The 54,953-nt window shown below is 71.7% G+C and carries 56 protein-coding genes (1 of these 56 running past the window's edge); 35 read left to right on the top strand and 21 right to left on the bottom strand.

The features are described 5' to 3' along the window. From ABEE00_RS00285 to ABEE00_RS00260, 6 genes are all read right to left on the bottom strand, one after another. Positions 1–215: the beginning of an NADPH-dependent FMN reductase gene (locus ABEE00_RS00285; protein ID WP_345743088.1), read on the bottom strand. The gene continues 427 nt to the left of window position 1, outside the view; 215 of the gene's 642 nt are visible here — the first part of the coding sequence; it begins with the start codon at positions 213–215; the stop codon falls past the left edge of the window. Between the two features lie 78 nt (positions 216–293). Continuing rightward, positions 294–1,736 (bottom strand): sensor histidine kinase, encoded by a 1,443-nt coding sequence (locus ABEE00_RS00280; protein WP_345743515.1) that lies wholly within the window; start codon positions 1,734–1,736, stop codon positions 294–296. A gap of 125 nt (positions 1,737–1,861) precedes the next feature. Beyond that, the gene (locus ABEE00_RS00275; protein ID WP_345743514.1) at positions 1,862–2,566 is read right to left on the bottom strand and encodes a response regulator transcription factor; all 705 of its coding nucleotides are present in this window, start codon (positions 2,564–2,566) and stop codon (positions 1,862–1,864) included. Positions 2,567–2,831: 265 nt separating this feature from the next. After that, positions 2,832–3,833 carry a S1C family serine protease gene (locus tag ABEE00_RS00270; RefSeq protein ID WP_345743087.1) on the bottom strand — a complete coding sequence of 334 codons (1,002 nt, stop codon included), beginning with the start codon at positions 3,831–3,833 and terminating at the stop codon, positions 2,832–2,834. A 137-nt stretch (positions 3,834–3,970) separates the two neighbouring features. After that, the gene (locus ABEE00_RS00265) at positions 3,971–5,023 is read right to left on the bottom strand and encodes a LacI family DNA-binding transcriptional regulator (RefSeq protein ID WP_345743086.1); all 1,053 of its coding nucleotides are present in this window, start codon (positions 5,021–5,023) and stop codon (positions 3,971–3,973) included. 9 nt (positions 5,024–5,032) lie between these two features. After that, the gene (locus ABEE00_RS00260) at positions 5,033–5,917 is read right to left on the bottom strand and encodes a winged helix-turn-helix transcriptional regulator (RefSeq protein ID WP_345743085.1); all 885 of its coding nucleotides are present in this window, start codon (positions 5,915–5,917) and stop codon (positions 5,033–5,035) included. 227 nt (positions 5,918–6,144) lie between these two features. Here ABEE00_RS00260 and ABEE00_RS00255 point away from each other — a divergent pair, with 227 nt between their 5' ends. From ABEE00_RS00255 to ygfZ, 9 genes are all read left to right on the top strand, one after another. Beyond that, the gene (locus ABEE00_RS00255) at positions 6,145–7,287 is read left to right on the top strand and encodes an alpha/beta hydrolase family protein (protein ID WP_345743084.1); all 1,143 of its coding nucleotides are present in this window, start codon (positions 6,145–6,147) and stop codon (positions 7,285–7,287) included. A 67-nt stretch (positions 7,288–7,354) separates the two neighbouring features. After that, complete coding sequence (locus tag ABEE00_RS00250) at positions 7,355–7,621, top strand: MoaD/ThiS family protein (RefSeq protein ID WP_345743083.1); 267 nt, start codon at positions 7,355–7,357, stop codon at positions 7,619–7,621. Beyond that, complete coding sequence (locus ABEE00_RS00245; protein ID WP_345743082.1) at positions 7,618–9,309, top strand: hypothetical protein; 1,692 nt, start codon at positions 7,618–7,620, stop codon at positions 9,307–9,309. The genes ABEE00_RS00250 and ABEE00_RS00245 overlap by 4 nt, the downstream gene beginning before the upstream one ends. Positions 9,310–9,379: 70 nt before the next feature. Then, positions 9,380–10,132 (top strand): LmeA family phospholipid-binding protein, encoded by a 753-nt coding sequence (locus ABEE00_RS00240; RefSeq protein ID WP_345743081.1) that lies wholly within the window; start codon positions 9,380–9,382, stop codon positions 10,130–10,132. 539 nt (positions 10,133–10,671) lie between these two features. Further along, positions 10,672–11,508 carry a sulfurtransferase gene (locus ABEE00_RS00235; RefSeq protein ID WP_345743080.1) on the top strand — a complete coding sequence of 279 codons (837 nt, stop codon included), beginning with the start codon at positions 10,672–10,674 and terminating at the stop codon, positions 11,506–11,508. A 53-nt stretch (positions 11,509–11,561) separates the two neighbouring features. After that, positions 11,562–11,849: a DUF1416 domain-containing protein gene (locus tag ABEE00_RS00230; RefSeq protein ID WP_345743079.1), complete on the top strand. Its 288-nt coding sequence runs from the start codon at positions 11,562–11,564 to the stop codon at positions 11,847–11,849. 436 nt (positions 11,850–12,285) lie between these two features. Next, on the top strand, positions 12,286–12,849 hold the full coding sequence (locus tag ABEE00_RS00225; RefSeq protein WP_345743078.1) for a heme-binding beta-barrel domain-containing protein: 564 nt from the start codon (positions 12,286–12,288) through the stop codon (positions 12,847–12,849). A 25-nt stretch (positions 12,850–12,874) separates the two neighbouring features. After that, the gene (locus tag ABEE00_RS00220; RefSeq protein WP_345743077.1) at positions 12,875–13,312 is read left to right on the top strand and encodes a Fur family transcriptional regulator; all 438 of its coding nucleotides are present in this window, start codon (positions 12,875–12,877) and stop codon (positions 13,310–13,312) included. 32 nt (positions 13,313–13,344) lie between these two features. Beyond that, positions 13,345–14,322 carry a CAF17-like 4Fe-4S cluster assembly/insertion protein YgfZ gene (gene ygfZ / locus ABEE00_RS00215; RefSeq protein ID WP_345743076.1) on the top strand — a complete coding sequence of 326 codons (978 nt, stop codon included), beginning with the start codon at positions 13,345–13,347 and terminating at the stop codon, positions 14,320–14,322. A gap of 116 nt (positions 14,323–14,438) precedes the next feature. On the opposite strand, the gene dtd is transcribed toward ygfZ, so the two are convergent. Then, a complete protein-coding gene (gene dtd / locus ABEE00_RS00210; RefSeq protein WP_345743075.1) occupies positions 14,439–14,864 on the bottom strand; it encodes a D-aminoacyl-tRNA deacylase in 426 nt (141 codons plus the stop codon). Positions 14,865–15,064: 200 nt separating this feature from the next. Here dtd and ABEE00_RS00205 point away from each other — a divergent pair, with 200 nt between their 5' ends. From ABEE00_RS00205 to ABEE00_RS00195, 3 genes are all read left to right on the top strand, one after another. Further along, positions 15,065–15,772: an RsiG family protein gene (locus ABEE00_RS00205; protein WP_345743074.1), complete on the top strand. Its 708-nt coding sequence runs from the start codon at positions 15,065–15,067 to the stop codon at positions 15,770–15,772. A gap of 208 nt (positions 15,773–15,980) precedes the next feature. After that, complete coding sequence (locus ABEE00_RS00200; protein WP_345743073.1) at positions 15,981–16,970, top strand: asparaginase; 990 nt, start codon at positions 15,981–15,983, stop codon at positions 16,968–16,970. A gap of 171 nt (positions 16,971–17,141) precedes the next feature. Then, a complete protein-coding gene (locus tag ABEE00_RS00195) occupies positions 17,142–18,398 on the top strand; it encodes a GNAT family N-acetyltransferase (RefSeq protein ID WP_345743072.1) in 1,257 nt (418 codons plus the stop codon). Between the two features lie 202 nt (positions 18,399–18,600). Here ABEE00_RS00195 and ABEE00_RS00190 read toward each other — a convergent pair whose 3' ends face one another. Further along, positions 18,601–18,780, bottom strand: coding sequence for a hypothetical protein (locus ABEE00_RS00190; RefSeq protein ID WP_345743071.1), 180 nt, complete (start codon positions 18,778–18,780; stop codon positions 18,601–18,603). A gap of 283 nt (positions 18,781–19,063) precedes the next feature. On the opposite strand from ABEE00_RS00190, the gene ABEE00_RS00185 reads away from it, so the two are divergent. The 4 genes from ABEE00_RS00185 (at position 19,064) to ABEE00_RS00170 (ending at position 22,501) form a co-directional block, all read left to right on the top strand. Further along, positions 19,064–19,936 carry a winged helix-turn-helix domain-containing protein gene (locus tag ABEE00_RS00185; protein WP_345743070.1) on the top strand — a complete coding sequence of 291 codons (873 nt, stop codon included), beginning with the start codon at positions 19,064–19,066 and terminating at the stop codon, positions 19,934–19,936. A gap of 122 nt (positions 19,937–20,058) precedes the next feature. Beyond that, complete coding sequence (locus ABEE00_RS00180; RefSeq protein WP_345743069.1) at positions 20,059–21,171, top strand: aminoglycoside phosphotransferase family protein; 1,113 nt, start codon at positions 20,059–20,061, stop codon at positions 21,169–21,171. Positions 21,172–21,311: 140 nt separating this feature from the next. Next, positions 21,312–22,007, top strand: coding sequence for an HAD family hydrolase (locus ABEE00_RS00175; RefSeq protein ID WP_345743068.1), 696 nt, complete (start codon positions 21,312–21,314; stop codon positions 22,005–22,007). Between the two features lie 74 nt (positions 22,008–22,081). Then, positions 22,082–22,501, top strand: a complete 420-nt coding sequence (locus ABEE00_RS00170; RefSeq protein WP_345743067.1) for an ankyrin repeat domain-containing protein — start codon at positions 22,082–22,084, stop codon at positions 22,499–22,501. A gap of 117 nt (positions 22,502–22,618) precedes the next feature. Here ABEE00_RS00170 and ABEE00_RS00165 read toward each other — a convergent pair whose 3' ends face one another. Continuing rightward, on the bottom strand, positions 22,619–23,260 hold the full coding sequence (locus tag ABEE00_RS00165) for a LysE family translocator (protein WP_345743066.1): 642 nt from the start codon (positions 23,258–23,260) through the stop codon (positions 22,619–22,621). A 184-nt stretch (positions 23,261–23,444) separates the two neighbouring features. Here ABEE00_RS00165 and ABEE00_RS00160 point away from each other — a divergent pair, with 184 nt between their 5' ends. Then, on the top strand, positions 23,445–23,927 hold the full coding sequence (locus ABEE00_RS00160; protein WP_345743065.1) for an Lrp/AsnC family transcriptional regulator: 483 nt from the start codon (positions 23,445–23,447) through the stop codon (positions 23,925–23,927). A gap of 91 nt (positions 23,928–24,018) precedes the next feature. Here ABEE00_RS00160 and ABEE00_RS00155 read toward each other — a convergent pair whose 3' ends face one another. Further along, positions 24,019–25,164: a MerR family transcriptional regulator gene (locus ABEE00_RS00155; RefSeq protein WP_345743064.1), complete on the bottom strand. Its 1,146-nt coding sequence runs from the start codon at positions 25,162–25,164 to the stop codon at positions 24,019–24,021. A gap of 172 nt (positions 25,165–25,336) precedes the next feature. Here ABEE00_RS00155 and ABEE00_RS00150 point away from each other — a divergent pair, with 172 nt between their 5' ends. Continuing rightward, the gene (locus ABEE00_RS00150; protein ID WP_345743063.1) at positions 25,337–26,113 is read left to right on the top strand and encodes an oxidoreductase; all 777 of its coding nucleotides are present in this window, start codon (positions 25,337–25,339) and stop codon (positions 26,111–26,113) included. A gap of 78 nt (positions 26,114–26,191) precedes the next feature. Here ABEE00_RS00150 and ABEE00_RS00145 read toward each other — a convergent pair whose 3' ends face one another. After that, positions 26,192–27,097, bottom strand: a complete 906-nt coding sequence (locus ABEE00_RS00145) for a LysR family transcriptional regulator (protein WP_345743062.1) — start codon at positions 27,095–27,097, stop codon at positions 26,192–26,194. Positions 27,098–27,229: 132 nt separating this feature from the next. On the opposite strand from ABEE00_RS00145, the gene ABEE00_RS00140 reads away from it, so the two are divergent. The 3 genes from ABEE00_RS00140 (at position 27,230) to ABEE00_RS00130 (ending at position 28,994) form a co-directional block, all read left to right on the top strand. Further along, positions 27,230–27,742, top strand: a complete 513-nt coding sequence (locus ABEE00_RS00140; protein ID WP_345743061.1) for a helix-turn-helix domain-containing protein — start codon at positions 27,230–27,232, stop codon at positions 27,740–27,742. An 86-nt stretch (positions 27,743–27,828) separates the two neighbouring features. Further along, positions 27,829–28,521 (top strand): hypothetical protein, encoded by a 693-nt coding sequence (locus tag ABEE00_RS00135; RefSeq protein WP_345743060.1) that lies wholly within the window; start codon positions 27,829–27,831, stop codon positions 28,519–28,521. A 113-nt stretch (positions 28,522–28,634) separates the two neighbouring features. Next, the gene (locus ABEE00_RS00130) at positions 28,635–28,994 is read left to right on the top strand and encodes a DUF2516 family protein (RefSeq protein ID WP_345743059.1); all 360 of its coding nucleotides are present in this window, start codon (positions 28,635–28,637) and stop codon (positions 28,992–28,994) included. 83 nt (positions 28,995–29,077) lie between these two features. Here the strand turns inward: ABEE00_RS00130 and ABEE00_RS00125 are convergent, their stop codons facing one another. Together ABEE00_RS00125 and ABEE00_RS00120 are read right to left on the bottom strand one after the other, a co-directional pair. After that, positions 29,078–30,541: a PP2C family protein-serine/threonine phosphatase gene (locus tag ABEE00_RS00125; RefSeq protein ID WP_345743058.1), complete on the bottom strand. Its 1,464-nt coding sequence runs from the start codon at positions 30,539–30,541 to the stop codon at positions 29,078–29,080. 256 nt (positions 30,542–30,797) lie between these two features. Continuing rightward, entirely contained in the window at positions 30,798–32,060 is a 1,263-nt protein-coding gene (locus tag ABEE00_RS00120; RefSeq protein WP_345743057.1) for an NlpC/P60 family protein, read from the bottom strand. Positions 32,061–32,411: 351 nt separating this feature from the next. On the opposite strand from ABEE00_RS00120, the gene pstS reads away from it, so the two are divergent. The 4 genes from pstS (at position 32,412) to pstB (ending at position 36,609) form a co-directional block, all read left to right on the top strand. Beyond that, positions 32,412–33,536 carry a phosphate ABC transporter substrate-binding protein PstS gene (gene pstS, locus ABEE00_RS00115; protein ID WP_345743056.1) on the top strand — a complete coding sequence of 375 codons (1,125 nt, stop codon included), beginning with the start codon at positions 32,412–32,414 and terminating at the stop codon, positions 33,534–33,536. Positions 33,537–33,703: 167 nt separating this feature from the next. Continuing rightward, positions 33,704–34,720, top strand: a complete 1,017-nt coding sequence (gene pstC / locus ABEE00_RS00110; RefSeq protein ID WP_345743055.1) for a phosphate ABC transporter permease subunit PstC — start codon at positions 33,704–33,706, stop codon at positions 34,718–34,720. Then, entirely contained in the window at positions 34,717–35,799 is a 1,083-nt protein-coding gene (gene pstA / locus ABEE00_RS00105) for a phosphate ABC transporter permease PstA (RefSeq protein ID WP_345743054.1), read from the top strand. The genes pstC and pstA overlap by 4 nt, the downstream gene beginning before the upstream one ends. 33 nt (positions 35,800–35,832) lie before the next feature. Then, the gene (gene pstB, locus ABEE00_RS00100) at positions 35,833–36,609 is read left to right on the top strand and encodes a phosphate ABC transporter ATP-binding protein PstB (protein WP_345743053.1); all 777 of its coding nucleotides are present in this window, start codon (positions 35,833–35,835) and stop codon (positions 36,607–36,609) included. A gap of 100 nt (positions 36,610–36,709) precedes the next feature. Here the strand turns inward: pstB and ABEE00_RS00095 are convergent, their stop codons facing one another. After that, positions 36,710–37,705 (bottom strand): inorganic phosphate transporter, encoded by a 996-nt coding sequence (locus tag ABEE00_RS00095; RefSeq protein WP_345743052.1) that lies wholly within the window; start codon positions 37,703–37,705, stop codon positions 36,710–36,712. Positions 37,706–37,711: 6 nt separating this feature from the next. After that, positions 37,712–38,332, bottom strand: a complete 621-nt coding sequence (locus ABEE00_RS00090; RefSeq protein WP_345743051.1) for a DUF47 domain-containing protein — start codon at positions 38,330–38,332, stop codon at positions 37,712–37,714. 199 nt (positions 38,333–38,531) lie between these two features. On the opposite strand from ABEE00_RS00090, the gene ABEE00_RS00085 reads away from it, so the two are divergent. Beyond that, positions 38,532–38,861 carry a metal-sensitive transcriptional regulator gene (locus tag ABEE00_RS00085; protein ID WP_345743050.1) on the top strand — a complete coding sequence of 110 codons (330 nt, stop codon included), beginning with the start codon at positions 38,532–38,534 and terminating at the stop codon, positions 38,859–38,861. Positions 38,862–38,994: 133 nt separating this feature from the next. Here the strand turns inward: ABEE00_RS00085 and ABEE00_RS00080 are convergent, their stop codons facing one another. The 3 genes from ABEE00_RS00080 to ABEE00_RS00065 all read right to left on the bottom strand — a co-directional run bounded on the left by ABEE00_RS00080 (position 38,995) and on the right by ABEE00_RS00065 (position 41,573). Then, the gene (locus ABEE00_RS00080) at positions 38,995–39,204 is read right to left on the bottom strand and encodes a hypothetical protein (protein WP_345743049.1); all 210 of its coding nucleotides are present in this window, start codon (positions 39,202–39,204) and stop codon (positions 38,995–38,997) included. A gap of 426 nt (positions 39,205–39,630) precedes the next feature. Beyond that, positions 39,631–40,338 carry a phosphatase PAP2 family protein gene (locus ABEE00_RS00070; RefSeq protein WP_345743047.1) on the bottom strand — a complete coding sequence of 236 codons (708 nt, stop codon included), beginning with the start codon at positions 40,336–40,338 and terminating at the stop codon, positions 39,631–39,633. Positions 40,339–40,634: 296 nt separating this feature from the next. Continuing rightward, positions 40,635–41,573, bottom strand: a complete 939-nt coding sequence (locus tag ABEE00_RS00065) for a C40 family peptidase (protein WP_345743513.1) — start codon at positions 41,571–41,573, stop codon at positions 40,635–40,637. A gap of 370 nt (positions 41,574–41,943) precedes the next feature. Here ABEE00_RS00065 and ABEE00_RS00060 point away from each other — a divergent pair, with 370 nt between their 5' ends. From ABEE00_RS00060 to ABEE00_RS00050, 3 genes are all read left to right on the top strand, one after another. Continuing rightward, complete coding sequence (locus ABEE00_RS00060) at positions 41,944–42,252, top strand: hypothetical protein (RefSeq protein ID WP_345743046.1); 309 nt, start codon at positions 41,944–41,946, stop codon at positions 42,250–42,252. A gap of 101 nt (positions 42,253–42,353) precedes the next feature. Beyond that, complete coding sequence (locus ABEE00_RS00055; RefSeq protein WP_345743045.1) at positions 42,354–43,022, top strand: O-methyltransferase; 669 nt, start codon at positions 42,354–42,356, stop codon at positions 43,020–43,022. 99 nt (positions 43,023–43,121) lie between these two features. Continuing rightward, the gene (locus ABEE00_RS00050) at positions 43,122–43,934 is read left to right on the top strand and encodes a maleylpyruvate isomerase N-terminal domain-containing protein (RefSeq protein ID WP_345743044.1); all 813 of its coding nucleotides are present in this window, start codon (positions 43,122–43,124) and stop codon (positions 43,932–43,934) included. Positions 43,935–44,072: 138 nt separating this feature from the next. Here ABEE00_RS00050 and ABEE00_RS00045 read toward each other — a convergent pair whose 3' ends face one another. The 3 genes from ABEE00_RS00045 to ABEE00_RS00035 all read right to left on the bottom strand — a co-directional run bounded on the left by ABEE00_RS00045 (position 44,073) and on the right by ABEE00_RS00035 (position 46,877). Then, positions 44,073–44,606, bottom strand: a complete 534-nt coding sequence (locus ABEE00_RS00045) for a sugar O-acetyltransferase (protein WP_345743512.1) — start codon at positions 44,604–44,606, stop codon at positions 44,073–44,075. A gap of 324 nt (positions 44,607–44,930) precedes the next feature. Continuing rightward, positions 44,931–45,548 (bottom strand): GNAT family N-acetyltransferase, encoded by a 618-nt coding sequence (locus tag ABEE00_RS00040; protein WP_345743043.1) that lies wholly within the window; start codon positions 45,546–45,548, stop codon positions 44,931–44,933. A 732-nt stretch (positions 45,549–46,280) separates the two neighbouring features. Then, positions 46,281–46,877, bottom strand: a complete 597-nt coding sequence (locus tag ABEE00_RS00035) for a hypothetical protein (RefSeq protein ID WP_345743042.1) — start codon at positions 46,875–46,877, stop codon at positions 46,281–46,283. Between the two features lie 176 nt (positions 46,878–47,053). On the opposite strand from ABEE00_RS00035, the gene ABEE00_RS00030 reads away from it, so the two are divergent. The 6 genes from ABEE00_RS00030 (at position 47,054) to ABEE00_RS00005 (ending at position 54,895) form a co-directional block, all read left to right on the top strand. Continuing rightward, entirely contained in the window at positions 47,054–47,650 is a 597-nt protein-coding gene (locus ABEE00_RS00030) for a hypothetical protein (RefSeq protein WP_345743041.1), read from the top strand. Between the two features lie 373 nt (positions 47,651–48,023). Continuing rightward, positions 48,024–48,884, top strand: coding sequence for a DUF8175 domain-containg protein (locus ABEE00_RS00025; protein WP_345743040.1), 861 nt, complete (start codon positions 48,024–48,026; stop codon positions 48,882–48,884). After that, positions 48,874–50,241, top strand: a complete 1,368-nt coding sequence (locus tag ABEE00_RS00020; RefSeq protein WP_345743039.1) for a hypothetical protein — start codon at positions 48,874–48,876, stop codon at positions 50,239–50,241. Before ABEE00_RS00025 ends, ABEE00_RS00020 begins: the two co-directional genes overlap by 11 nt. Then, positions 50,238–51,824, top strand: coding sequence for an SCO6880 family protein (locus ABEE00_RS00015; RefSeq protein WP_345743038.1), 1,587 nt, complete (start codon positions 50,238–50,240; stop codon positions 51,822–51,824). Before ABEE00_RS00020 ends, ABEE00_RS00015 begins: the two co-directional genes overlap by 4 nt. Before the next feature lie 116 nt (positions 51,825–51,940). Further along, positions 51,941–53,353 (top strand): ATP-binding protein, encoded by a 1,413-nt coding sequence (locus ABEE00_RS00010; RefSeq protein ID WP_345743037.1) that lies wholly within the window; start codon positions 51,941–51,943, stop codon positions 53,351–53,353. 72 nt (positions 53,354–53,425) lie between these two features. Continuing rightward, complete coding sequence (locus ABEE00_RS00005; protein ID WP_345743036.1) at positions 53,426–54,895, top strand: site-specific integrase; 1,470 nt, start codon at positions 53,426–53,428, stop codon at positions 54,893–54,895. The last annotated feature ends 58 nt before the right edge of the window (positions 54,896–54,953 follow it).

Raw genomic sequence — 54,953 nt, 5'->3', positions numbered from 1 at the left:
GCAGCGAAGTCGGGGAAGGCCACGGGCAGTCCGCGCACCTCCGCCAGGTCGATCACGTCGACGTCGAAGTCCGCGTGCCCGCGCGCCTCCTCCGCGAACCACTCCGCGACGACGGGCCCGAACCTGCCCTCCCTGACGCTGCCGACGATGACGGCGAGGCGCAGCGAAGCGGAGTGCGAAGACGGAGCGGTGCGCGATGACGGTGCGTCTGACATGGGTTCTCCTCCGATGAGCCGCTGAGGGGCACGTGCCCCCTGACGCCCCTCAGCCTCATACTTGAAGGAAACTTCAAGTCAAGCGTCGCCCGGAACCTGTCCCGTAGGGGGTGCCCCGCCCCTAGGGGGCTCCTCCGGTGGTGGCTCGGGGGCGCCCGGCAGCCGCAGTGCCGCCACCGTTCCGCCGCCGTCCGCGGCCCGCAGCTCCACCTCGCCGCCGAGCTGGTGCGCCGTACGGGCCACGATGGACAGGCCCAGGCCCGAGCCCGGCAGGCTCCGCGCCGAGGGCGAGCGCCAGAAGCGGTCGAACACGTAGGGGAGTTCCCCGTCGGGGATCCCCGGCCCGTGGTCCCGCACCCGCAGCGCCCCGTCCGCCAGCGTGACCGTCACCGCGCCGTCCCGCGGGCTGAACTTGACCGCGTTGTCCAGCAGGTTCACCACGGCCCGCTCCAGCGCGGCCGGCTCGGCCCGCACGTACCAGGGCGTCAGCTCCGGCACCAGGGACACCCCGGAGGAGCGCAGCCGCACCCGCTCCACCGCGTGCTCCGCAACCTCGTGCAGCCCCACCACCTCGGTGGCCGCCTGCGCGCTGCCGGGCGCTGCATCGGGGCGCGAGAGCTCCTGGAGATCGCCGATCAGGGCGCTGAGCTCGGACATCTGCGCCGTGACCGACTCCAGCAGCGCCCTGCGGTCCTCCGGCGGCAGCGAGCGCCCGGTCTCCTCGCTCCGCGCGAGCAGCTCGATGTTCGTACGCAGCGAGGTCAGCGGCGTGCGCAGCTCGTGCCCCGCGTCCGCGATGAGCTGCTGCTGGAGGTCGCGGGAGGAGGCGAGCGCCGCCGTCATGGAGTTGAAGGAGCGGGACAGCCGGGCGATCTCGTCGTCGCCCTCGACCGGGATGCGTACGGCCAGGTCCTCGGTGCGCGCGATGTGCTCGACGGCGCCGGTCAGCCGGTCGACGGGCCGCAGTCCGGCGCGGGCGAGCGCGACCCCGGCGCCCGCGGCACCGAGTACGCCGGTGCCGCCCACCAGGGCCAGGATCAGCGCGAGCTTGCGCAGCGAGTCGTCGGTCTCGGCGAGCGGCCGGGCGATCGACACCGCGAGCCCGGCGCCCTGCACGGGGGTGGTCACCACGCGGTAGTCGGCGCCGTCGACGGAGCGCGCCGTGTGCACCTCCTCGGCGCTGCCGCCGCGCGCCACGGTGGTGTCGCCCTTGCTGACCTCCAGCTTGCTGCCGACGAGCACGCAGCTCACGCCCCGCCGGTCGACGACCTGCACGGTCGCGTCGAAGGGGTTGGGCACGCGCTTGTCGGCCGGCGAGCACTCGCCGGTGCGCAGCCGTTCGGCGACCACGTCGGGCGAGACGCGGTTGCTGCGCAGCGAGTCGTCCAGCGACCCCAGGAGCTGGGCCCGTACGAGGAACCAGCAGGCCACCGCGCACGCCGCCACCGCCAGCGCGACCGTGACCGCGGCCAGCAGCGCGAGCCGGGAGCGCAGCGGCAGCGCGGCAAGACGCCCGCGCAGCCCTCCGGTCCCGCCCGCGCCGGGACCGCCGGCGCCGGGACCGACCTGGCCAGGTCCAGCACCCTCCGTACCGTCCGCCGCCCCCGTACCGCTCGAACCGCCCGTACCGCCGTACGCCGCATCGCTCACGCCGAGTCGTCCTTGAGCACGTAGCCGACGCCGCGGACGGTGTGCACGAGGCGCGGCTCGCCGCCCGCCTCGGTCTTGCGGCGCAGGTACATCACGTACACGTCCAGGGAGTTGGAGGACGGCTCGAAGTCGAAGCCCCACACCGCCTTGAGGATCTGCTCCCTGGTCAGCACCTGGCGCGGGTGCGAGAGGAACATCTCCAGCAGCGTGTACTCGGTGCGGGTCAGCTCCACCTGGCGGTCCCCGCGGGTGACCTCGCGGCTGCTCAGGTCCATCCGCAGGTCGCCGAAGGAGAGCGTGCCGCCGTCGACGGGCGCGCCCTCCTGCGCCGCCAGCTCGCGCGCGTACGAGCTGCGGCGGAGCAGCGCCCTGATGCGGGCCAGCAGTTCGTCCAGCTCGAACGGCTTGACCAGGTAGTCGTCCGCGCCCGCGTCGAGCCCGGTGACCCGGTCGCCCACGGTGTCGCGCGCGGTCAGCATCAGGATCGGCACCCTGTGGCCCGCCGAACGCAGCCTGCGCGCCGCGGTCAGCCCGTCCATCCGCGGCATCAGCACGTCCAGCACGATCAGGTCGGGCTCCCAGGACTCCGCCTTCTCCAGGGCCTCGACGCCGTCGGCGGCGAGCTCGGTGGCGTACCCCTCGAAGGCCATGCTGCGCCGCAGCGCGTCCCGCACCGCCGGCTCGTCGTCGACGATCAGCACGCGCTGCGCCTCGTCCTCGGAGTGCGGCGACGCCGCCTGCGGCGTGGACTCCTGTACGGGGTGCGGCTGGGCTTGCTGGGGCTGCTGCTGCACCTGGGGGCCGGTCTGCTGGGGGCCGTTCGGCTGCGAACCGGCCTGCCGGGGGCCGGTGGAGAGCGGCTCGGGTTCGGTGGACATGCCCTCCAGCTTCGCATCGGCGGCCGCGCGCTCCCGTGAGGCGAGGGCGGCCGCCGCCGTGCCGAGGAGTCGCCGCGCGACGGGCACCTCAGGCGTTCCCCGCGTCGCCCGACCTGAGGCCGTCCAGCAGGTCCTTCACGTCGTTGATCGGCAGCGCGAAGCCGAGGCCCACGCTGCCCGACTGCCCCGAGGAGGCGCCGGGGCCGCCGGAGCCCGAAGAGCCGGAGTACATCGCGGAGTTGATGCCGATGACCTCGCCCTTCATGTTGAGCAGGGCGCCGCCGGAGTTGCCCGGGTTGATCGAGGCGTCGGTCTGGATGGCCTTGTACGTGGTGGTGTCGCCGCCCACGTCGCCGTTGAACTCGCCGCCGCCGAACTCGAACGGCCAGTCGCCGCCGCCCCCTTGGCCGCCCTGGCCGCCGTCGTCCTTCTGCACGGTCACCTTGCGGTCGAGCGCCGAGACGATGCCGCTGGTCACGGTGCCGGACAGGCCCTCGGGCGAGCCGATGGCCACGACCTGGTCGCCGACCCCGACGCTGTCGGAGTCGCCGAGCGCGGCCGGGGTGAGCCCGCTGACGCCGCGCGCCTTGAGCAGCGCGCTGTCGTGGTCCGGGTTGGTGCCGGTGACCTGCGCCGTCGCGGTCTTGCCGTTGCTGAAGGAGACCTGCACGGAACGCGCTCCGGCGATCACGTGGTTGTTGGTGAGGATCTCGCCGTCCTTGGAGATCACCACCCCGGACCCGGTGGACTCGCCGCCCGCGGTCTGCGCCTTGACCTCCACGACGCTCGGGGCGACCTTCTTCGCCACCCCGGACACGCTGCCGTCGGCGGCCGAGGAGGCGTTGGCCCCGCCGACCGCGCTGCTCTGGCTCGCGCCGCCACCGCCGAGCCACTGCTGCATGCCGTACGCGGTACCGCCCCCGACCACGGCGGCCCCCACGGCCACCGCGGCGAGCAGCGCGACACCCTTACGGGGGCGCCGGCGCGGCTCCGGGTCGTACGGGGGCATGGGCGGAACCCCGGACTGACCCTCCCCGTAGGGGGGCTGGGGCTGCTCGGGCTGGGGGAAGGGGGCACGATATCCGCTCATGTCCCTGAGCGTGCCCGCCCACTATGAGAGCTTCCTGAGGGAGCGCTAAGAACAGCCGCAAAAGCAGACCGTCGAAAGCAGCCGGAGAACGACAGCGACCGGCAACGTACGGAACCGGCGCATCGGCGAACCGCGCGTCAGCGCGCCCCGCACCCGCAGGAGCGCCGCACCACGAGTCCCGAGGGGAACTGCCGTACCCGGCCCCGGCCTTCGGCGACCGCGCCGCCCATCCGCGCGCCCGGCACCCGCAGCGAATCGTCCAGCACCAGCTCGACGGCGGCCTTCGCCATCGCCTCGCGGTCCGAGCCGACGGTGGTCAGCGGCGGGTCGGTGAGCGCCGCCTCCTTCACGTCGTCGAAGCCCGCGACGGCGAGGTCGCCCGGCACGTCGAGGTCCAACTCCCGCGCGGCGCGCAGCAGTCCGATGGCCTGGTCGTCGGTGGAGCAGAAGACGGCGGTCGGCCGGTCGGGACGGCGCAGCAGGTCGAGGGAGTGCCGGTAGGTGTCGTACCGGTTGAACGGCATGTGGAAGAGCTGCCCCTCGACCGGCTTCCCGGCCTCCCGCATGGCCCGGCTCCAGCCCTCCATGTGGTCGGTGACCGGGTCGCCCGAGGTGGGCGTCGACTCGGTGCCGCCGAAGCAGGCCACCGCGTCGTGGCCGTGCTCCAGCAGGTGCCGGGTGGCGAGCTGCGCGCCGCCGACGTCGTCCAGCACCACGGCCACGTCGTCGATGGCCTCGGGGCGCCGGTGCATCAGCACGACCCGCGCGTCCCAGGTGTCGATCTCCGTCGCGGCGTGCTCGCTCAGCCCGGAACTGATCAGGATCATCCCCGAGACCCGCATGCCGAGGAAGGCCCGCAGATAGTGGACCTCGCGCTCGTCGAGATAGTCGGAGTTGCCGACCAGCACCATCTTTCCGCGCTCGGCCGCCGCCTGCTCCACGGCGTGCGCGACCTCGGCGAAGTACGGCTGTCTCGCGTCGGGGACGATCAGACCTATGAGGTCCGTACGCCGCGAGGCCATGGCCTGCGCGACCCTGTCGGGGCGATACCCGAGCTCACGGATCGCCGCGAGCACCCGCTCCTTGGTCGCCGGCGCGACCGGACGCGGTCCGTTGTTGATCACATAGCTGACGACGGCGGTGGACGTACCCGCCAGCCGCGCCACATCGTCCCGCGTCACCTTGGCCACGGCGGAAGTCTACGCGTGACGCCCCGCGCCACCTCCGGGTGTGCGGACACCGTCTTCCGGAGCGCGGACGGCGCGCGCACCGTTCTCCGGCGCCGTGTCGCGGCCGTCGTTCACCGCGTCCCGGCGACCGTCGTTCACCGCGTCCCGCGCGACACGGGTCGCCGCGTCGGTGACGGCCCGCTCCTCGGCCCTGGCCTTCTTCGCCTCGGCCGACTTCTCGTTCTTCTCCGGGGAGACGAAGCGGTAGCCGACGTTGCGCACGGTGCCGATCAGCGACTCGTGCTCGGGGCCGAGCTTGGCGCGCAGCCGCCGTACGTGGACGTCCACCGTCCGCGTACCGCCGAAGTAGTCGTAGCCCCACACCTCCTGGAGGAGCTGCGCCCTGGTGAACACCCGCCCGGGGTGCTGCGCCAGGTACTTCAGCAGCTCGAACTCCTTGAAGGTCAGGTCGAGCACCCGCCCCTTGAGCTTCGCGCTGTAGGTGGCCTCGTCCACGGACAGGTCGCCGTTGCGGATCTCCATCGGGCTGTCGTCGGCCGTGCTCTGCATGCGTCCCGTCGCCAGCCGCAGCCGCGCCTCGACCTCGGCGGGGCCTGCGGTGTCGAGCAGTACGTCGTCGACGCCCCACTCTGCCGTGACCGCGGCGAGCCCGCCCTCCGTGACGATCAGCACCAGCGGGCAGCCGGGCCCGGTGGAGCGCAGGAGCTGACACAGAGAGCGGACCTGCGGCAGGTCACGACGGCCGTCGATGAGGATCACATCGGCGCCCGGGGTGTCCACGAGCGCGGGGCCCTCGGCGGGGGCCACGCGCACGTTGTGCAGGAGGAGGCCGAGTGCGGGCAGGACTTCGGTGGAGGGCTGGAGAGCGTTCGTCAGCAGGAGTAGCGAGCTCACGTCTGAGTTCCTTCCTCGATCCCCGGCGGTCCCGGCGAGGACGTGTGGCGGCACTGCTTCGTACGGCTTGTCATGCGCTCCTGGAAGCACACTGCGCTCCGCCGGACCTTCGCGCCCCCTGAGGGAATTCCCCTACGGAATCCCTTACGGGGCGACGGGCCCTGAAAGCACAAAAGGACCCGGGGGCGACGCTGCCCGGATCCTTCTGGCCCAGCAGAATAGCCGACATGGATCGCGAAGCCGAGTGTGAGATCGCTCGCGCAACGCTCAGTGAAGTCACAGAACGTGACGACGCGAGGCCGCCGCGCGAGCCGGTGCGCAGGACGCTGCGCACCGCCGACGGAGTGCCGATCGAGGCGGAGTACCTGCCGTACGCGGGCGGCGGCCCGGCCTCGCGGGGCAGCGGTACGGGGTCTTCGCCGGGCGGCGCGATCGTGCTCGCGCACGGCTTCACGGGCTCGCTCGGCAAGCCGGCGCTGCGGCGCGCGGCGCGGGCCTTCACGCAGCACGCGGCGGTGGTCGCGCTCTCCTTCCGCGGACACGGCGGCTCCGGCGGAAGATCGACGCTGGGTGACCGTGAGGTGCTGGACCTCGCGGCGGCGGTGCGCTGGGCGCGGGAACTGGGGCACGCGCGGGTCGCCACCGTCGGCTTCTCGATGGGCGGCTCGGTGGTGCTGCGGCACGGCGGCCTGTTCCGGAATCCGGGGCACGCGGCCGACACCCACGAGAGCGCGGACGGCGACTCAGCGTGTACGGCGGCGCGGCAGGTGCACGAGGGGCGCACAGGAGCGCACTCCGTGCCGGACCCCCAGGGGACACCCGTACGGGGCTCGGCCCCCGCCCCGCACGCCGGCCCCGGAAACCCCGGCAACCCCGAGAACCCCTACGGCCCCGCATACCCCGATGCCGACCCGGACGCGTACCCCGACGCCTACCCCGACGCGGTGGTCGCGGTGAGCGCGCCGGCCCGCTGGTTCTACCGGGGCACGCCCCCGATGCGGCGGCTGCACTGGGTGGTGGAGCGGCGCCTCGGGCGGGCCGTCGGCCGGTACGGGCTGCGCACCCGCATCCACCACAGGCGCTGGAACCCTGTGCCGCTGCCGCCCGTCGCCGCCGCACCGCTGATCGCCCCGGCGCCGCTGCTGGTGGTCCACGGCGACCTGGACCGGTACTTCCCGCTCGACCACCCGCGCTCGCTCGCCGAGGCCGCCGGGCCGCGGGGCGCCGAACTGTGGATCGAGCACGGCTTCGGCCACGCGGAGAACGCGGCGCGCCCGACGCTCCTCCACCGGATCGGGTCATGGGTCGAAGCGCGGTGCCTGGAGGCACCGGCGGCACGTCATCATGGGAAGCGCGCGGCAGACGCCTGAGCACCCACGGCACCCGGCCCCGCGTACACGACCGACGCCTGAGCAGACGGCTGAGAGGGACCCCACCATGGCGAGTGGCACGATCCGTTACTGGGCCGCGGCCAAAGCCGCCGCCGGGATCGCCGAGGAGCGGTACGAGGCCATGACCCTCGCCGAGGCGCTGGACGCCGCGCGGGAGCGGCACGCGGCGCGGCCCGAGTTCGCGCGGGTGCTGAAGCGCTGCTCCTTCCTGGTGGACGGCGAGCCCGCCGGTACCAGGGAGCACGCGGCGGTCCGGCTCACCGAGGGCGGCACGGTCGAGGTGCTCCCGCCGTTCGCCGGGGGCTCGGCGTGAACGCCGGCCGCCCCCACGAGCAGTTCGAGGACCCCGAGCCGCACGGGCCCCCCGACCCTTACGGGCAGGGCAGCGCCCACGGCCGGGGCCTCCCTTACGGGCAGGGCGGCAACCCCTACGGGCAGGGCACCCCGTACGGGCCGTACGCCACGGTCGGCGATCAGGCCCCCGCCCCTCAGGGCGAGCAGTTCGGCGCCCCGGACCCCTACGGCCCTTACGGCCCCTACGGGCAGCAGGGCCCGCAGCTCCAGCCCGACCCCTACGGGCAGGGCACCCCCTACGGGGAGGGAAACCCCTACGGGCAACCCGGCCCTTACGGACAGCCCTCCGCCCCCGGCCCCTACGGGGAGGGTGAGCCCCAGGCGCAGCAGAACCCTTACGGCGCCCCCTACGGGTCCCCCGGCCCCTACAACCCCTACGGGCAGGGTCAGCCGGGAGCCGCGGGGCAGCCGGGCCCCTACGGGTACGGCCCGCAGGCGTACACCCCCCTGCACACCCCGCAGGACGGCTACGCGGCGTACGACCCCACCTACGGGATGCCGCCCCAACCGGCCCCCGGCACCTGGGAGTTCCCGCGCCTCGCCCCGTACGAGCCCTCGCAGGACCACGTACCGGATCAGGGGCAGGAGCAGGGCGAGGAGCAGAGCCCCGAGCAGGCGCAGGACCACGAACCCCCGTACGCGCAGGCCGACTTCGGCGCTCCCGGCATCCCGATGCCGCAGCAGCAGTCCGCTCCGGGACCGGCACCGGGGCCCGCGCCGGAACCCGTACACGAGCACGGGCCCGACCCCGTACCGCAGCCCCACCACCCCGGCGCTGCCCCCCTGCCCGCACATCTGTACGCTCCCACGGCCGGACCGCTCCCCCCGGAGCAGCACCCCGCCCCCTCACCAGGGGGCATCCCCGAGGAGACCCCCGCAGTGGAAGCCGTACAGACCGCCGAGCGCCCGCAGCGCACCGGCTCGCCCATCGTGCTGCCGGGCCTGCGCCCCGCGGCGGTGACCGCCGTGCTGGGCGCGCTGCTCGCCGCCCTGGCGCCGCTCGGCCACCTGCCGCTGGCCGCCGGGGTGCTGGTGCTCCAGGCGCTGACGGCGGCGGGATGGTTCCGGCTGAACGGGATGTGGCCCGCGCGGCAGGGCATCGCGCTCGCCTTCCTCGGCGGGGTCGCCGCCGACGTGGCGCTGCTCCTCGCGGGCCCGGACCACACGGCTCCGGCGCTGGTCGGCACCCTCGGCGTGTGGTGCGTGCTCAACTTCGTGCTGCACCTGCGCAACCGCGCCGACCCCGACGAGCGCCTCTACGGGCTCACCGCCGCGATCGTCTCCAGCGGGCTGACCATCCTCGCCTCCGGGCTCCTGACCGCACGCCCCGAGGCGGTGACCGTGGGCGCCGGGACGGTGGCGGTCACGGTGCTGGCCCGTACGGTGCTGGGCTCCCCGTACCTCTCCACCGCCGTCGCGCTGCTGGCCGCCGTCGGCGCGGGCGTCGCGCTCGCGCAGGCCAACGGCCTCGGCCCGGGCGCGAGCATGCTGGGGCTCGCGGCCGCCGTCTGCGCGCTGGTCGGCGTGCGGGTCGCCGGTTACGACTTCCCCTCCCGCTTCGTCCACATGACCGCGGGCGTCGCGCTCCCGCTGACCCTGGCCGCCCCCGCCGTGCATCTCCTGGGCAGGGCCCTTTCGCAAGGGTGAAGGGCCCTTTCGCAAGGGTGATCGGGTTAGGCTCGCAGACAAATGTCGAGAGCTGGGGGGATCCAGGTCAATGCGCGCACTACGCGTTCTCCTCGTCATCGCCATCGTGCTGGGCGGCCTGTTCGTCGCGGCCGACCGGGTCGGGGTGATGCTGGCCGAGGACCAGGCGGCGGGGAAGATCAAGAGCTCCCAGGGCGTGGCCGAGGCGGGTGACGTCTCGGTGGACATCACCGGTTTCCCCTTCCTCACCCAGGTCGCCTCCAAGGACCTGACCAAGGTGGACGCCCACCTCAGCGGGATCACGGCGGGCTCCGGCGAGGAGTCGCTGCGGATCAGCGAGGTGAACGCCTCCTTCCACGACGTACGCCTCGGCGCCGACTACTCCTCGGCCGTCGCCGACCGCGCCGACGGCACCGCGACGGTCTCGTACGACGAGCTGTCGAAGGCCGCGGGCAAGGGCGAGACCAAGAAGCTCATGCTGGGCAGCACGGCCAAGCTGTCCGGGATCTCGTACGGGGGTCCCGGGCGGGTGAACATCGGCATCAGGGTCGACACCCCCATGGGCGGCAAGACCGTGACCATCCCCGCGCGGCTCAGCGTGGAGGGCGGCACCGTGCGCACCAGGACCGAGGGGACGGCCTGGGACAAGTTCGAGAAGCTGCCGCTGATCGGGGGCCGCGCAGAGGAGTGGCTGCGGGAGATCACCGACTTCAAGAAGAAGATCGGCGGGCTGCCCGACGGGCTGGCGCTGGACAAGGTCCAGCCGACCGACAAGGGCGTGGAGTTCACTGTCACCGGCAAGGACGTCAACCTCACCGGCTGACCCTTAGGGGTCCTAGGGCCCCTAAGGTCCCTACGGCCCCTAGGCCCCGTAGGGACCGTCCACTCCACGAGACGGCGTCGTCCGCACACCAGAAAGTCTGGCGCGAAAACGCCGTGCCCCGGACCCGTCCGGCGGACGTTGAAGGCTGAGCGATCCCACATCGCGAACAACTTCGTCTCACCATACGGATCGCCGGTGACACGGCCCCTCACCCGTCCTTACGATCGGGCCCATGAAGCGACAGGCGGACCTCACCAAGCGACGGGCAGTTGATCTGTGCCGCATCGCCGCCATGCTCTGTCGCGCGGCCGCCTGACGGCCGCCCGCTCCCGCCGCCGCATGCGACTCGGCGCCAGGGCCGCCCGGCCGCACCGTTCCCCGCGCGCACCCCGCCGTGCGCGCACGGCAGGCCCGATTCCCCCGCTGGAACCGCGCGTCCGGCACCTCCGAGGCGCACGGCTCACCAAGCGCACGGGCCCGCGTACCGCGTGACCACCGCATTCGCCATCCCGCACCGCTCCCTTCCGGAGGAGATACGCATGAGCCGCAGCGACGTCCTGGTTGACGCCGACTGGGTCGAGCAGCACATCGACGACCCGAAGACCGTCATCGTCGAGGTGGACGAGGACACCTCGGCGTACGACAAGAACCACATCAAGAACGCGATCCGCATCGACTGGAAGCAGGACCTCCAGGACCCGGTGCGCCGCGACTTCGTCGACCAGGCCGGCTTCGAGAAGCTGCTGTCCGAGAAGGGCATCGCCAACGACGACACGGTCGTCCTCTACGGCGGCAACAACAACTGGTTCGCCTCGTACGCGTACTGGTACTTCAAGCTCTACGGCCACCAGGACGTGAAGCTCCTCGACGGCGGCCGCAAGAAGTGGGAGCTGGACTCCCGCGACCTGGTCGCCGAGGTGCCGCAGCGGGCGAAGACGGAGTACAAGGCCAAGCCGCAGGACAGCTCGATCCGCGCCTTCCGCGACGAGGTCGTGGACGCGATCGGCACCAAGAACCTGGTGGACGTCCGCTCCCCCGACGAGTTCAGCGGCAAGCTGCTCGCCCCGGCGCACCTCCCGCAGGAGCAGTCGCAGCGTCCGGGCCACGTGCCCAGCGCCCGCAACATCCCCTGGTCGAAGTCGGCCAACGACGACGGCACCTTCAAGTCCGACGAGGAGCTGAAGGAGCTGTACGAGGGCGAGGGCGTGGACCTGGGCAAGGACACCATCGCGTACTGCAGGATCGGCGAGCGCTCGGCCCACACCTGGTTCGTGCTGCACGAGCTGCTGGGCCAGCAGAACGTCAAGAACTACGACGGTTCCTGGACCGAGTACGGCTCGCTGGTCGGCGTGCCGGTCGAGGTCGGCTCCAACTGACGCCTTCCGCCTTACCCAGGCGGCTTCTCTTCCGCGACACGAGAGGACACCCCATGTGCGGAGCTCAGGCAGGCGGCCCGGACGCCTCCACCATCAAGCCCGGTGAGACCACCATCCAGGGCAGCGTGACCCGCGACGGCGAGCCCGTCTCCGGCTACGTGCGCCTGCTGGACTCCACCGGGGAGTTCACCGCCGAGGTCCCGACCTCGGCGACCGGACAGTTCCGCTTCTACGCGGCCGAGGGCACCTGGACCGTGCGCGCCCTGGTGCCGGGCGGTCAGGCCGACCGCACCGTCGTCGCGCAGGACGGCGGTCTCGCGGAGGTCGCCATCGCGGTGTGATTCCGCACCCGTACGGGACGAGGGCCGCACCCCCGTGGTTGGACGCCACTGGGTCGGGGGTGCGGCCCTCGTCGCGTGCGCGGACCCGTAGGCCGCCTGCGCTGCCCCGTAGGGGGAACCCCTGCCCGTACGGGGAAGCCCTGCCCCTACGGGACAACCCCTAAGTGCGGGACCCCTGGGTGCGGGACCCCTAGGTGCACACCTCACACCGCGCCCCGCGCGGGCGCCGACTACACTCGGGGCCGTTCAGAACTACGCCCCGCCGCTCAAGGAGAGCCACCGTGCTTGAGGCATTCTTCACCGCCCTGATGGTCCTGGTCTGCATCGGCACCGTGGGCTTCGCCGGGCTCACCCTCAAGAAGCTCTTCGAGGGCCAGCGCTGAGCGGCGCGGTCACCGGCCACCCGACCGACCCCTAGAGATCGACTGAGCTCCCCATGATCGAGATCCCGTCCGACCTCCACCCGGACCTCGTACCGCTCGCCTTCCTCCTCGGCAACTGGCAGGGCGCCGGCGTCGCGGACTTCCCGGGCACGGAGAAGTGCAACTTCGGGCAGGAAGTCACCTTCAGCCACGACGGCCGCGACTTCCTGGAGTACGTCTCGCACAGCTGGGAGCTGGACTCCGAGGGCAACAAGGTCCGCCCCCTGGAGACCGAGACCGGCTTCTGGCGGATCGACAAGGACCGACAGGTCGAGGTCGTCATGATCCGCGACTCGGGCGTCGCCGAGGTCTGGTACGGCGAGATGGCCGACCAGAAGCCGCAGATCGACCTGGCCACCGACGCCATCGCGCGTACCCCCTCGGCCGGTGAGTACAGCGGCGGCAAGCGGCTGTACGGCTACGTCAAGGGCGACCTGATGTGGGTCGGCGAGAAGGCCACCCCCGAGGTGCCGCTGCGCCCCTACATGTCCGCGCACCTGAAGAAGGCCGTGGACCCGAGCGAGTGGGCCAAGGACCTGAAGGACCTGCCGGACGACGGCATCGCCTTCTTCAAGTAGGCAACTGCCCTTCTACACTTGGCCTGTGGCTACCACCGACTGGCAGAGCGATCTCAGGGCGCGCGGTTACCGGCTGACTCCGCAGCGCCAGCTCGTGCTGGAGGCCGTGGACAAGCTGGAGCACTCCACTCCGGACGACATCCTCGCCGAGGTACGCAAGACGGCGGGCGGGGTCAACATCTCCACGGTCTACCGCACCCTGGAGCTGCTGGAGGAGCTGGGCCTCGTCTCGCACGCCCACCTCGGGCACGGCGCTCCCACGTACCACCTGGCCGACCGGCACCACCACATGCACCTGGTGTGCCGGGACTGCACCGAGGTGATCGAGGCGGAGCTGGAGATCGCCCAGCCGTTCACCGAGACGCTGCGCAGGACCTTCGGCTTCGAGACCGACATGAAGCACTTCGCGATCTTCGGGCAATGCGCCGAATGCGCCGCCAAGGCCGCGGGGGACGCGTCGTAGGGGTCCCGGAGCAGGCGTCGTAGGCTGGCCGTATGTCCTTCAACAGCCCGCTTCTCACGCTGCCGGGGGCCGTCGCCGCCGAGGCCCCCGACGAGGGTGTCGCCGCGCACTACGGCGACCTCTTCAGGGAGCAGCGCGCACTCGCCGACGGCACCGGCTTCGTGGACCTCTCGCACCGCGGCGTGGTCACGGTGACCGGTGAGGACCGGCTGTCCTGGCTCCACCTGCTGCTCACCCAGCACGTGTCGGAGCTGCCGGCCGGCCGGGCCACCGAGGCGCTGATCCTCTCCGCCAACGGGCACATCGAGCACGCCCTCTATCTGGTGGACGACGGCGAGACGGTGTGGATGCACACCGAGCCGGGCACCCAGGGCGATCTCATCGCCTATCTGGAGAGCATGAAGTTCTTCTACCGGGTGGAGATCGCGGACCGCACGGCGGAGTTCGCCGTGGTGCACCTGCCGGCCGGTTCGATCACCGAGCCGCCCGCCGGCACGGTGGTGCGCGAGACGCCGCACGGGCGCGATCTGTTCCTGCCCCGCGAGGAGCTGAAGTCCTTCGCCGAGCAGGCGGGCCGCCCCGCCGGAGTGCTGGCGTACGAGGCGCTGCGGGTGGAGGGCTTCCGCCCGCGGCTCGGCCGGGAGACCGACCACCGCACCATCCCGCACGAGCTGGGCTGGCTGGAGACCGCGGTGCACCTGCAGAAGGGCTGCTACCGCGGGCAGGAGACGGTCGCCCGGGTGAACAACCTGGGCAAGCCCCCGCGCCGCCTCGTCTTCCTGCACCTGGACGGCAGCGAGGTGAAGATCCCGGTGCACGGCGACCCGGTGCGGCTCGCCGCAGACGGCCCCGAGGGGCGCCAGATCGGCTTCATCACCACCTCGGCCCGGCACCACGAGCTGGGACCGATCGCGCTCGCGCTGGTCAAGCGCAATGTCGCCCCGGACGCCGCGCTGATCGCGGGCGAGGAGGCGACGGCGGCGGCGCAGGAGATCGTGGTCGCGCCTTAGGGGTTTCCGTAGGGGCGGGGTTTCCCGTAGGGGGAGGGTTCTCCCCTAGGGGCAGGGTTCCCGTACGGGACGATCCCGTACGGGCTGCCCCGTACGGGGACCCTGCGCTCCCTCGCTCAGACCTCGACCAGCACCGTGAACGGGCCGTCGTTGGTCAGCGACACCTTCATCTGCGCGCCGAACCGTCCCGTGGCCACCTCGGCGCCCAACTCCCGCAGCCGCGCGACGACTTCGTCCACCAGCGGCTCGGCGACCGGGCCCGGGGCCGCCGCGTTCCAGGTGGGCCTGCGGCCCTTGCGCGCGTCACCGTAGAGAGTGAACTGACTGATCACGAGGAGCGGGGCGCCCAGGTCCGAACAGGATTTCTCCCCGTCAAGGATTCTCAGCGACCACAGTTTCCTTGCCAGTTGGGCCGCCTTGTCCGGAGTGTCCTCATGCGTCACTCCGACCAGTACACACAGCCCCTCGCCGACGATCTCGCCGACGGTCTCGCCCTCCACGGCGACGCTCGCGCCGTTCACTCTCTGCACCACTGCTCGCATGCCCGCCATCATGCCGTGCCGTCCGGACGCCGGTTCGGGGGCCGCCGGATGGGTGCGAGGCCGCTGCGCGGGGCAGCGTCGGAGTGGCACGATGCCCACACGTGACATGCGCCACCGCACACCACCACGGGTGCGCGCGGTGCCACGGCGACACGGCACACCACGCAGGGGCCGCGGGGACGAAGAGGGGAAAGGCACCCATGAGCACAACCGGAGCCGGAGCCGGAAGCACGCCCGGCGGCGTACCGGCCGCGCGGTCGGGGAGCGCGGCCACCGCGGCTGCCGACCCTTCCGGGCACCCTGAGGCGGACCGTCCGGGGCTCCCGGACCGCACGGAGTCCCCGGGCCGGGACCGCGCTCCCCGCTCCGGACGGCCGCGGCCGCCCCGGCAGCGCGACCGCAGCCCGTACGAGGTGCTGTGCGAGCCCGCCACCCCCGACCTGCACGCGCTGCGGCTGCCCGAGCTGCGCACCGTACGGCGCGAGGCGCAGCAGGAGGAGGCCGACCTCAGCTACGTACGGCGGCTGCTCCAGGGGCGGATCGACATCCTGCGGGCCGAGCTGAACCGGCGCACCGACTCCGGGTCCCCCCTCCTCGACCTGCTGCCGCAGATCCTCACCGACACCCCGTCCAGCCACCGTTCGTCGGCGCGGCACGTGACGGTGGGCACCCCGCACAACGAGGAGTACGGGCGGCTGGCCGAGGAGATGCTCGCCGAGGTGGAGCTGAGCGACCTGACGGCCCGCACGGACGACGAGCTGCACGACGCGATGGGCCGCCTGGTCCGCTACGAGCAGCGGGTCTCCCAGCGCAGGCACGCGCTCCAGCGCACCGCAGACGACTGCAGTACGGAGATCGCGCGGCGGTACCGGGAGGGCGAGGCGCAGGTCGACGACCTGCTGTCCTGAGGCGCGCGAGCCCCTGGGTACACGCCCCTGAGGTGCGGCGCGCGGCCCCTTAGGCGCATGCCCCTGAGGCGCGGCGTGCGGACCCTGAGGCGCGCGCCCCTGAGGCCCGGGGTCTGGGCTGACAGGTGCATCAGGGTGCGGCGGTACTGTGGTGAGTGCCCACGCGCACACACGTACCACAGCCGTCAGCCCGGAAGGCCCGCCACCGATGTCCGCGATATCCCCGTCCGACATAGCCCCCTCCACCCCCGCTCCGGTGCTCGCCGAGGTCGTACGCTCCGGCTTCACCGAGGGACTGCACCGGGGTTCGCTGGTGGCGCTGGACGCGGACGGCGCCGTGGAGTGGTCGCTGGGCGATCCGTCGGCCCCGGTCTTCCCGCGTTCGTCCAACAAGCCCGTACAGGCGGCGGCCGTGCTGCGGGCCGGGCGGGACGCCGGGTTCGGACTGGCCGGTGAGCGGCTCGCGCTGGCCATCGCCAGCCACTCCGGCGAGCGCTTCCACCTGGACCTGGTGCAGAAGATGCTCGCCGAGTACGGGCTGTCGGAGGACGCGCTGCAGTGCCCGCCGGACCTGCCGCTGGACCCGCAGGAGGCCGAGGCGTACCTCGCCGCTGGGCACTCCCGCGCCCGTACGACCATGAACTGCTCGGGCAAGCACACCGCAATGCTCGCCGTCTGCGCCGCCAACGGCTGGCCGCAGGACAGCTACCTCGACCCCGGCCACCCGCTCCAGCGGCTCGTGCACTCCACGCTGGAGGAACTGGCGGGCGAGCCGGTCGCGCACACCGGCACCGACGGCTGCGGCGCCCCGCTGATGGCGGTCTCGCTGACCGGGCTGGCGCGCGCGTTCCGCTCGGTCGCGCTGGCTCCGGCGGAGAGCGCCGAGGGCCGGGTGGCCGAGGCGATGCGGCGGCACCCGGAGTACGTGGCGGGCACGCGCAGGCACGACACCTGGCTGATGTCCGAACTCCCGGGCACGCTCTCCAAGATGGGCGCCGAGGCCGTACAGGCGGTGGCGCTCCCGGACGGCCGGGCCCTCGCCTTCAAGCTGGACGACGGCGGCACCCGCGCGCTGGGTCCGGTCCTCGCGCGGGCGCTGGAGCGGATGGGCGTGGAGACGCCGGTCCTCGCCAGGATCGCCGAGGCGCCGCTGCTGGGCGGCGGCGAGCGGGTCGGGGAGATCCGCGCGGGCTTCTGAGCCCCTAGGGGTAGGGGCGCCCCTTAGGGGTAGGGGCGCCCCGTAAGGCCGAGAACACCCCGTAAGGGTGGAGTCATCCCGTAAGGGCAGGGTCGTCCCGTAAGGGTGGGGGCGCTCGGGGGCGTGGGAAATCCGGGTGCGGTGCGCCGGGTGGCCGCCTAGCGTGCCCGCATGGCCTTGGACATCCGCACGCTCTCCACGAACGAGGAATTCGACGCCTGGATGCGCGGGGCGGCCACCGGCTTCCTCCGCGCCGACAAGATCACCGACGAGGAGATACGGACCCGGCTCGGCGCCGTCGAGCTCGACCGTATCCAGGGCGCTTTCGACGGCGGGCGCTGCGTCGGCACCTTCCGCACCATCCCCCAGGAGCTGACCGTTCCCGGCGGCGCCACCGTCTCCTCCTGCGGCGTCTCCGGCGTGACCGTCTCCCCCACGCACCGCAGGCGCGGCCTGCTGGGCCGGATGATGGCGAACGCGATGGAGGCGGCGAAGGAGCGCGGCGACGTGCTGGCCTCGCTGGTCGCCGCGGAGTACCGGATCTACGGGCGGTACGGGTACGGCCCCGCCGCGTGGAGCGCGGAATGGACCGTGGAGATCCCGCGCTCGGGCTTCGACCCCCGGTACGCGGGCCCCTCGGACGGCGGCCGTGTGGACCTCGCCGACCCTGACGAGGTCCTCAGGGTGATGCCCGAGGTGTACGAGCGCTACCGGGTGCAGCAGCACCGGCAGGGCATCATCGACCGCGACGAGATGTGGTGGAAGCGTACGGTCGGCGCGGCCCGCTTCCCCGGCGACGGTTTCACGCCGCGCTTCTACGCCGTCTACCGGGACGCGCAGGGCGTGCCGCAGGGCCTGGCCGTGTACGTGGTCGACGACCACTGGACGGGTCAGCAGCCGGACGTCACCGCGACGGTGCACACCCTCTTCGGCACGAGCCCCGAGGCCGAACGGGCGCTGTGGCACTACGTGTTGTCGATCGACTGGGTGTCCAGGGTCGCCACCGGGAGCCGGTCACCCGACGACGTACTGCCCCACCTGCTGCCCGATCCCCGCGGCGCGCGCATCACCTCGTACGCCGACTTCCTGTGGGTGCGGCCGCTGGACGTGCCGCGGATGCTGGAGGCCCGTACGTACGACACCCACGGGGCGCTGGTGCTGGAGGTGCGCGACGCGGCGGGGTTCGCCGACGGGCGCTTCCGGCTGGAGACCGCGCCGGGCGAGGGCGGCGCGAAGTGCGCGCCGACCCGCGACGACGCCGACCTGGCCCTGGACGTGGCCGAGTTGGGGCGACTGTTTCTGGGCGACGAGTCGGTCTCCCGCCTCCTCGCGACGGGCCGCGCCGAGGAGCGGCGGGCCGGCGCGGCGGCGACCGGCGACGCGGTGTTCCGCACGGCGCGGCGGCCGTGGTGCCCTGACACGTTCTAGGGGCGCGCGCTCCCTTAGGGGCGCTCCCCTCACTTAGGGGTTTCCCCTCCCCTTAGGGGCCTTCTCCCTAGGGTCCCTCCCCTTAGGGACCTTAAGGGCCTTAGGGGCCTTAGGGGTCCTCTCCGGGGCTCTCCCGTCCCGCCCCCTCCGTGGGACGGGAGAGCCGGTCGGAGTCAGGCCGGAGTGGGAAGCGGGGGCCGGGTCAAGGGAAGAGCAGCAGTGCCAGCACCGCCGCTCCCAGGACGCCGCACTGCATGTTCCTGGCCTCGATCCCGACGCCCAGCAGCAGGCATCCGACGATCCCGGCGGCGCCGAAGCGCATCTCCACGTAGTGCTCGAAGCCGGCGTACAGGGCGGCCAGGGCGAGTGCGCAGACAGGCATGGCGATCCCTCCTTCGGAAGGCCGTGGGGAGCCCCGCTGAGCGCGGTGAGGGACGGGCGGTGCGGATTCGCCCATACGCCATCGGACGGGCGGCGTGAGGTGGGGGATGTGGGGGTGTGAGGTGTGGGGTCATGTCGTGCCGGGGGTCGGCGTGGCCGGACGGCCCGTGGGCAGCCGGCAGCACTTGGCGCGAACTCACTTCTGAACATCCCCAGTTGGCGCCAACTTAAAAACAGTTGGCGAACAACTCCCGGGCAATGGCCGGAAGTTGTACTGTCCTGGTGTGAACACGAGGAGCCCTTCCGGAAACGGCGGATCACCGCACGAGGCCGTCGCCGACACGCTCCGTGAGCGGATCCGCTCGGGCGAGCTCGCGCCCGGTGATCCCATCCCCTCGCAGAATCGGCTGGTCACCGAGTTCGCGGTGAACCGCAGCGCGGTGCGGCAGGCGGTGGAGGCGCTGACCCACGAGGGCCTGCTGCACTCACGCGGCCGCGGAGCGCCACCGACCGTGGCGTCCCCGCCGCCCGCCCAGGAGCGCCCCCAGATCGCCGGCACCCAGCTGGCCGAGCGCCTCCATGCGGCATTCCAAGCCGAGCACGTGACGGTCGACGCCTTCTGCCTGACGACGGAAACGCTGAACAACGCGCTGGCGGAGCCGCGGAGGGCGGTGCTGGAGGGGGAGTTCGCGCCGCGTTCGGTGCGGTTCCGCATCATCACGCCGTCCGAGGACGCCAAGCTGGCGCTGCCGCTCCACGCCGAGGACCCCTCGGACCCGCGCCCGCTGGAGCGGCTGCACGAGATCCAGTCGACCTACAGGGACTCGCTCCGCTTCCAGCTCGGCGCGCTCCAGGACCAGGGCTACATCAGGGAAGTGACCTGCGAATTCAGGTCGGTTGCCGTCACTCCGCTCCAGAAGGTCTACCTGTTGAACGGGAGCGAGGCGCTCTCTGGCTACTACAAGCCGCTGAAGTGGGAGGTCCAGTACCGCGGCGAGGAGATCCCCATCTACGACGTGGGCGGACTGGAGGCGCTGCTGTTCCGGTCCACGGCGGTTTCCGGCCAGGCGCCGGACCAGGAGGCCGCGTTCGTCGAGCAGTCGCAGAAGTGGTTCGACTCGCTGTGGGAGCTGCTCGCCCGCCCGATCGCCTCGTAGCCCCTGCCCGTACCGCCACCATCAGGTGACCGTTGCCCTTCTCCGGGGGATGGGAGCGCCGTCCTGGGACTACAGTGCCGGTTCTCCGTACTCCTACCAGCCCGTTCCGGAGAGTCCGCCGCATGAAGCCGAGGGCACAGCAGCCGAGGGCAGAGCAGTCGAGGGCAGAGCAGAAGGCGCGGGACATCGGGGAGATCGAGGGGCCGCTGCAGGGATATCACCGCGAGTGGTACGTCGTACGCGCCGAAGGCCCGCTGGCCTCGCTGGGGCGGGTGAAGGTGGGCGAACCGCGCGACGCGGTGCTCTGGTTCGACCGCCGGTGCTTCGCCTCAGAGGAGGAGCTGGTGGGGGCGCTCGCCGAGCTCGGCATGCCGCACCTTCCTCCCCTGCTCCGCCTCGAGCCCGACGGGCCGCCGTTCCTCGGCTACATCGAGGGGAAGACCCTCGCCGAGCTGTCGCCGCGGGGGAACGATGTCGCCCCTGAGCTGCTCGGCCAGATCATCGCGGTGTTCCGGTCACTGGCACGCGTACGGACCGGCGATCTCCCGGTGGAGCGCACCTGCTCCCTCGGCGACCGGGCGGCCGAAGGGGACACCGGCGCCTTCCTGCACAGCCTGCTCCGCTTCACCCTGAACCGCGTCTACCGGGCGCGGCACCCGGTGTTCGGGCGGCTCTTCGACCGGCTCGGCGTCACGGGGAAGGCCCTGGAGCCCGAGGCCGAACTCGGCGCCGCCGCCTCGCGGTTGACCGGGCGCCCCTTCTGCCTGCTCCACGGCGACCTGCACAGGGCCAACTTCATCGTGGACGCCGAGCGCCGGCTGTGGACCATCGACTGGGAGCTGGCGATGCTCGGCGACCCCCTGTACGACCTCGCCACGCACCTCCATCTGATGCGGTATCCGGAGCGGCAGGAGAAGGACGTCATCGAGCTCTGGAAGCGGGCGGTCGACGAGACCCTCCCCGGCGCCACCGAGGGGTACGCCGAGGATCTGCCGCGCTATCTCGCGTACAAGCGCGTGCAGTCGGTGTTCACCGACGTGGTGCGCCAGGCCATCGCCGTACGGGACGCGCGGCCCGAGGAGCTGCCGCAGCAGCTCGGGGTCACGGCGAAGACCGTGCACCACGTGCTGGAGCGGGCCGCGGGGCCGCTCGGCCTCGATGCGGTGCCCGCACCGGGCGCCGTCGAGGACGTCTACGCCGAGTGGGCGGCGACGTCGGGGGCGCGGTTCCCCTAGGGGGCTTCCGACGACGGATCCCGGCGGCGTCAGGAACCCCCTAGGTGCGTACGGCTGTACGGGCGGCGGGGGCGCGGCGATAGTTGTAGCTTGCCGGTTCTCCGGCACGGCGCCCTGCTCCCTATGGACCGAGGTCTGCGATGCGCGAACTCATCGGCACCGCGAAGTGTGTGCTCTTCGACTTCGACGGCCCCGTCTGCCGTCTCTTCCACGGCCGGCCGGCCGTGGAGGTGGCGCGCCGCCTGAGGGACGTGGTGCGGGAACGGCACGGTTCACTGCCCGTGGGCGGGCTGGACACGGGGGATCCGCTGCTCTTCCTCCAGACCGTCTTCGAGTCCCCCGCCCTCCTCGCCGACGGCACGGCCCGGGAAGTCGAGCGGGTGTTGAGTGAGGAGGAGGCGGGGGCCGTGGTGGGGGCGTTTCCTACTGAGTACGCGGATGGGCTGGCGCGGACGTTGGCCGCGACCGGGCGGCAGCTCGCGGTGGCGACGAACAACTCGCAGGCTGCGGTGGAGCGTTATCTGGAGTCGCGCTACACGGGGCAGCTCTTCGCCGGGCACATCCACGGCCGCAGCGCGGAGGGCGAACTGCGGCTCAAGCCCGACCCCGACTGCCTGCTGCGGGCCCTGGAGTCCACCGGCGCGACGGCGCAGAGCGCGCTGATGATCGGGGACGCGCCGCGCGACCTGGCGGCGGCGCGCGCCGCCGGCGTGCCGTTCCTCGGCTTCGCCCGCAACGAGCGGAAGGCGGAGCGGCTCGCCGCCGCCGGGGCCGAGCACGTGACCTCCTCGCTGCGGGACGTGCTGAAGATCGTGGACCCGGGCGCGCACGTGTGACCGTACGTAGGGTGGGCAGCAGCCACGCCCGCGTCACCCGGCGTATCCGGCGTACACGAGGAGGACGACCCGCGATGACCGACGCACCCACGCCGCAGAGCAACGAGCCCGCACACGACCCCGAGGTCCTGGAGCTGGCGCAGCGGATCTTCGACCTGGCGCGGCACGGGGACACCGACACCATCGCCGCCTACGTGGACGCGGGCGTGCCGGCGAACCTCAGCAACGACAAGGGCGACACCCTGGTGATGCTCGCCGCGTACCACGGGCACGCGGCCGCCGTACGGGTGCTGCTGGAGCGCGGCGCCGACCCCGACAGGCTCAACGACCGTGGTCAGACGCCCATCGCGGGCGCGGTGTTCAAGGGCGAGGACGAGGTGGTGCGGGCGCTGCTGGACGGCGGCGCCGACCCGCGTGCCGGGCAGCCCTCGGCGGTGGAGACGGCGCGGATGTTCGAGAAGCGGGAGCTGCTGGAGCTGTTCGGGGAGGGCTGAGCCGGGCCGGGCCCCTAGGGCGGCTTCCCTAGGTGCCGACCCCTTAGGTGCCGACCCCTAGGTGCTGGTCCCCTAGGGCCTGTTCCCTCAAGGGCTGAGCCCCTAGGGGCGGAGCCCTCACGCCGAGACGCTGATGCCCGCGCCGACCGCGATCAGCGCGGCCCCGCTGCCCTTGGTGACCACGCGGTCGGCGCGCGGGCTGCGCAGCGCCTTCCAACTGCGGCCGAGGCGGCCGAGCAGCGCGATGTAGAGCGACCACCACAGCGCCGCCATGGCGATCACCGTCGCGGCGAGCAGCGCGGTCTGGCCCGCGGCCGAGCCGCCGGGCGAGACGAAGGTGGGCAGCAGCGCGACGAAGAACACGACGGCCTTGGGGTTGAGGAGGTTGTTCAGCAGCCCCTGTACGAAGGGGCCGCGGAGCCCCCTCTGCGCCGGCTGCTCCTGCGCCTCCTCGGGGTCCGTCGTCACCAGCCCCTTCCCGCCACGGGAGCGGAGGGCCAGCACGCCCAGGGTGATCAGGTACGCCGCTCCGGCCAGCCGCAGCACCGTCAGCGCCTCGGGCAGCGCGGCCAGCAGGGCCGCTACCCCGGCGACGGCCAGCCCCGCGTGCACGGTGAGCCCGCCGACGACGCCCGCGGCCGTGGCCAGCGCGGGACCGCTGCCGCGGGTCAGGCTGTGCCGGGTGACCAGGACGAAGTCGGGGCCCGGTATGACCAGCGAGGCCGCCGAGGCGGCGAAGAAGGCGGGCAGGTGCTGCATCGGTACCCCCGAACGTTCTGGAATTCCCCGGTGACGGTTCCCGGCGGTTCCCCGGTGACGATTCGCCCGCGCCGCACTCCCCCCGGAGGGCTCCCCGGGCTACGGGGAACCGCGCGGCGCGGGACACTCGTACTGTCGCCGCACCTTCGGCGGCGTACAACGAGCGGCGAACCGGAGCGCGGTGATGGCGGAGAACACCGAACTGGATTCGGTAGACCTGGCGATCCTGGAGCATCTGCAGAACGACGCGCGGGTGCCGAACAAGGACCTCGCGGCGCGGGTCGGCGTGGCGCCCTCGACCGCGCTCCAGCGGGTGCGCGCGCTGCTGCGGCGCGGGGTCATCCGCGCGGTGCGCGCCGTCGTGGACCCGGCGGCGCTGGGGCGGCCGCTGCACGCGTTCCTCCAGGTGCGGATGCGGGTGCACACCCGGGACCTGGTGGGACCCTTCCGCGCCTTCGTGCTCGGTCAGCCGGAGACCGTCGCGCTCTACCACGTGGCGGGGCCCGAGGACTTCGTGGTCCACGTCGCCGTGCCCGACCAGGGGCATCTCCAGCGGCTGATCCTGGACGGCTTCACCAGCAGGCCCGAGGTGGCGCACGTACAGACGATCCTGATCTTCGAGTCGGCGGAACGCGAGGTCCAACTGCCGGTCCCGCCACGGACGTAGGGGACCCGAGCCCTTAGGGCATGTCCCCTAAGGGCCCCCACCCTTAGGGGCACTGGCCCTTAGGGGCACTGTCCCTTAAGGGCGCCTCCCCCTAAGGGTCTCCGGGCAGTACGTCGCCCACGACCGCGCTCACGTTGTCCGGGCCGCCCGCGCGGCGTGCCGTGTCCACCAGGGCGCGGACCGCGGCGTCGGGGCCGTCGGCCGTGGCGGCGAGGCGGTGGATCTCCGCGTCGGCCAGCACGGCGGAGAGCCCGTCCGAGCACAGCAGATAGCGGTCACCTGCGCGGGCGTCCTGCAACCGCAGATCCGGCGCCGCACCGCCGGCACCACCCGCGCCGCCCGCACCGCCAGCACCGCCCTCGTCGCTGGTCAACGCCCGTGCCAGCAGCGCGCGTTGAGGGTGCGACTCGGCCTCCTCCGGGGTGATCCGGCCCTCGTCCACCAGGGCCTGCACGAGGGTGTGGTCGTGGGTGATCTGCCGGAGTTCGCCGTCCCGCAGCAGGTAGGCGCGGGTGTCCCCGATGTGTGCCAGGGCCAGTCCGTCGCCGGTCCACAGCAGCGCGGTGAGCGTCGTGCCGCCCGACGCCCCCTCCCGTACGGCCCGGCCCGCGCCGGCGACGGCCTCCTCCAGCGCGTTCAGCACGCCGCCCGCCGGGATGCTCCGCGACTCCAGCGCGCGCAGCGCCGCGACGGCCGCCGTGCTCGCGTGCCCGCCGCCCCCGCCGTACCCGTCGGCCACGGCCAGCAGCCGCGAACCCGCGTACGCCGCGTCCTGGTTGCTCTCCCGCACCAGGCCGGCGTCGGTCAGCGCGGCGTACCGCAGCACCAGCCCGGGACCCACCCGTCCGTGCATGACACCTGCCATCTCCGCCTCCTCCGCCTCCCCCGCCGCCTCCAACTGCTCCACGAGGAACGCCGCGAGGTCCCGGCGCGCGGCCACCTCGCGCTCGGTACGCGCCCAGTAGGCCCGCACCTCGCGCGCCGCCTCGCCGGGCCCGAGCGCCGCCACCTCGCGGACGCGGGCCAGCGGCATGCCGAGCCGCCGCAGCCACGCGACGAGCCGGGCGCGTTCCAACTGCGCCGGTACGTAGTAGCGGTAGCCGCTCGCGGGGTCGGTGTGCGCGGGCTCCAGCAGGCCCAGTTCGTCGTACAGCCGCAGTGCCTTCGCCGAGAGCCCCGCGGCCCGCGCGAACACCCCGATGGTCACCAACTCGCCGCCCACGCCGCTCCCTCCCATGCCCCTCACCCTGAGGCTTCCCCTAAGGGGAGGGTCAACGGGGGCGCGGGACTCGGGGTATAGGGGTTTCCTATACAGGGTGCTGACTTTTCGTCTTTGCCGCGCGCTCTTTTCCGTACGTACGGTTCTTTCCATCGAGCCGAAGAATTACGCGATCGAGGGGACGGAAAGAATGACCACGACGAAGAACGGGACGGAAAAACAGGGACTCGTGGGAAAGCGGGCCCTCGTCACGGGCGGTTCCCGCGGAATCGGCGCGGCCGTCGTGCGGCAGCTCCTGGACGCGGGCGCCGAGGTGCTGACGACCGCGAGGTCCGCGGCGAGCGGGGCGCCGGAGGGCGCGGAATTCGTGGCGGCCGACGTACGGACGCGAGCCGGGGCCGAGGCGGTCGCCGAGGCGGTGCGGGAGCGGTTCGGCGGGGTGGACATCCTGGTGCACAACGCCGGCGGGGCGACCCCGTACAAGAGCGCGGCCGACATCCCCGGCGAGGAGTGGCAGGACGCGCTGGAGCTGAACTTCCTGTCGTCCGTACGGCTGGACACGCTGCTGGCGCCGGGCATGCGGGAGCGCGGCACGGGGCGGATCGTGCACATCTCCTCGGCCGCCGTGCTCACACCGATGGGGCCGTTCCTGCACTACAGCGCGGCGAAGGCGGCACTGGAGAACTACAGCCGCGGGCTGGCCGCCGAGCTGGCGCCCTCCGGCGTCAGGGTCAACGTCGTGAGCCCCGGCAGGGTCGCCACCCCCGGCGGCGAGGCGACGCGCGAGGAGTGGGCGCGCGTGACCACGGCCGCCCCGGGCCCCGCGCCCGACAGCACCACCCCGCTGGGCCGCTACGGCCGGCCGGACGACATCGCGGACGCGGTGCTGTTCCTCGTGTCGGACCGCGCCGACTGGCTGACCGGAAGCAATCTCCACGTGGACGGCGGGGAATTCCCCAGGGGGTGACGCAGGCGGAATTCCGAAATCCCGGACCATCGGAACCCGGAATTCGACCGCAAGCCCCAGCCCCGCCCCCGCCGCATCTCAATTGCCCGGCGCGGAAAGGGCGGGGGACGCCGCCCCGGACCAGTTCTCCTCCCGCAGGAATTCGAGCAGGGCCGTCTCGCCGGGTCCCGCATCGCGCCGTACGACCGCGATGACGGGCTGGAACACGGGCGCGGCCACCGGGCGCATCAGGTGCCCGTGATCGTCCGGCACCGCCGAGGCGGGGACGAGCGTCGCGCCCAGGCCCTGGGCCGCCCAGCGCACGGCGGTCGCCGCCTGGGAGACCCGGGCGACCGTGACGGGTTCGGGATCGGCCTCCCGCAGCGCGTGCACCAGTACGGCGTCGAGCGCGCTGTCACGGTCGAACCGCACCCACGACTCCCCCGCCAGTGCGCCCAACTCGACGCGCTCGGCCCGCAGTTGCGGATGTCCGGCGCCCAGCACCACGACGAACTCCTCGTCGCCCAGGTGGTGGGCGTCGGCCGGGCTCTGCTCGCAGGCGGCCATCAGGGCGAGGTCGAGCGCGCCGCGGCGGCACAGCCGGTCCAGTTCGGCGGCGCTCGGCTCCTCGAAGACGGTGACCTCCAGGCGCGGGAAACGGCGGCGCAGCGCGCCCAGCGCGCCGGGCAACTGCCGTGTGCCGAAGCCCATCTGGACCGAGACCACCAATTCGCCGGTCAGCTCGTCGGCGCCGGCCCGCGCCGTGGCTCGCGCACGCCGCGCCGCCTTCACCGCGACCTCGGCCTCGCGCAGGAACGCGCGGCCCACCACGGTGGGCACCAGCCCGCCCGGTGTGCGCGCGAAGAGCCGCACGCCGAGCTCCCGCTCCAGCCCGCGGATCTGCTGCGACATCGACGGCTGGGCCACCCGCAGCCGCTCGGCGGCCGCCGTGACCGAGCCCTCCTCGGCAACGGCCAGGGCGTACTCGTACTGACGAAGACTCATCCGCTCCCGCCACCTCTCTGCAGCGGCAACCCGGGGCCGCCGGAGGAGATTCCCGCGCGGACCGCGGAGAGGGCGCGCCTTTTGCAAGCAGGTCGCTTGCAAAAGTTAGCGGGGCGCGGCACTCTGGGACGCATGGCTTCCCTGAACGTCGGCAACCTCGGTGAGTTCCTGCGCGAGCAGCGGCAGAACGCCAAGCTGTCGCTGCGGCAGCTCGCCGACGCCGCCGGGGTGTCCAATCCGTACCTCAGCCAGATCGAGCGGGGGCTGCGCAAGCCGAGCGCGGACATCCTCCAGCAGCTCGCCAAGGCGCTGCGCATCTCCGCCGAGACGCTGTACGTGCAGGCCGGGATCCTCGACGAGCGCGACCGCGCCGACCTGCTCCAGGTGCCGGCCGCGATCCTCGCCGACTCCTCGATCAACGATCAGCAGAAGCAGGCGCTGCTCCAGATCTACGACTCCTTCCGCAAGGAGAACGGCGCCTCGTCTGCGGGTCCGGCGACGGATGGCACGGACGGCACGGACCGCGCCGAGGACGGCATATCGGGCGATTCCGTGAACGGCAGCCCCGGAAACGACGTCAAGGGAGACGTCAAGGACGACGAAGCCAAGGGGGACGGCGGCACGGGGGACGCGGGCACGCGGTGACGCGCACGGCGCCCCGCACCGCCCCGTACCGCAGCACAGCTTCACCACCACGTACGCAACCGGCCCACCTGTGGGAGGGGACCCTCATGGCCATCACCGACGACATCCGCAAGACCATCACCGACCCGACGCCGCTCTACGCGGCCGCCGGGCTCTTCGACAAGATCCGCGAGGAGGCTCCGGCGCGCATCGCCGCCGTGCGGGAGACCGACCCCAAGGAGCTGCAGTCCCGGGTGAGCCAGCAGGCCAAGGACACCCAGGCCAAGGTCAGCGAGGCGCTCGGCAGCATCGACACCGACATCAAGAAGCTGCGCGAGCAGACCCAGCACTACGCGCTGCAGGGCGTCGGGCTGGTCGCCGAGTACGCGGTCAAGGCCCGCGAGACCTACGACGAGCTGGCCGAGCGCGGCCGCGGCGCGGTGAAGTCCTGGCGCGGCGAGGAGGAGCAGCGCACCGAGGTCACCGTCGAGCGCGAGCCGGTGAAGGTGGCCGAGCCGCCGAAGTCCACCTCGGGCAACGGCACCTCGACCAGCACCTCGACCTCCAAGAGCGAGACCAAGGCCGAGAACGGTACGAAGGCCGAGAACGGCACCAAGGCGGACTCCGCGAGCGGTACGAAGTCGGAGCCCAAGACGGCCTCGGCCGCCAAGAAGACCGCCGGCGGCAGCACCACCCGCAAGTCGAGCACCGGCAGCGGCAGCACGAGCGGCTCGGGCAGCACCGGCAGCACCGGCGCCGCGAAGAAGTCGGCGCAGAAGCCGGACGAGTCGGGCTCCTGACCCCGACGCCTCAGCGGTGCGGTCCGGGCACGCCTGGCGTGCCCGGACCGTTGTCCGGGTACGGTGACGGTCGGAGACGGCGACCACGCACACGAAACGGGATGTGAGCAAGCATGCTGGCGGCAAACTTCATGACCGGAGCCTGGCTGGTCATCTATGTCGTGCTGCTCTGCCTCGCCGCCTTCGCGCTGATCGACTCGGCGTTCCGGCGCGAGGACGCCTACCGCGCGGCGGACAAGCAGACCAAGCCCTTCTGGCTGACCATCCTCGGCATCACCACGGCGGTGAACGTCCTGGCGATGTACGGCATCCTGGGCGGCTTCGCCTTCATCCTCCAGCTCGCCGGCCTCGTCGCCACGATCGTCTACATCGTGGACGTGCGCCCCGCGCTCCGGCACGTCTCGGGCGGCCGCGGCCCGCGCCGCAGGGGCGGCAGCAGCAGCGACGGCCCGTACGGCCCCTTCAACGGCTGAGCCGATTCACCGGCTGAGCCCCTTCACCGCCTGAGCGGCTTCGCCGGCTGAGCCGACTCACCGGTTCGCCCCGCGAGGGAAGCTCAGCCCCGCGCCAGCAGCAGCACCGCGACATCGTCCGTGAGCTCGCCGTCGTTCAGCCGCCGCACCTCGGAGAGCGTGCCGTCGAGCAGCGCCTCCCCTCGTACGCCGTCCGCCAGCAGCCCGCCGACGATCTCGGTCATGCCCTCCTGGCCGAGCCGGCCGCGACGGCGCTCCCGCTCGCGTTCCCGTTCGCGCTCGCGTTCCCGCTCACGCGAGGAGCCCGCGCCGTCCCCGTACGAGCCATTCCCGTACGAGCCGTCCCCGTGCGCCCCGTCCCCGGCCTCCGTACCCGTGCCGTCGTAGCCTTCGATCAGGCCGTCGGTGTACATCAACAGGCCCCAGGAGCTGCCCAGTTCGACCTGGCGGCGGGGCCAGCGGGCCGTCGGCAGCAGCCCCAGCGCGGGGCCGCCCTCGTCGCACGGGAGCAGCCGCGGGCGCGCGCCGTTGCGCGGGCTGAACAGCGGCGAGGGGTGCCCGGCCAGGCACACCCCGGCGCTGCGCGCGTCGGGCGCGATGTCGATGGTGCACAGCGTCGCGAAGATCTCCTCACTGGACCGCTCGTGCTCCAGCACCTGCTGCAGAGTGCCCAGCAGCTCGTCCCCGCACAGCCCGGCGAAGGTCAACGCGCGCCAGGCGATGCGGAGTTCGACCCCGAGCGCGGCCTCGTCGGGACCGTGCCCGCACACGTCGCCGATCATCGCGTGCACGGTGCCGTCGGACGTGCGCACCGCGTCGTAGAAGTCGCCGCCGAGCAGCGCGCGGGAGCGCCCCGGGCGGTAGCGCGCCGCGAACCGCAGCCCGCTCCCGTGCAGCAGCGGCGTCGGCAGCAGCCCGCGCTCCAGCCTGGCGTTCTCCTGTGCGCGCATGCGGGACTCGGTGAGCTGCCGCTGTGCCAGGTCGGAGCGCTTGCGCTCGACCGCGTAGCGCACGGCGCGGCCCAGGATGCGGCCGTCCAGCTCGTCGCGGAAGAGGTAGTCCTGCGCGCCGACCCGCACCGCGGCAGCCGCGCGCTCCGCGTCCTCGCCGTCGGTGAGCGCGAGCACCGCGTGCCGCGGGGCCAGCCGCAGCACCCGGCGCAGCATCTCCAGCTCGGCGGGCAACTCCGGCTCGCCCTCGGGGGGTTCCTCGCCCGAGGAGGGCGCGGGCGGCGGCGCCTCGTTGGACTCCGGTACGCCGGAGGTGGCGCCCGGCAGCAGGGCCAGGTCGAGCAGGATGCAGTGCACGTCGTCGGTGAGCAGGCGCTCGGCCTCGGTGAGATTGCGGGCGGTGCGCACCCTGATGCGCTCCCTGCCGGTGGCGCCGCCGTCGGTGATGCCCGAGGTGCCCGTCGCGCCCAGCAGTTCGGGCACGCTGCTCGCCCCCGTGGGATCGTCCTCGATCACCAGCAGGGTCAGCGCGCCGCCGTGTGCGGAGCGCGCGGCGTCCGGACCGCGCTTCCCGGCCGCCTGCACGCTTACGGGCATGGTCGCTTCCTTTCCCCTCCCCCCGAGGGCATGGCGGGCGCCGGACGGCACCCGGCCGGCCCGGCACGTGCGCTGGTCGGACGCCGCGTTCCGGGCTGGGGAGGACCCTAGCGTCCTCGTACGCACGTACGGAATGCCTCACCGGAAACCCCGGGCGTCATATGCCGTCGCACCGGGGCGAGTTCGCCGGGTACGGGGGAGTACGGGGCCCGGCGCGCATGAGGAAGCTCACCCGTGCCCCACGCCGTGCGGCGGCTCACGCGTCCGGCCGCACCACCCCGAGGATGGGCAGCGCGCCCGCGCCCTCGATCCTGATCTGCCGGCCGGTCCTGGGCGCGTTCACCATGGCGCCGTCGCCGACGTACATGCCGACGTGGCTGGCGTCGTGCTTGTAGATGATGAGGTCGCCGGGGCGCATCTTCTTCAGCGGCACCCGCTTGAGCTGCCGCCACTGCTCCTGTGAGGTACGCGGTATCTCGTGGCCCGCGGCCTGCCAGGCGCGCAGCGTGAGGCCCGAGCAGTCGAAGGTCTTCGGGCCCTCGGCGCCCCACTCGTAGTCCTTGCCGATCTGGTTCGTGGCGTACGCGATGGCCTTCTTGCCCGCCTTGGTGGCCTTTCCGTCGATCTCCTTGAGCACGCCGGACTTCAGCCACTTCGCCTGGCGCTGGTACGCGGCCTCGTCCTCCATACGGCGCAGCTCGGCCTTCTCCGAGGCGGCGAGCCGGGACTCGATCTTCTCGGCGTCCCGCAGGTCCCGCTCGATCCGCTTCTTCGCCGCGGCCTTCCGCTTCCGCTCGGCCTCCAGCTTCCGGTATTCGCCGCTCGCGTCCTTCGCGTACCGCTGGAGCGAGTTCCGCGTGCCGGTCAGCGTGGTGATGAAGCCCTTGGCCGCCTGCTGCCCCTTGCGGACGACCATCGCGTCGTTCAGGAACGCCTCGGGATCCTTGCGGAGCACGACCTGCGCCTCCTGGGGCATGCCGCCGCTGCGGTACTGGGCGCGGGCCATCGCGCCCGCCGTCCGGTTCATCCGGTCCAGCCTGCGCTGCGCGGAGTCGATCTTCCGGGCCAGCCGGACGATCTCCTTCTGCTGCCGCTCGGTCCGCTCCTGGGCGCCGTTGTACGCCTCGGTCGCGGACTCGGCGCGGTCGTGCAGCCGCTCGATCTTCTTGCGGACCGCCTCGAGCTTCCGGGTGTCCGGCTTCCCCTGATCCGGGTTCGGCGCCGCGTACGCGCCTCCCGCTCCCGGCGCCGCCAGCATCCCGAGCGCGCAGAGCAGGACCAGCGCGCCCCGCTTCCCGTGCGCGGACGCCCGGAGCGGTCCCCTGTCCTGCGCCGCGGCCCGCCCCGTACGCGATTCCCCGCGCTGCGCCCCGGCCTGCCGCGTACGCGAACCACCGGCCTGCTCCGTACGCGAGCCACCGCCCGACTCCGTACGCGAGCCCCTGCCCGGTCCCTCGCCCAGCCTCGTACGCGCGTTCCCGTCCGGATCGTTCCCCAGCTCGTTCCCCGGCACTGTCACCCGCAGCCACCCCCTGGCGCCTCGGTCAGCTTCTCTGCCCGTCCGCTGAGCTCCGCGGCCCCGCGGGAGCGCGGCTCCGCGGGGTCGACGCAGCGGATGGTGCCACGCACTCTCCGAAATCAACAGGGCCGCGCCGGAGCCACCGGCCCGACCGCAGGGGTTCACCACGCGTTCATTCGCACCCGTCGGCCGCTTCACCTGATCTGCCTAATTTCAGGCTTACCCAGAGCGTGCCGAGCCCTCGGCGAGGCCACTCACCACCGCTCACCCGAGGGGACCCGACAAGGGTTCCCGCCCAAACCTCACGCACGCCGTCCCCACCGGCGGGCCCAGGAAGGAAACGGAACGCAAGTGATGTCTCAGCGCACGAACCGGCTTCGCGCCCTCGCTTTCGGCGCGGTCGCGGTCTCCGGCGCCCTGGTACTCACCGCCTGTGGCTCGGACAACAACGCGCAGAACCCCAACAGCTCGACGGCCCAGGCCGCCAAGAACATCAAGTGCGAGGGCAAGGGCAAGCTCCTCGCCTCGGGGTCGACCGCGCAGAAGAACGCCGTCGACCTCTGGAAGAAGAACTACGAGGCCGCCTGCAAGGGCACCCAGATCAACTACAAGGACATCGGCTCCGGCGGCGGCATCCAGGAGTGGCTGCAGGGCACCACCGCCTTCGCCGGCTCCGACTCCGCGCTGAAGCCCGACGAGGTCGCCGAGTCCAAGAAGGTCTGCAAGTCGGGCCAGGGCGTGAACCTCCCGATGGTCGGCGGTCCGATCGCGGTCTCCTACAACCTCTCCGGCGTGAAGGACCTGGTCCTGGACGCGCCGACGCTCGCCAAGATCTTCGACTCGAAGATCAAGAAGTGGAACGACCCGGCGATCAAGAAGCTGAACCCGAAGGCGAACCTGCCCGCCAAGGACATCCAGGCCTTCCACCGCTCCGACGAGTCCGGCACCACCCAGAACCTGGGCAAGTACCTGGGCGACGCGGCGCCGCAGGACTGGAAGTACGAGGACGGCAAGTCCTGGCCCGCCAAGGGCGGCCAGTCGGCCTCCGGCTCCGCCGGCGTGGCGCAGCAGGTCAAGCAGACCGAGGGCGCCATCGGCTACTTCGAGCTCTCGTACGCGGACGCCAACAGCCTCAGCAAGGTGAAGCTGGACACCGGCGCCAAGCAGCCCGTCGAGGCCACCTCGGAGAACGCCTCCAAGGCCATCGCGGACGCCGAGGTCAAGGGCAAGGACAAGGACCTGGCCCTGGACCTCGACTACAAGACCAAGAGCGAGGGCGCCTACCCGCTGATGCTCGTCACGTACGAGATCGCCTGCGACAAGGGCAACAAGAAGGACACCCTCGCCGCGACCAAGTCCTTCCTCAACTACACCGCGAGCAAGGAGGGCCAGAGCGCCCTCTCCGAGCTCGGCTACGCGCCGCTGCCGGACAGCATCGCCGAGAAGGTCCGCAAGACCATCCCGGAGCTCGGCTGACCCAGCCGCAGGCCGGCCCCGCTCACCCCGCGCAGGGGTACGGGGCCGGCCGCCGCGGCGCGCAAGCCCTGCTCCGGCTCTCCCACGGCTCCACGTCCCCAGCTTCACCGCAACGCATCCGGTGCACCGCCGCCAGGGGATGAGTCCCCATCCAGACCGGAGACACCATGGACATAACACCCACTTCGGAAGCACCGCCACCGCCGACGGACGGGCGCGGAGGCGCGGACGACGCGCCGCCCATGAAGGGCAAGGCGGTACACCCCGGAGACAAGATCTTCCTCGGCCTCTCCCGCGGCTCGGGCCTGACCTTGCTGGTCATCATGGCGGCCATCGCCGTGTTCCTGAGCTACCGCGCGTACCTGGCCGTCTCCCAGGACTCGGTCAACTTCCTGACCGCGTTCCAGTGGAACCCGGAGGGCAGCCCGCCGGCCTTCGGTATCGGCGTGCTGGTCTTCGGCACCGTGGTCAGCTCGGTGATCGCGATGGTGATCGCCGTGCCGGTGGCCATCGGCATCGCCCTGTTCATCTCGCACTACGCGCCGCGCAAGCTCGCCATGCCGCTGGCGTACGTGATCGACCTGCTGGCCGCGGTGCCCTCGATCATCTACGGCCTGTGGGGCGCCCTCTTCCTGGTGCCCTATCTGAACGGGCTCACCTCGTGGATGGACACCTACCTCGGCTGGACCGTCATCTTCGACATGGACTCGCCGGGCAGCCCCTCGCGCTCGCTGTTCACGGTGGGCGTGCTGCTGGCGATCATGATCCTGCCGATCATCACCAACGTGACCCGCGAGGTCTTCCTCCAGGCGCCGAAGTCGGTCGAGGAGGCCGCGCTCGCGCTGGGCGCGACCCGCTGGGAGGTCATCCGCATGTCGGTGCTGCCCTTCGGCCGCTCCGGCATCATCTCCGCGTCGATGCTGGGCCTGGGCCGCGCGCTCGGCGAGACCATGGCCGTGGCCACGGTCCTCTCCCCCAGCTTCACCATCGTCAAGAGCCTGCTCGACCCGGGCGGCGGCACCTTCGCGCAGAACATCGCAGCGAAGTTCAACGAGGCCAACGAGTTCGGCCGGGACGCGCTGATCGCCTCGGGCCTCGTGCTGTTCGTGATCACCCTGCTGGTCAACGGAGCGGCCCGCCTGATCATCGCCCGCCGCAAGGAGTTCTCGGGGGCCAACGCATGAGCAACGCAGTGATGGAAAAGCCGCAGAGCGCCGCGACCCCGCCGCCCTCGGCGCCGCTCGCGCACCGGCGCATGCCGCGCTGGTCCCCCTTCGCCGTCGCGCTGGCGTCCGCCGCGCTCGGCGTCGGCATCGGGATGGCGGCGGGCTGGCAGAGCCGGGTCCAGTGGGGCCTGCTCGCCGCCGTGCTCTTCGTGGCCGGCTCGTACGTGATCACCAGCGCGGTCGAGGGGCGCCGGCAGGCCAGGGACCGGGTGGCCACCAGCATCGTCTGGGTCTGCTTCCTGGTCGCGGTCATCCCGCTGGTCTCGCTCGCCTGGACCACCATCGCCCGCGGCTCGGGCCTGCTGGACGGGTACTTCCTCAGCCACTCCATGGGCGGCATGACCAACCTGGAGCAGGGCGGCGGCGTCTACCACGCGCTGCTCGGCACCCTGGAGCAGGTCGGCATCGCCACCCTGATCTCCGCGCCGATCGGCCTGCTCACGGCCGTCTACCTGGTGGAGTACGGGCGCGGGAAGCTCGCGGCCGCCGTCACCTTCTTCGTGGACGTGATGACCGGCATCCCGTCGATCGTCGCCGGCCTCTTCGTGCTGGCCTTCTGGAACCTGGGCCTGGGCTTCGGCCCCTCGGGCTTCGCCGGCTCGCTGGCCCTGTCGATCCTGATGATGCCGATCGTGGTCCGCTCCACCGAGGAGATGCTCAAGCTCGTACCGAACGAGCTGCGCGAGGCCTCGCTGGCGCTGGGCGTGCCCAAGTGGAAGACGATCCTGAAGGTCGTGCTGCCCACCGCGATCGGCGGCATCACCACCGGCGTCATGCTGGCCATCGCCCGCATCACCGGCGAGACCGCGCCGGTCATGCTGCTGGTCTTCGGCAACGACCTGATCAACCCGAACCCCTTCAACGGGGCCCAGGAGTCGCTGCCGCTGTACGTCTGGAACCAGTACAAGCTCGGCAACGACGCCAGCATCGAGCGCGCCTGGGCCGGGGCCCTGACCCTGATCGCCTTCGTGATGATCCTCAACATGGTCGCCCGCGGCATAGCCCGCTGGAAGGCCCCCAAGACTTCGGGCCGCTGAGCCCGGGATACGTAAGAGAGAAGTGACTGTCCCATGGCCAAGCGCATCGACGTCAGCGGCCTCAGCGCCTACTACGGCAACCACCGCGCCATCGACGACATCTCCATGACCGTCGAGCCCCGCTCCGTGACGGCCTTCATCGGCCCGTCCGGCTGCGGCAAGTCCACCTTCCTGCGCACCCTCAACCGGATGCACGAGGTCACCCCCGGCGGACGCGTCGAGGGCAAGGTGATGCTCGACAACGAGGACGTGTACGGCTCCGGGGTCGACCCGGTCGCGGTGCGGCGCACCATCGGCATGGTCTTCCAGCGGGCCAACCCGTTCCCGACCATGTCGATCTACGAGAACGTCGCGGCCGGTCTGCGGCTGAACGGCAACTACAAGAAGTCCGAGCTCGACGGCATCGTCGAGAAGTCCCTGCAGGGCGCGAACCTGTGGAACGAGGTCAAGGACCGGCTCAAGAAGCCGGGCTCCGGCCTCTCCGGCGGTCAGCAGCAGCGGCTGTGCATCGCGCGCGCGATCGCGGTGGAGCCCCAGGTGCTGCTGATGGACGAGCCCTGCTCGGCCCTCGACCCGATCTCCACGCTGGCCATCGAGGACCTGGTCGGCGAGCTGAAGTCGCAGTACACGATCGTGATCGTGACGCACAACATGCAGCAGGCCGCGCGGGTCTCGGACCGCACCGCGTTCTTCAACCTCTCCGCGGTGGGCCAGCCGGGCAAGCTGATCGAGATCGACGAGACCGAGCGGATCTTCTCCAACCCCTCGGTGCAGGCCACGGAGGACTACATCTCCGGCCGCTTCGGGTGAGAAGCCGCCCTCGGGTGCTGCATGGCGGTGCCACCCCAGGGCAACGGGCCCGCCCCCGCTCCCGGGGGGCGGGCCCGCTCATGTCCGGAGCGGCAGGCGGTCAGCCGAAGAAGAGTTTGATCGCGTAGAGGCAGATCGCCGCGCTCACCGCGGCCGCCGGCATCGTGATGAACCACCCGATCACGATGTTCTTGGCCACGCCCCAGCGGACAGCGGAGACCCGCTTCGTCGCGCCGACACCCATGATCGCCGAGGTGATCACATGCGTGGTCGAGATCGGCGCGTGGAACATGAACGACGCCGTGTACATCACACCAGCCGCCGTGGTCTCCGCCGCGAACCCCTGCGGCGGATCCAGCTCGATGATGCGCCGCCCCAGCGTCCGCATGATCCGCCAGCCACCCGCGTACGTACCCAGCGACAGCATCGCCGCACAGGCGATCTTCACCCACACCGGGATGCTGTTGTGGTCCTGCACATCGGCGATGGTCAGCGCCATCACCACCACGCCCATGGTCTTCTGCGCATCCTGGAGACCGTGCCCGAGCGCCATGCCGGCGGCCGACACCGTCTGCGCGATGCGGAAGCCCCGCTTGGCGCGGTGCGGGTTGGCCTTCCGGAAGATCCACATGATGACGCACATCACGAGGTAGCCGAAGAGCAGCCCGACGATCGGCGAGATGAACATCGGCAGCACGATCTTCTCGATCACGCCGGTCCAGTAGACCGCGATGCCGCCCGCCAGGGCCGCGCCCACCATCCCGCCGAACAAAGCGTGCGAGGAGGAGGACGGCAGCCCGAAGTACCAGGTGATCAGGTTCCAGACGATGGCCCCGACCAGCGCGGCGAACAGGATCGCCATCCCGCTTCTGCCGTGCGGCGTCTGGATCAGACCCTCACTGACGGTCTTGGCGACGCCGCTTCCCAGGAACGCGCCGGCGAGGTTCATCACCGCGGCCATCGCGAGCGCGGCCCGCGGGGTCAGCGCCCGGGTGGAGACCGAGGTGGCGATCGCGTTCGCCGAGTCGTGGAAGCCATTCGTATACGTGAAGAAGAGCGCGACCCCTACGGTCACGATCAGCGCGAACGTGTCCACGAGGGGTCAGGACTCCTTGACCGCGATGGTCTCGACCGTGTTGGCGACGTGCTCGAAGGCGTCGGCCGCCTCCTCCAGCACGTCCACGACCTGCTTGAGCTTCATGACCTCGATCGCGTCGTACTTGCCGTTGAACATGTGGGCCAGCAGCTTGCGGTGGATCTGGTCGGCCTGGTTCTCCAGGCGGTTGACCTCGATCCAGTACTCGGTGAGGTTGTCCATCGTGCGCAGGTGCGGCATCGCTTCGGCGGTGAGCTCCGCCGCCCGCGCCAGCACCTCGATCTGCTGCTCGACGCCCTTCGGCAGCTCGTCGATCTCGTACAGGACGACGAGATCGACCGCCTCCTCCATGAAGTCCATGATGTCGTCGAGCGACGAGGCCAGCTTGTAGATGTCCTCGCGGTCGAACGGCGTGATGAAGGAGGAGTTGAGCTGGTGGAAGATCGCGTGAGTCGCGTCGTCCCCGGCGTGCTCCGCCGCCCGCATGCGCTCGGCGATCTCGGCGCGCGCGGAGGAATCCGCCCCGAGCAGTTCCATGAGGAGCTTGGAGCCGGTCACGATGTTGTCCGCGGACGCCGCGAACATGTCGTAAAAGCTCGTCTCCCTGGGGGTCAGACGAAAACGCACTGGAGATCCTCGGGGTGCTTCGGAATCGGTCTCGATGATGCTAGGCGCAACATCCGGCCACTGCGAACCGGCGTTCCCCAGTGTCACCCATGGAGATGCGTGCGCTGAACCGGGCTACGCGCAATCCGCTACCGTATACCTAGCGGGGGTATCCCCGGAATGTCCGGGACACCCCCATCTCCCCTCCTGGAGGACCCTGATGACCGTCGAGACCGGCGACTGCTGCTCCGCGCACGCCGCCACGGGCGAGCACGGCTACAGCAAGGACAAGGACGCGCACCTGAAACGGCTGCGCAGGATCGAGGGCCAGATCCGGGGCCTGCAGCGGATGGTCGACGAGGACGTCTACTGCATCGACATACTCACCCAGGTCTCCGCGTCCACGAAGGCCCTGCAGTCCTTCGCGCTCCAGCTTCTGGAGGAGCACCTGCGGCACTGCGTCGCGCACGCCGCGCGCGAGGGCGGCGAGGAGATGGACGCGAAGGTGGAGGAGGCGACCGCCGCGATCGCCCGCCTGCTGCGTACGTAGCTCCGCGCGGGCAGAGGGGTCACAAGCAGACAGAGGGGTCGTAAAAGGCAGAGGGTCCGTAAAAGGAACTGCCCGGGACCCCGCCCCGGGCACGCTCTGCTCCCCCTTTGGTCATCCGGTCATCGAGGTCGGCTCAAGAGCGCAGGGACCGCTGCGCGTGCTCCTCCAACTCCCCCGCCACACCCCGCAGTACCTCGTCGATCCGCGCCACGCTCAGCCGCTCCTCACCGGCCGCCTCCGCGGCGGAGGCGGCGATCATCAGCTCGCCGCACAGCTCGATCTCGGCGAGGGCCACGTGGTCCTGGACCACCGAACCCCGCGAACCGCGAGCATTCCCAGGCACACGCACCACCTCCTCACGCATCCCCAGAGTAGGGAGGGGCCCACCCTCCGCGCATGGCACTTCCGAACCATTTCGCCCTGGAGCGGCGGATGACCGGTGCCGCCCTTTTCCAAACCCCCACGGGGGTGCGTTCCGCGCGTAACTTCCGCGCCGGACGCGGCCGGTACGGTGACCTCGTGCACCAGCATGCCCCAGCCCACGAGCCGGCGGACACCGCGTCCGCGACGGCAACGCACCAGGTCACCGTCTCCGAACGGGGCGCCTTCGCGACCGCCCAGTGCGCCTGCGGCTGGCGGGCCCCGGCCCGCCGCTCCCGAGACAAGTCCCGCAAAGACGCAGCAGAACACACGGGATCGGTCGCGTAACCGGAAAAAGGGGCCCGGGGCGAAGCCCCGAACCCCTCAGACCGGCAAGCCCCAGAGAGGCTCAAGCCACAAGATCACGATCCCGGTCCCGCGCAGCGGCCCGCGTCGCACCGTCCAACTCCCCGGCCCCCTCGGCCCCTTCGACCTCACGCGGCCCGGCCCAGATGAGCCGGCCAACCCGCGGCGACCCCGCAACAGCCCGCACCAGCGGCGTAAGCAGCCACATGGCGATCGGCGCCAACAGCAACGTCACCGCCATCCCCAGCGCAAGCCCCCCGACCACATCGGTCGGATAGTGCACCCCCATGTAGACCCGGCTGAACCCGGCCAGCACGGCCAGCACTATCCCGACCAGCCCGAACTTCCTGTGCACCATGAAGATCCCGACGGCCAGCGCCATCGCCAGCGTCGAGTGGTCGCTGACGAAGGAGAAGTCGGTCTTCCCCTTGATCAGCACATCAAGGCCCCGGTGCTCCAGGAAGGGACGCGGTCTCTCCACGAAGTCCCTTATCGGGATGTTCACGAGCAGGGCGATGACCGCGGCGAGCGGGGCCCACATCAGGCCGGCGAAGCCCGCGACCGCCTCCTCCTTGGTGCCGCGGTGCCGCGTCACGCGCCACCAGGCCCAGAGCCCGAGCACGACGAGCGCGAGCACCATCCCGTACTCGCCGACGTACTCCATGGTCCGGTCGGCCCAGGTCGGGGCGGCCTTGGCCAGTCCGTTGATGTCACGGAGCAGGCCCACATCAGGGTTGTCCCAAACAGCCATCGCGGTACGCCCCTCGCTTGCCCTACTCACTCGCACTACAGGTCAGTCGTCCACTGCGTTGCCGGCACCCCCGTCGGCCTCTCGGCCTGGCCTGCGCCCTCGCGGCTCACACGATGCGGAATTCCTCTTCCACACGCTTCCACACCGTTCCACAGCCTGAACGCCGGACGGCGCGGGAAGCGTTCCGTTCTTACGGAACGATCACCCGGACGTTATCGGAAGGTGACCCAACTCCCCGAAGCGGGCAGCCTCTTACGCTGCGCTTATGCGCCAGGAACGGACCGGAGCGCGGCGACTCAGGCCCCCTGCCCCGCCGTGGGCCGGGTGGCCCCGAAGTACTTCGCGGTGTCGATCGGGTCGAAGCGGATCTTGGCCCCTGTGCGCGGGGCGTCGATCATGTACCCGCCGCCGACGTAGATCCCGACGTGGTCGATGGAGCGCGGGTCGTTCAGATCCGTGCCGAAGAAGACCAGGTCGCCGGGCATCAGCTCGCTCCGCTTGGGGTGCGGACCGGTGTTGTACTGGTCGTTCGCCACGCGTGGCAGCTTGATCCCGACGCTGCGGTACGCCGCGAGCGTGAGCCCCGAGCAGTCGAAGCGCCCGCCCTGCTCCGGCGTGCCGTTTCCGCCCCAGAGATAGGGGGTGCCGAGCTTCTTCTGCGCGTAGTAGATCGCCCCGGCGCCCTGCCGCGAGGGGTCGACGCGGGTCTTGGTCGACGCGAAGCTCTTCTCCATCTTGCGGATGGTCGAGACGTAGTTCTGCGTCTCGGAGAAGGGCGGCACGCCGTTGTACTGAATCACCCTGTAGGCGCCCGCGTTGTAGGCCGCGAGCATGTTCTCCGAGGGGTCGCCGGGGGCGTCCTTCACGTACGAGGCGAGCTTGCAGTCGTACGAAGCGGCCGAGGGGATCGCGTCGTTGGGGTCCCAGACGTCCTTGCGGCCGTCGTTGTTGCCGTCTATGCCGTGGGTGGCCCAGGTGCCGGGGATGAACTGCGCTATGCCCTGCGCCTGCGCGGCGCTCTGCGCGTCCGGCTTCCAGCCGCTCTCCTGATAGATCTGCGCGGCGAGCAGCGCCGGATTGAGCGCGGGGCACAGATTGCCCCACTTCTGCACCAGTGGCTGATACGCGGCGGGGACCGCGCCCTTGGCCAGCCCGACCGCGCCGCCGGTCGCCCCGCCGAGCATGCTCCCGGCCACCATGTACGTGCCCATGACGAGCAGCGCGAGGAAGGCCATGACCAGGCCCACTCCGACGCCACCCGCGATCCAGTACTTCCGCACGTCCCCAACCTTCCCCCATCCGGGGACCGTTCGCCGCGTCTTCGGTCACAGTTCCGGGAAGTTCCAGGGGTACCCCGAGGCACATCTCAGGGTCAGGGGGCGCATCGCGAGAGGCACGGGCGCCCCGTACAGGTCCACACCCGCCCGTAACCGGCCGTAGTCACAGTGGCCTTGGGAGAAACGATGGTGCAACCCTCTACCGCCCCGCGGTGGTTCGTCCCCGAACCGGAGCCCGTCATGACAGAATCCCCAGCAGCGCGCCGCACGACGTGCGGCGCGGGCACAGGGCAACTCTCAACATCCGACATGGGGCGGTGAGTTCACCATGTTCCTGGCCGCCGACAAGGGCGACATCACCACCATCATCGGGGGGATCGCGCCCGACTGGGGACCCTTCGGGCAGCTCGGCAACGAGGCGCGCGTGATGGTCGAGGTCGTCATGGCCGTCGCGATCCTGATCTGCCTGGGCATCGCCATCTGGGGCGCGGCCAAGCAGCGCATCGGCGCGACCGCGCTGCGCGACACCTTCAGCGCCGAGCAGGGCAAGGGTCTGATCGTCGCGGGCCTGACGGGCGTCTTCATCATCGGCTCGCTCGGCACGCTCTTCACGATCGTCTACGGCATGGCGGTCTAGCGGCCGGGGCGGCACCCGCGGTTAGGGTGGCGGCGCACGAACCGGACGTGTCCCCCATCTCACACCGGATCACCCCACGTGATCGCGAGGAGCGCCGCCCGATGGAGATCGTGAATCCCGCCCTCGGCGACTACCTGCTGGCGCACACCACTCCGGCCGACGAGGTCCTGCGCGATCTCGCCGAGGAGACCCAGCGCCGGATGCCCGGTACGAACATGCAGGTCACACACGACGAGGGCGCCTTCCTCAGCATGCTGACGCGCCTGGTGGGCGCCCGATTCGCGGTGGAGATCGGGGTGTTCACCGGGTATTCGTCGATCTGCATCGCGCGCGGACTCGCGCCCGGCGGACGGCTCCTGGCCTGCGACGTCTCGGAGGAGTGGACGTCCGTCGCGCGCGAGTTCTGGCAGCGCGCCGGCGTCGCCGACCGCATCGAACTGCGCCTCGCCCCCGCCGACCAGACCCTCCGCTCGCTCCCGTACGCACAGGACGCGGGCGGCGAGGCCGGCGCGGGCATCGACCTCGCCTTCGTCGACGCCGACAAGCAGGGCTATCCGGTCTATTACGAGGAACTCGTGCCCCGCATGCGCCCCGGCGGCCTGATCGTTTTGGACAACGTCCTGCGCCACGGCCGCGTGGTGGATCCCGGGGCCCAGGACGCCTCGGACGTCGCGATCCGCCGCGTCAACGACACGATCACGGCCGACGAGCGCGTCGAGTCGGTGATGCTCCCGCTCCGCGACGGCGTGACCCTGGCCAGAAAGCGCTGACCGCCCGCGCCGCACGCACCGCTCCGTACGCGTCGCACCGCTCCGGACGAACCGCGCTGACCGTGCAATGAGCCGATCTCCCGTGGAGGACGTTCACCCATGACCCAGGCCGTGCCCGGGACCCTCAGCCACGACGAGTACTGCACCGAACTCGCCGAGCAGGCCCGCCTGTTCCGCGCAGCCGTGCGCGGCGCCGATCTCTCCGTACGGGTCCCCACCTGCCCCGACTGGACGCTGGGCGACCTCGTACGACACCTCGGCGGCGCGTACCGCTGGGTCGGCGAGACCGTCCGCACCCGCGCGAAGGAGCAGGTGGCCGACGAGGACGTGCCCGGCTTCTCGGGTCCGGGCGACGAGGCGGGCGCCGAAGCGCTGGACGCGTGGTTCGCGGAGAGCGCCGATCTGCTGGTCGGCGAGCTGCGCGCCACCGGCCCCGAGGCGCCCGTGTGGACCTGGTCGGCGGATCACACCGCGGGCTTCTGGGCGCGCCGGGCCACCCACGAGACGGTCGTGCACCGCGCGGACGCGTGCGCGGCGGCCGGGGTGGAGTACGAGGTGGCGCCGGCGGTCGCAGCGGACTGCCTCGACGAGTGGCTGGAGATCGTGAGCAGCCCGCTGACCTGGGAGTTCAAGCCCACGCTGCACTCCCTCACATCGCGTGCGGGGGACACCCTGCACCTGCACGCGACGGACGCGCCGGAAGCGCTGGTGGCGGAGTGGGTGATCGAACTCGGCTCCTCCGGCGTCTCCTGGCGCCGCGCGCACGCCAAGTCCACGGTCGCCGTGCGCGGACCGCTGACCGACCTCCTCCGCGTACTCCTCCGCCGCCTGCCGCCCACGAGTCCGCGGGTGGACGTGCTGGGCGATACGGGCCTGCTGGACTTCTGGCTGGACAACGTGAGCTTCGAGTAGGCGGCCGCGCCTCCCGTGCTCAGGCCCGGCCCACGACTCCCGCACGCCGCACCGACCCCGTACGCCTCACGGCCCCTGCACGCCCCGCGGGCCTCGTACGCCGCACAGCCCCCGTATGCCTCGCAGCCCTCGTACGCCTCACAGCTCTCGTACGATCCGGGCCGGGTTGCCCACCGCGACCACGTCGGGCGGGAGGTCGCGGGGGACCACGGAGCCCGCGCCGACCACCGTGTTCTCGCCGATGGTGACGCCGGGGCAGACGATCACGCCGCCGCCCAGCCACACGTTGTCGCCGAGCGTGATCGGCTCGGCCGACTCCCACTTGGCGCGGCGCGGCCCGGGCTCCACCGGGTGCGTGGGGGTGAGGAGTTGGACGTTGGGGCCGATCTGCACGTCGGCGCCGATGGTGATCCGCGCGACGTCCGCCAGCATCACGCCCCAGTTGACGAACGTCCGCGGCCCGATGAAGACCTGGTACCCGTAGTCCGCGTACAGCGGCGCCCGTACGACGACGTCCTCGCCGACCCCGCCGAGCAGCTCCCTCAGCAGCCGGTCGCGCAGCTCGCGGTCCTCCGGCGCCGCGGCGTTGAACTGCGAGTACAGCTTCTCCGCCCGCAGTTCGTCCGCCGCGAGCTCCGGGTCGTCCGCGATGTACGGCTCGCCGGCGAGCATCCGCGCCTTCTGCTCACCGGGCCGCCCACCGGGCCGGGCCGCGCCCTCGCCGTGCTCCGGCATCCCGGACTCCCTCCCGTCGCGGGCCTGGCGTCCTGTCGCCGGCCGGCAGGCCATGATCGCCACTGCGCGGGAGCGCGGCAAGGAGGCTCCCGGGGTTGCCGGCCCTCTCGGCCCTCTCGCCCCTCGCGGGCCTCCGGACATGCGAAATCCCCGAGCCGCTTCATCCACAGCCTGTGGACAAGTTCGCGGACAACTCCGCTCAAGAAGGCGGGAGTTCACTCGGGGATGTGTGGAATTCGCTCAGGTACGGCGGGAGTTCGCTCAGGAAGCGACAGCGGCCAGCGGCGCGGCGGCACCCTCGTACGCCGTCTCGGCAGCGGCCCCGGCAGTGGCCCCGGTCGCGGGTTCGCCGAGTACGCGGCGGTAGCGCAGGCGCGTGAGGGTGTAGCCCTCGCGGTCGCCGTCGTCGCTGGCCACCCCGTCGGGGCCCCAGCCGAAGGCCTCGTAGAAGCGCCGGGCGCGGTCGTTGGACTGCAGCACCCAGAGCGTCGCCTGCCGGTAGCCGGCCTCGGTCAGCGCCTCGAGCGCGCTGGTCATCAGCCGCTTGCCGGTGCCGGTGCCCCACACCTCGGGGACCGAGTACAGCTTGCCGATCTCCGCGACCGAGCCCGAGGGCTCCCCCTCGCGGTGCGAGCTCTCCGGCGCGCGGTCGAGGACGACGAACCCGACGATCCCGTCCTCGTTCTCCGCGACCAGCGCGCCGCTCTCCGGCCAGCCCGCCTGCGCGAGCCAGTCATGCCACCTGACGTGCTCCGCCTGCGGGTCCATCGCATCCAGGTCCCCCTGCGGCATCCGCCCGCTGAACGCTGCGCGCCCGGAACGCACATACACGTGCGCCATCCCGCCGGCGTCCGCCATCTCCGCCTGCCGTATCTGCATACGGGACATCGTGCCTGAATCCACCCATGGAGCCAAAAAACGGATGAAGGGAACGAAGTGAACTCAAGGGGGAGGAAGGGGAAACGAGGCGTTGATTGTCGAGGGGGTGCGCCATCTCACGCGCCACACCGGCACGCGAGGCATCGCGCGCAGCGCGTGACCGCATCACGTGACCGTGCCGGGGAGGGTTCGCCATGAGCTCTGGCAGACGGTCCGGAGAACTCGGGCACAACACCGGGCGCCGGACCGACCCGCAATGATGAACCATTCAGCGCCTGCGCCCAAACGCCGGGGCGGCACAACTTTTTCCACAGGGGTGTGGACAGAGGGGTGGCGGGGTGTGGGTACGCGGGTGCGTCGAGTACGGCGGGTACGCGGGTGCGTCGCGTACGGCGGGTACGCGGGTGCGTCGAATGCGGCGGGTACGTGGATGTGGCGCGGGCCGCGTGAGCGCCGCCTCACCCCGTAAGGGACACGCCCCGCCCCGTAAGGGGCACGCCTCGCCCCGTAAGGGACACACGCCGCCCCGTAAGGGACATACGTCACCCCGTACGGGGCGCACCCCACCCCACATGGGGCGCACTCCATCCCGTAAAGGGCTTCCGCGGTCGGCCGTCGCGCCCCTCAGTGCCTCTCAGGGGCCGGGGAACCCCGACCGCACCCCGAGAAGCCGCCGCGGATCCACCACGGCACTCTCAGGGCTCTCAGCCGCTCTCAGGGCTCTCCGCCGCCTCAGCCCGCGGCACCGTGGATGGCCCGCGCCATCCCGTCCCGCAGACCCGGCGGCCTGGCCACCAGGCCGATCCAGGAGCCGTCGGCGAAGAGCAGGTCGAACCGGCCGCGCTGCAGCACGCCCTTGGGCCTGGGCCGCGCCGCGACCACGCGCTCCATCGGCGCCTCCCAGCAGGGCGTCGCCTCCACCGGAGCGCCGCCGCCCTTGCGCCCGCGTTTTCGCCCCGAACCGCCGTCCGACGGCGGGTGGAAGAACAGCAGACGCCGGTTGGTCACCGCGACATGTCCGACATCGTGGAACAAATGAATGCGCAGCTGCCCGGCAAGCGAGTCCCAGCTACCGTGCAGCCCCTTGCCGAACGCCACGCGTCCCACGCCGTCCTCGACCCGGTCCGCCGCGTACAGCACGGCCTGGAAGGCCGTTCGCCCGTGCCCGTCGGGGGCGTACTCGGGGCGCGCCCTGTGCACCCTGGCCGGCGGTGCGGTCGGCACGCCGGGGGCGATGTTGAAGGCGGTCGCGCCGAGGAACTCCTCGTCCGACCGCACATGGTCACGAACCTGCTCGGCCGCAGGCCCTGTTGCTATCTCCGCTACCACGCTTCAATCCCCGTCTCGTCTCCGCGTTGCCGGGAGTTTAGTGACGCGGATCACCGGGCAACACCCGTGCCCCGGCCGTGCCGTGCGACACACACCTTCCATCACTCACTTTCATCACCCCAACGCGTTGGGGAAGTCTGCAACAACCGCCCTGCTCTGCGCCAAAGTGGAGCGTGATGTCAGTGATCCCGGCACCCACGTCCCGCTCCGGCAGGCTGCTGCTCCTGGCCGCTGCCGGATTCCTCATCTGCGGCGGGTGCGCCGCCGTGCTGTACGCCGGTTCAGCGCCGCGCGACTGCCCGCGACCGCAGGCGCGGATGGCGGGGCTGAGCGCCAAGACGTTCGAGGGCCATTACACGGGCCCTGACGGAATGCGGGTGCACCTCGGCCGCGACGGTTCCGGGCGGGCCCACGTACGGGCCGACAACTGGCCGTTCGACCTCTTCGACCTGGACGACGGCGAGGTGGGCGAGAGCGAGACGGGCGAGGTGCGGAAGTTCAGCGGCAGCGGCTCCTGGGAGTACGGGGCCGCGCCGGTGGACGGCGAAGAGGACGCCGGCGGCTCGGGCGGATCCGGCGACGCCAAGGCCGGGGGCGGCGGGCGCCAGTACCCCTACATCTCGCTGGACTTCACCGAGGGGCGCCCGGCCGACGACCTGCCGGCCTCGCCGCAGTACCTGATGCTGGGCGGCACCCGCGCGCACCCGGTCCTCTTCGAGCAGGAGGACTCCGACGCCTGCCCCGAGGCGGTCTTCCGCCGCGAGTCCCCGTAGGGGCCCTAGGGGCCGTAAGCGCCCTAGGGGCCTTAAGGGCCTTAAGGGTCCTAAGACCCCTAGGGATCCTCAGCCCCTCGGCGCCCCTAGGGGAAGGGGCCCCCTAAGGGCCGCGCCAACCCCCGTACGACCGTGCCGAGTTGGAGCCTTGCGGGCGCAATCGGCGGGCGCGCGGCGGGGCGCGGACGGGCCCGCGCGGTAGCGGGAGATGTAGGGGGAAGGGCGTTCCGCATATGTCGCGTATCAAGTGCCGAGACTGCCCCGTGACCCTTTGCACTCCGGGCCCGCGAAGCCGGTGACAACGCTAACGTCATGTGAGGAGACAATGCTTGGACGGCAGTTGAGCGGTTGAGTTCGAGGGGGCACTCCCGGAATGAGCATCGGCGGCGACGGGTACGGCGAGCACGACCGTGCGGGCGAGGACGGCCCGTCGTACGGTCGCGGCACCGCGCGCTTCACCACCCGCACCCGCCTCCCCGAGGGGGAGGGGGCTCCCGCGAGACCCTCGGGCGCCGCACGCGGTCCGGGGCGCAGCGTCGTCACGATCGTCGCCGTGGTGGTCCTGCTGATGGCGGCCATCGCCTTCGCGAACCGCGGCGGTGGCGGCGGCGGTACGGACGACGCCGCCAAGAACCCGCAGGCCCAGCCCACGGCCCCCAGCGGCGACAAGCCGGTCGAGAACACCGACGGCAAGGTCCCCTCGGGGTTCCCGCACAGCGAGAAGGGCGCGCAGAGCGCGGCGGCGAACTACGCGGTGGCGCTGGGCGGCGACGGCATGTACCGGGGCCCCGAACGCCAGAAGATCGTCGAGGCCGTGTACGCGCCGAGCGTGCGCTCCAAGAGCAAGGCCGAGCTCGACACGGTGTATTCGGACCCGGGCTTCCTCAAGAGAATCGGCCTCAAGGCCGACGGCACGGCGCCGCACGGCGCCACGTTCATCTCCCGTACGAACCCGGTGGGCAGCAAGGTCGAGAAGTACAGCGACTCCAGCGCCAAGGTCTCCGTCTGGTACTCCTCGCTCTTCGGCATCGCGGGCGAGGGCTCCACGAACCCGGTCACGGAAAGCTGGTACACGAACACCTTCGACCTGTCGTGGGTCGACGGCGGCTGGAAGGTGACCGACTTCCAGCAGAAGGACGGACCCGCTCCGGTGGGCAAGGATCAAAAGGCGTCGCCGGCCGATGAGATGGCCGGCGCAGTAGAGGGTTACGGAGGGTTCACCTATGCCCGCTGAGCGCCAACGCGCCCTCACGGTCGGCGGCTTCGTGGCGGGTATCCAGGCAGCCGTGCTGCTGCTCGCCTCGCGCGCGACCGCGGCGCCCGAGGACAACTGCGACCTGATCCGCGGCCCCGCCAAGGAGTACTGCGAACGCGGCAACAAGGGCGGCGGCGGCAGCAGCTCCGACGCCGGCGGCTCCGACCCCACCTCGGCCCTGGACCCCCTCTCCTCCCTCGCCCGCGGCTGCGCCAAGGCCGCGGCCTGGACCGTCGACAAGCTCTCCGACCTGGTCAACTCGACCACCAAGGTCGACTTCACCAACCCGGAGTTCCTCCGCCAGTACGCCGTGGTCTTCGCGGCGTCCACCATCCTCACGCTGACCATCTGGCTACTCGCGGTCGCCAAGCGCGCCATCCGCGGCGTACCCCTGGTCGAGGCCATCACGGAGGCCGTCGGCTTCCTGTGGCTGTGCGTGATCGCCTCGGCCTTCACCCCGCTGATCCTGCACACGGTCGTGTCGGCGACCGACGCGGTGACGGACGTGGTCGCCTCCGGCACATCGGCGAAAACGGACCAGTTCTTCGGCAACTTCTCCGAGGCCCTGAAGAAGGGCGAGAACATCGGCGGCGGCCCGATCATGCTGATCGTGGTCTCGCTGGTCTCCGTCCTCGCGGCCGGCGTGCTCTACCTCGAACTCGTCGTACGGGCGGCCCTGTTGTACGTCGGCGCCCTGCTCGGCACCGCGGTGTACGCGGGCCTGGTGGACAAGAACATGTGGGGCCACGTACGCCGCTGGGCCGGGATCATGGTCGCGGTCATCCTGGTCAAGCCGGTGATCGTGATCGTCCTCGGACTCGCGGGCGCCCTCTCCGGCAGCAAGGGCGCCAACTCCTTCTCGGCGATCGTCTCGGGGCTCGCCATCATCCTGCTGGCCATCTTCGCCAGCGCGATGATCTACCGCTTCGTGCCGGGCTTCGGCGACGAGATCGTCAGCCAGCGCAACGCCAGCCGCGACCCGGCCTCCCGCTCCGCGGCCGCCGTGGTCTCCTCCCCCGCCGCCCTCGTACGCCAGGGCATCAACACCCACAGCGGCCGCGGCGCGCAGGGCGGAGGCGGCGGCGGTGGCGGCGGCGACGCCAAGCCCGGCGCGGGACAGGTCGCCGGCGGAATGGCCGCGCACGGCACCCGTACGGGAGGCGGCGGAGGCTCTCAGGGTGGCGGGGGCGGCGGCGCCCCCGGGCCCCGGCAGGCGCCCCCGTCAGGGGCCCCGGCCCCCGCGTCCCGTACGGGTCACGGTCAGGGTCGTGGCGGGGGCTCGGGCTCCGGCGGCGGGAGCAACGGCGGCAACCGCGGCGGAGGTAACCGTTCATGACCACGCAGACCCACGGCGGCGGGGCGACCCAGGCGCTCGCTCCGGCGCCCCGGCGCACGTACATGATCGGCAGGGCGCGCCCCAACGCGATCGTCGGCAAGAACCGGGAGACCGGCGAGATCGTGCTGATCGTCTTCGGCGCGTTCCTCGGCATGATGAGCGGCCTGCTCATCCCGGTGCTGTCGTTCCGTATCCCCGCCCTCGTCGGATTCCCGATCATCGCGCTCGCCGCGGTGTACGTGCCGTACAAGGGCCGCACTTTCTACAGGTGGTTCGAAATCAACCGCTCCTACAAGAGAATGGTCCGCCGCCGCGGCGGCGCCGCTGCGCGCTACCGCTCCCAGGCCGTCGAGGCCGGCACCCGCATCGACGGGCGCGAGGTGGAGATCGGCCCGCCGCCCGGCGTCGGCCGCATCAACTGGCTGTCCGCGCCCTTCGGCCCCGACGAGCTGGCCGTCCTGCTGCACGCCGACCGGCGCACGGTGACCGCCGCGATCGAGATCGAGGGCCCGGGCGTCGGCCTGCGCGACAGCGAGGACCAGGAGGCCCTGGTCGACCGCTTCGGCACGCTGCTCAAGCACGTGGCCAACGGCGACGGATTCGTCACCCGCCTCCAGATGCTGGCCCGCACCCTCCCGGCCGACCCCGACGCGCACGCCAAGGACGTGGAGCAGCGCGGCGACAGCAGCTCGGCAGACTGGTTGCGCAAGTCCTATGACCAGCTCCAGTCGATGGTGTCCACGTCCAGCGAGCAGCACCGCGCGTACCTGGTCGCCTGCATGCACTACGGCCGCGAGCTGGCCACCGAGGGCGCCACGATCGCCAAGGCCGCACGCAAGTCCGCCGGTCGCAAGCTGACCAAGGACGAGGGCCTGGCGATCATCATGGCCCGCGAACTGACCGACATCTGCGCACGGTTGGCCGAGGCCGACATCCGGGTGCGGCAGCCACTGGGACAGGCGCGCCTGGCCTCACTGGTGCACTCGATGTACGACCCGGACCACCCCATCGACCACATCCAGGCGATGTCCAAGCGGAACGCCTGGCCCGCCGAGCTGGACGCCACCGAGGCGACCTACCTCCAGGCCAAGACCCGCGAGTCGAGCACGCGCGCCCCCTGGTGCCACGCCACGGCCTGGGTGAAGGAGTGGCCGATGACCCCGGTGGGCGTGAACTTCCTCGCCCCGCTCCTCGTCCACACCCCCGACGTCATCCGTACGGTCGCCGTGGCGATGGACCTGGAGCCCACCGAGCTGGCCATCGAGCGGATGCTCACCGAGAAGACCAACGACGACGCCGAGGCGTCCCGTTCGGCCAAGATGAACCGCACCGTGGACCCCCGCGACGTGGCGGCGCAGGGGCGCGTGGACCAGCGCGGCGAGGACCTCGCGAGCGGTGCGGCCGGCGTCAACCTGGTGGGCTACATCACGGTTTCGTCCCGCTCCCCCGAGTCCCTGGCACGTGACAAGCGCACCATCCGCGCTTCGGCAGGCAAGAGCTACTTGAAGCTGGAGTGGTGCGACAGGGAACATCACCGGGCGTTCGTCAACACGCTTCCGTTCGCGACCGGCATCCGACGCTGAGGGGGTACGAGGTGTACGCCGACGAGCGCCCCGGCACGCCGCCCCGGAGGCCCCGACCAGGAACGCTCCGACCAGGAACAGTGCCGTTCGCAACCGGAATCCGGAGGTAGACGGCCATGGCCGCGCACGATCCGCTCACCGCCCTCACCGAGGCGTTCACCAGCTTCCTGTTCGGGAAGACGGAGACCACGAGGCTGCCGGTACGCACCTCGACCGGCCAGGCACAGGCCGTCTACCTGCCCACCGCCGCGCCAGGGCTGGGCGATTCGGGCGTGATCATCGGCCGCGAGGTCTACAGCGGAAAGGGCTACATCTACGACCCCTTCCAGCTCTACGGCCAGCAACTCCCCGCGCCGCACTGGCTGGTGCTGGGTGAATCCGGCAACGGCAAGTCCGCGCTGGAGAAGACGTACGTCCTGCGCCAGCTCCGCTTCCGCGACCGCCAGGTGGTCGTGCTCGACGCGCAGGGCGAGGACGGCGTCGGCGAGTGGAATCTGATCGCCGAGCAGATGGGCATAACCCCGATCCGCCTCGACCCCACCGCCGCGCTCGACCAGGGCATCCGCCTCAACCCGCTGGACCCGGCGATCACCACGACCGGCCAGCTCGCGCTGCTCCGCACGATCATCGAGGTCGCGCTCGGGCACGGCCTGGACGAGCGCTCGGGCTTCGCCCTGAAGGTGGCGCACGCGTACGTGAACGCCACCATCGCCGACCGTCAGCCCGTGCTCACCGACATCGTGGAACGGCTCCGGCACCCCAAGCCCGAGTCGGCCGAGGCCATGAACGTCCCGCTGGACGACGTGCGCGCCTGGGGCCTGGACGTGGCGCTGGTGCTCGACCGGCTGGTGGACGGCGACCTGCGCGGCATGTTCGACGGTCCGACCACGGTCGGCATCGACCTCGACGCGCCACTGATCGTCTTCGACCTCTCGCACATCGACCGGAACTCCATCGCGATGCCGATCCTGATGGCGATCGTCGGCGTCTGGCTGGAGCACACCTGGATCAGGCCGGACCGCAAGAAGCGCATCTTCCTCGTGGAAGAGGCGTGGCACATCATCAACAGCCCCTTCGTGGCCCAACTCTTCCAGCGGCTGCTCAAGTTCGGGCGCCGGCTCGGACTCTCCTTCGTCGCGGTCGTGCACCATCTGTCCGATGTGGTCGACGGCGCCGCGGCCAAGGAGGCGGCCGCGATCCTCAAGATGGCCTCCACGCGGACCATTTACGCGCAGAAGGCCGACGAGGCCAGAGCAACGGGCAAGGTGCTCGGCCTGCCCCGCTGGGCCGTCGAGATCATCCCGACCCTCTCCCCCGGCATCGCCGTCTGGGACGTCAACGGCAACGTTCAGGTGGTGAAGCACCTGGTCAGCGAGGCCGAACGCCCGCTGGTCTTCACCGACCGCGCGATGACCGAGTCCTCCGACCCCGCCGGCCTCGACGAGGAACTCCAGGCAGACCTGGAACGCGAGGCGGAGTCCCGGGCCCTGGCGGCGGAACACGGCGGAGGCTCCTCCACCGTCGCCTAGGGCGCGTCTCGCGGCCAACTCCCCTGTCGGTGCTTGCCGGTGGCGTACCGGCCCGGTTCAATGACGGTGCCGATGTCCTACGACGAGTACGAACACGAGCGAGTACGCGACGACCGTGTACGAGGCGGACGCGTACGTGACGGAAGCGGGCCCAAGAACGCGCGCGGCCCGCGCGGCGGCGTGCCCGACGGGCTCCTCCTCGCGGTCCTCGCCCTCCTGTTGGGCCTGACCGTGCTGACCTGGACGGCGACCGGGATCTCCGGCCTCCTCAGCCGCGGCTCCTGGCCCACGGGCGTCACCTTCCAGCAGACCCCGCTGGCCATGCGCGCGCTGGTGACCCAGCCGCACGACCTGGCCGGCGCGTGGCCCGGCACCCCGGCATCCCAACTGCCGCCGGGCTACGGACTGTTCTGGGGCATCTTCATAAGCCAGCTCCTGGTGCTCACGGTCCTGGCCGTGTTCGCCCTGAGCACCTTCACCCGGGCGAGGGCGGTACGGGCGGCCCGCAGAGCGCACACGCCGGCTGAGGATCCCCTTAAGGGGCGTGGGGAGCGTCGGGAGTCCCCTAGGGGTGCGGGCGGGGAAGTCGGGGCTGCACAGGCGTCTGAGGCGCCTCAGACGCCCCTGGCGCCCGAAGCCCCCGAGCCCCCTAAGGGCTTGGCTCTCAAGGGAGAGCGCGCGGAGACGCCGGCGGAGTCACCTACAGGTGAGCCACCTACGGGTACGGCCTACCTCGGCGCGGTCCCCGCCCCTCAGCCCTCCCCGTCGCCCGAGTTCGCGCCAGAACCAGAACCCGAGGCGGACGCCCGCACCCGCATCGCGGAGGCCCCGGGAGCCGCGCTGGTCGTCACGGCCGACACCGCGCTCTGGGCCGAAACGAAGGACGCCCGCGCCAAGTTGGGCCCGGTCCACGTCTTCGACCCCACTCACCTCTGCGACACCCCGGCACGGCTCCGCTGGTCCCCGCACCACGGCTGCGAGGACCGGCACATCGCCGCGGCCCGCGCCGAAGCGATGCTCGAACCGCTCCGCTCCCCGCGCCCCATCGACGGGGAGACCCACACCGCCGCCGTCACGCTCCTGAGGTGCTGGCTGCACGCCGCGGCGCTGGACAACAGACCGTTCCGCGAGGTGCACCGCTGGAGCCTCAGCAAAAGCGCGCCGGGCGACCCCGTGCAGACCCTCCGCACCCACACCAAGGCGGCACCGGGCGCCGCGGGAGAGCTCGAGGCCGTCCTCACCGGACACCCCGAACGCCGCCGCTCCGCGGTCGAGTTGATCCACCGCGCCCTCGCGCCGCTCTCCCAGCTCCATGTGCGCAATGCCTGTACGGGAGGCCGCGCGGACCGCATCGCGTTGGAATCCTTCATCGACGAGACGGGAACGCTCTACGTAGTGGGAGAGGATCCCGAGGTCATGCCGATCCTCAACGCCCTCGCCCAAAGCGTGGTCGAGCACGGCCGCCGCGTGGCCGCACGGTCATCCGCCGGTCGGCTCGACCCACCACTCACCACGGTCCTCGCCCTCGACCCGAAGAGCTGAGGAATTACCGGCATTACCGGGGTCCCTGAAACGCAAAAAAGCTCCGGCCCGGACACCC

Source organism: Streptomyces odontomachicola, assembly GCF_039605595.1.
Taxonomy (GTDB): domain Bacteria; phylum Actinomycetota; class Actinomycetes; order Streptomycetales; family Streptomycetaceae; genus Streptomyces.
This window is presented reverse-complemented; position numbering and strand designations above follow the sequence as displayed.

Bases quoted from the DNA above. Each gene is read 5' to 3' on its own strand.
- ABEE00_RS00180 (WP_345743069.1), top strand. From the start codon at position 20,059: ATGAAGCCGAGGGCACAGCAGCCGAGGGCAGAGCAGTCGAGGGCAGAG.
- ABEE00_RS00230 (WP_345743079.1), top strand. From the start codon at position 11,562: ATGTGCGGAGCTCAGGCAGGCGGCCCGGACGCCTCCACCATCAAGCCC.
- ABEE00_RS00015 (WP_345743038.1), top strand. From the start codon at position 50,238: ATGACCACGCAGACCCACGGCGGCGGGGCGACCCAGGCGCTCGCTCCG.
- ABEE00_RS00010 (WP_345743037.1), top strand. From the start codon at position 51,941: ATGGCCGCGCACGATCCGCTCACCGCCCTCACCGAGGCGTTCACCAGC.
- ABEE00_RS00235 (WP_345743080.1), top strand. From the start codon at position 10,672: ATGAGCCGCAGCGACGTCCTGGTTGACGCCGACTGGGTCGAGCAGCAC.
- ABEE00_RS00025 (WP_345743040.1), top strand. From the start codon at position 48,024: ATGAGCATCGGCGGCGACGGGTACGGCGAGCACGACCGTGCGGGCGAG.
- ABEE00_RS00175 (WP_345743068.1), top strand. From the start codon at position 21,312: ATGCGCGAACTCATCGGCACCGCGAAGTGTGTGCTCTTCGACTTCGAC.
- ABEE00_RS00170 (WP_345743067.1), top strand. From the start codon at position 22,082: ATGACCGACGCACCCACGCCGCAGAGCAACGAGCCCGCACACGACCCC.
- pstB (WP_345743053.1), top strand. From the start codon at position 35,833: ATGGCCAAGCGCATCGACGTCAGCGGCCTCAGCGCCTACTACGGCAAC.
- ABEE00_RS00045 (WP_345743512.1), bottom strand. From the start codon at position 44,606: ATGCTCGCCGGCGAGCCGTACATCGCGGACGACCCGGAGCTCGCGGCG.
- ABEE00_RS00150 (WP_345743063.1), top strand. From the start codon at position 25,337: ATGACCACGACGAAGAACGGGACGGAAAAACAGGGACTCGTGGGAAAG.
- ABEE00_RS00195 (WP_345743072.1), top strand. From the start codon at position 17,142: ATGGCCTTGGACATCCGCACGCTCTCCACGAACGAGGAATTCGACGCC.
- ABEE00_RS00255 (WP_345743084.1), top strand. From the start codon at position 6,145: ATGGATCGCGAAGCCGAGTGTGAGATCGCTCGCGCAACGCTCAGTGAA.
- ABEE00_RS00130 (WP_345743059.1), top strand. From the start codon at position 28,635: ATGCTGGCGGCAAACTTCATGACCGGAGCCTGGCTGGTCATCTATGTC.
- ABEE00_RS00065 (WP_345743513.1), bottom strand. From the start codon at position 41,573: ATGGCCTTCCTCGCGCTGCTCGTCATGGGCACGTACATGGTGGCCGGG.
- ABEE00_RS00205 (WP_345743074.1), top strand. From the start codon at position 15,065: ATGAGCACAACCGGAGCCGGAGCCGGAAGCACGCCCGGCGGCGTACCG.
- ABEE00_RS00055 (WP_345743045.1), top strand. From the start codon at position 42,354: ATGGAGATCGTGAATCCCGCCCTCGGCGACTACCTGCTGGCGCACACC.
- ABEE00_RS00135 (WP_345743060.1), top strand. From the start codon at position 27,829: ATGGCCATCACCGACGACATCCGCAAGACCATCACCGACCCGACGCCG.
- ABEE00_RS00020 (WP_345743039.1), top strand. From the start codon at position 48,874: ATGCCCGCTGAGCGCCAACGCGCCCTCACGGTCGGCGGCTTCGTGGCG.
- ABEE00_RS00270 (WP_345743087.1), bottom strand. From the start codon at position 3,833: ATGAGCGGATATCGTGCCCCCTTCCCCCAGCCCGAGCAGCCCCAGCCC.
- ABEE00_RS00225 (WP_345743078.1), top strand. From the start codon at position 12,286: ATGATCGAGATCCCGTCCGACCTCCACCCGGACCTCGTACCGCTCGCC.
- ABEE00_RS00200 (WP_345743073.1), top strand. From the start codon at position 15,981: ATGTCCGCGATATCCCCGTCCGACATAGCCCCCTCCACCCCCGCTCCG.
- ABEE00_RS00250 (WP_345743083.1), top strand. From the start codon at position 7,355: ATGGCGAGTGGCACGATCCGTTACTGGGCCGCGGCCAAAGCCGCCGCC.
- pstA (WP_345743054.1), top strand. From the start codon at position 34,717: ATGAGCAACGCAGTGATGGAAAAGCCGCAGAGCGCCGCGACCCCGCCG.
- ABEE00_RS00165 (WP_345743066.1), bottom strand. From the start codon at position 23,260: ATGCAGCACCTGCCCGCCTTCTTCGCCGCCTCGGCGGCCTCGCTGGTC.
- ABEE00_RS00125 (WP_345743058.1), bottom strand. From the start codon at position 30,541: ATGCCCGTAAGCGTGCAGGCGGCCGGGAAGCGCGGTCCGGACGCCGCG.
- ABEE00_RS00050 (WP_345743044.1), top strand. From the start codon at position 43,122: ATGACCCAGGCCGTGCCCGGGACCCTCAGCCACGACGAGTACTGCACC.
- ygfZ (WP_345743076.1), top strand. From the start codon at position 13,345: ATGTCCTTCAACAGCCCGCTTCTCACGCTGCCGGGGGCCGTCGCCGCC.
- ABEE00_RS00030 (WP_345743041.1), top strand. From the start codon at position 47,054: ATGTCAGTGATCCCGGCACCCACGTCCCGCTCCGGCAGGCTGCTGCTC.
- ABEE00_RS00145 (WP_345743062.1), bottom strand. From the start codon at position 27,097: ATGAGTCTTCGTCAGTACGAGTACGCCCTGGCCGTTGCCGAGGAGGGC.
- ABEE00_RS00190 (WP_345743071.1), bottom strand. From the start codon at position 18,780: ATGCCTGTCTGCGCACTCGCCCTGGCCGCCCTGTACGCCGGCTTCGAG.
- pstC (WP_345743055.1), top strand. From the start codon at position 33,704: ATGGACATAACACCCACTTCGGAAGCACCGCCACCGCCGACGGACGGG.
- ABEE00_RS00005 (WP_345743036.1), top strand. From the start codon at position 53,426: ATGTCCTACGACGAGTACGAACACGAGCGAGTACGCGACGACCGTGTA.
- ABEE00_RS00160 (WP_345743065.1), top strand. From the start codon at position 23,445: ATGGCGGAGAACACCGAACTGGATTCGGTAGACCTGGCGATCCTGGAG.
- ABEE00_RS00060 (WP_345743046.1), top strand. From the start codon at position 41,944: ATGTTCCTGGCCGCCGACAAGGGCGACATCACCACCATCATCGGGGGG.
- ABEE00_RS00240 (WP_345743081.1), top strand. From the start codon at position 9,380: ATGCGCGCACTACGCGTTCTCCTCGTCATCGCCATCGTGCTGGGCGGC.
- dtd (WP_345743075.1), bottom strand. From the start codon at position 14,864: ATGCGAGCAGTGGTGCAGAGAGTGAACGGCGCGAGCGTCGCCGTGGAG.
- ABEE00_RS00085 (WP_345743050.1), top strand. From the start codon at position 38,532: ATGACCGTCGAGACCGGCGACTGCTGCTCCGCGCACGCCGCCACGGGC.
- ABEE00_RS00070 (WP_345743047.1), bottom strand. From the start codon at position 40,338: ATGGCTGTTTGGGACAACCCTGATGTGGGCCTGCTCCGTGACATCAAC.
- ABEE00_RS00155 (WP_345743064.1), bottom strand. From the start codon at position 25,164: ATGGGAGGGAGCGGCGTGGGCGGCGAGTTGGTGACCATCGGGGTGTTC.
- ABEE00_RS00140 (WP_345743061.1), top strand. From the start codon at position 27,230: ATGGCTTCCCTGAACGTCGGCAACCTCGGTGAGTTCCTGCGCGAGCAG.
- ABEE00_RS00040 (WP_345743043.1), bottom strand. From the start codon at position 45,548: ATGCAGATACGGCAGGCGGAGATGGCGGACGCCGGCGGGATGGCGCAC.